We start from the raw sequence: 55,897 nt of genomic DNA, 5'->3' as shown, positions 1-55,897 counted from the left end.
AAAAACTGCGTGCAGGCCCAAGGTTGAGCCCGCCTCGAAAGAGGAGGCTTCAAGTGGTCGAATTGCTTACATCAAACCGGATCGCGCCGGGCGCCATTGCCAATAGGCGCGAATGCCCGTGGAGCCCCGGCCTGCAGACAGTCCGCAAGCCTGCTGTATTAAGGAGAACAAGGAAATGCGTCGTGTGGTGTTTAACCAGAAGGGGGGAGTGGGGAAATCCAGTATCACGGTAAACCTGGCTGCCATCAGTGCCGCCGAGGGAAACCGCACCCTGGTGGTGGATCTGGACCCGCAGTGCAATGCCAGTCAGTACCTGTTAGGGATGCCCGCCTACAGCAATGGGGAAGGCCCCAAGCCGAATATCGGCACCTTCTTTGCCCAGACGCTGTCGTTTCGGTTGAAAGAAAAAGACGCTCGCGAATATGTGCACGCCACGCCTTTCCAGAACCTGTTTGTATTGCCTTCGGATGGCGAGCTGGGTGAAATCGAGCACATGCTCGAATCCAAGCACAAGATCTACAAACTTCGTGGCCTGCTGAAAAGCCTGTCCAAAGATTTCGATACCATCTTTGTCGACACCCCTCCAGCGTATAATTTTTATACTCTGTCAGCGCTCATTGCTGCGGACCGTGTATTGATCCCCTTTGATTGCGATGCCTTCTCACGCAAGGCGCTCTATACCTTGCTGGAGAACATCCAGGAGGCACGGGAAGATCACAACGACGAGTTGCAGGTGGAGGGCATTGTCGTCAACCAGTTCCAGCCCCGTGCTCGCTTGCCGCAGGAACTGGTCGCGTCGCTTGAAGATGAAGGGTTGCCGATGCTGAGCAGCAAGCTTTCTGCCAGTGTGGTGATGCGGGAATCCCACGAACAGGCGACTCCCTTGGTTAATTTGCAGCCCAAACACAAGCTGACCGAGGAATATCGGGCATTGTTCCACGAGCTCAATGGCCGCTAACCCGTTTCGCAAACAGGCGTCTCGACGTGCCGAGCGGATATTGCGCTCGGCCACGGCTAGTCGATGGTTGGCCAAGGCGGTATTCAACCGCTCTGATCAGTTGCAGCAACGGCTGGGCGAAGCGGCAGGGCAGCTCAAGTTGCTGGCCAGGATGCTGCTGGACTGGACCGCCGGGCGCTATCGGCAGGTGCCCTGGGCAACCCTGCTGACTGTCACCGGAGCGCTGGTGTATTTCCTGATGCCCCTGGATGCGATTCCGGACCCTATCATTGGCCTCGGTTTGCTGGATGATATCGGGGTGCTGGCCAAGGCCTGGCAATTTGCCGGAAAGGATATCGAGCGTTATCAGCAGTGGCGTGAGGGGCAGGAAGATCCATGAAGCCTGTTTGGCCTGAGCTTGTCAGGCCTTGAGACCATGGAATGACCATGGCACCAGCCACGATTTAGGGGTAAGGCGCAGCCGGGACAGCCTTGCGGGCAAAAGGTGGAGTGATAGAGACCATTTTGATATCAGTGCCGGGTTCCTCTCTCTTATGAATTTTGTGATAGTGTTTACTCATATTGAGTGAGTGCCTGCCCTGGGCCGGCGTGATCAGATCAAAAACAAGCAATTCACAACAACAATTAGCGATCAGGAAAAGGGAGTAGTTATGGGCAAGCGTCTGCTGGGGAGCCTTCTGGCTATCGCCTTGCTGCCAGTGCAGGGGATGGCAGCCATTACCAATGCGGATCTTGAAGAGTTTGAGTTGTCGCTGTGGAAGGTGCGCACAAATTTCCATATGCTCACAGTGATGGCAGGCAGTGATATTTATGCGTCTGACCTGAAGCGGACTATTTCCCAGGCCGGGCAGGCCCTTTCCGAACTGAGAGCCAATGCCGAGGGCAGCGAAGAGCGCCAGTTTGTAGCAGATCTGGAAAAGGAATTGACGCTTTACGTAGATGCCGCCAAGGGAAACACCATGGCAGAGCAAGGCTACACCAATGCTTATGTCATCAAGGACGTGAACGAACTTCCCGCCATCATGGCGGAAAAAATGGATGCTTTCGAAACTGCCACCAGTGGCAAGTATGATGAGATTCGTGAGCTATCGGCCTTCCTTCAGCGGATGACATCTGAGTACTTGAATGTGGCTGCAGATCCGGCGGGAGGCATGGCAGCAGGTTCGGATGAGGGCCGCTTGGATTTCAAGAATGCCGTACCGGAATTTGAGAAGATGCTGAAAGCGGCCCAACAACAATATGCCGGGGATGAAGCCATGACCCGGGCTCTGGACCAGGTGGCGGTTAAGTGGAAGTTTATTCGTCAGTCCATGGTCAAGTTCTATGAAAATGCGGTGCCGTTTCTGATTTACCGCTATACCAGACAGATGGTGGACACAATGGAGCAAGCCATCAGCCTGGCCTCTACAGATATGGCCAAGCCCACCTTCGGGCCTGTTGAATAGTCATAACTGCCATATTGGCATGCATTCAGGCCCCCGCTAACGGCGGGGGTTTTTCGTGGGGTAAAGAAAGAGGAATCGGGGTGAAAAAACAAGGAATGTGGATGTTGGCGGGGGCGCTGATGGCGGCTGTTTCCGGCGCGCAGGCAGCATTTTCTGCAACGGAACTGGCAATGATGGAAGCGGATGCCTGGCGTGCCCGGATGGGATTCCATCTACTGTCGATTCGTGGCGATAACCCGGAGGATCGAGATGCACTCAGACAGCTGCTCGATGATGGGCAGGGTCGGGTGGCCGAGCTAAAAGGGCGGGCCGTGGGCGAAGAGGTAGCTCAGGCCAGTGCTTTTGACACGGCCTGGGATGACCTGTCTAAACGTGCGCTCGACAACCCGCTGGCGTCTCTGGGTTATGCGGACTACGGCGCCATGAGCGAGATGAACACGACCACCCTGGCAGTTGCCGAGCTTGTTGAAGAGGCTGATCCCGGCGAGCCAGAAGGCGCCTATCTTGATATCGCGGAATTGTCGGTATCCATGCAGCGCCTGGCCAGTGAATACCTGGCGTTGGCCGCTTTCCCGTCGGCAGGTATGCCGACTGGCACCGGGCTGCCGCCAATGGACTTTGCCATTGAGGCAAAATCCATCGATGACCAGCTGGAGAGTCTCAAGGGGCGCTATGCCAGTGATGTGCAGGCGAGCGAGGTGCTGGCATTTGTTGAGCAGCGTTGGGTTTTCGTGCGCAATACCATCCCGCGGATGAACGAAAACGATGCCAACAAGGTCCCGTATCTCTTTTATCGCTATGCCACTCAGGTCGCAGAGCGTGTAGAGGAGCTGGTAGCTCCCTGAGTTAAAACCAGCTGATCATGGCAGTACTTTCCAGGAGTGTGCACCTTGCTTCTCCGGGAAAGTGCTGCAATGTGTGCTTCAGTATTAATCCGAGCGAGTAGCCAGCCAGTCCGCGCTGATACGCCAGGCATGGCTGGGCGCCTTGGAGCCGGAAAATACGCCGGCATGGCCGCCGGGGACCTCCTCGAAACGCTTTTCCTGGCTGCCTACCAGCCTCAGCACTTCCCGCGCTGCACGCAGGCTGACGATATTGTCAGTGGTGCCGGCAAACGCCAGCAGATCCTGGTGTATCGCGGAAAAGTCTACACTGCGGCCTCCGATGCGGATTTTTCCCTTGGCCAGGCTGTTGGCCAGAATCATCTTCTCGATCACCTCTCGCACCACCGCACCCGGGTAATCCACCATATCGTTGAACCATTGGCCCATGGTCATATACTCGGTGACGTATTCCCGGTCGGCGATGTTCTTCACCAGATCCAGGTAGGCCTGTACCACCCCCGGCGGGTTGGTCATTTTGAAACCAAAGGTCAGTAGCCCTGCGGGGATGTGGAATAACTTGTCGTCCAGCGGCTCGAGGCGCACCTTGAACCATTCATGGATTTGCATTGCGGGAATGGAGGCCAGGCCCAGCGCTTTGCCGAAGGGACCGCTTTTGTGAAAATTCACCGGGCTGGCAATGGTGATCAGGCTGCGTACTGGCGCATCCGGATGGCCCCCCAGGTACATCATGCAGAGCAGGCCGCCCATGCAGTAACCCAGCAGATTGACCTGGTCCTGGCCGGAGTGCGTCTTGACGGTGTCCACCGCCGCCGGCAACCAGCGGTTCACATAGGTATCCAGGTCCAGGCTGCGCTCTGCCTGGGAGGGTTTACCCCAGTCCACCAGATAGATGTCATAGCCTCGGGCCATCAGATAGCGGACCATGGAGCGGTTCGGCATCAAATCATAGGTCCAGCAATGGATGCCCAGTGCCGGCACCAGAATCAGGGGCGTACGGTATTTGCTGCGCGCCACCGGCATCATCTCGTCGTTGACCGGGATTTCGCTCATGGGTGGCAGGCTGTAATGGCGAACGGCCATGATGCCGTCGCGGTAGATTTCATCCCAGGGGCATTTATCAATCTGGATAAACCGCTGCGGATGTCGCCGACGCTCGACGATATGCCCAACGGCACGCAGACTGGTCTTCAAACGGGATGACGTCGCCATGGGAGGCCTCCGACAATGAGGGGGCTGGGATACTATCGGGAAAGCAACGTATTACCAGGGTGAAAAAGTAACACTTTGCAGAGTAATGTCGACTCGTTAATCTAGCGCGCCCGAGGCACAGGAGGCATTGGCCGTCGTGACAACTTCATCGCAATCATTTACCCGTCTGGATGTCTGCAACCGGTTTCTGGAGTCGGTCAGGCACTCGGTAGTGCTGGGCCTGGAAGTGCTCAGTGCTGAAGAAAATGCCGTCAGGGTACGCGTGCCCTGGCGCGAAGATCTGGTTGGCAACCCGGAAACCGGTGTCATGCATGGTGGTGCCATCTTCGCCATGATGGATCATGCTGGCGGCATGGCAGTGACCTGTCGTACCTTTCCGACTTTCGAAATTACCCCTACCATCGACTTCCGCGTGGATCATCTGCGCGGCCCTGAAAAGGGCGCAGCGGTATTCTGTGAAGCTACCTGCTATCGCCTCACTACCCACGTGGCCTTTGTACGTATTACCACGTGGGAGGAGGGCAATGAGGATGAGCCCATCGCAACCGGGCTGGCAACCTACACCCGACTGAAAATCGAAACCGCAGGCAAGGTGGTGGGGCAATGAAAGCACTGAAAACCCTGATTGAAGAATGCCGCGCTGGCGAGGCGGATTACCAGAGTTTGATTGACCGGGTGCCCTATGCCCGCTTTCTGGGTATCCAGGTAGTCGCGCAAGGTGATGAGCTGACTTTTGTGCTGCCAAAGCATGACAATGTAGTGGGTAATCCGACCCTGCCGGCCCTGCACGGTGGGGCGGTGGCGGGCTTCATGGAGCAGGCCGCGATTATCTTCATCCTGCTGCAAATGGGGGAACCACGGGTGCCCAAGACCATCGATTTCACCATTGATTACCTGCGGGCCGGCCTTTTCCGTGACACCTATGCGGAGTGCAGCGTCACCCGGCTGGGGCGACGCATTGCCAATGTACATATCAGCGCCTGGCAAAAAAACCGCCAGGAGCCCATCACCATCGCCCGGGCGCATTTCCTGCTGTCGGACGATGCTGGTTGACGCCGGTAAGCCGTAAAGCTTTCTTTCAAACTCGAGCATCTGCTGTTATGTAGGGTGCACTGAGCCTAAGGCGAACTGCACCATGATCCAACCGCGGAATTGGTGCAGTTCGCCTTAGGCTCAGTGCACCCTACGTCTTCCTGAGAGGTTTTTCCGGGCTTGGCGCTCGATTGTGATTTTGCGCCAACACCCGGCCCGATTGTCAGAACGCGACATTGTTCCGGCACTCACATCCGCCTAGCGTTTAAGTGAACCTGTTCAGGACGCGCCTTTGCGTCCTGAGGTGTGCGCTACAACGCTAAAAAAGGTGTTTCCATGAAAATAACCAACGTTACCTCTCCGCCCACATCGGTGAGCATCTATGAGAGCTGGGATGGACCCGGTGCAGAGGATATTGAAGACAAGCTGACCCCGGGCCATGTGCAGGATGTGGTGGAAATCTTCCAGACCCCGCTCACCGGCCACTACAACTGGGACTATTCCAGTGCTGATGGCCGAATCCGTAAGCTGTATCGGTTGGGCAAGGAACTGAACTGGAATGCGGACATGGATCTGGACTGGACCCAGACTTTTCCGCGCAGTGAAATCCCCCTGGATCAGGCCTTCAACCCGTTCAATGGCTGGCCCACCTTCGAGGCGCTCAGCGACGACGAAAAACTGCGCTTCGGGTGGCACAATCTTGCCTGGATGCTGGCGCAGTTCATGCACGGAGAGCAGGGGGCGTTGCTGGTAGCCTCCCAACTGGCAAGTTGCGCACCGTCCTACGATGCCAAGCTCTATGCAGCCAGCCAGACCTTCGATGAAGCGCGGCATGTGGAAGTGTTTACCCGTTACCTGCAGGAAAAGATCGGCATTTTTTATCCGGTGAACCCCAATCTGAAGGCCCTGCTCGACAAGATCCTCTCGGACCCGCGCTGGGATCTGAAATTCATCGGTATGCAGATCATCATCGAAGGCCTGGCTCTGGCCGCCTTCAATACCCTAAAGCTGACCGCCCATGATCCGCTTCTCAAGCAGATCATTCACCTGGTCATTCGCGATGAAGCGCGGCACGTTACCTTTGGCGTCAACTACTTGGAGGACTTTGTTGAGACTCTTTCTGAAGAAGAAAAAGAAGAGAGGGCGCACTTTGCCTTCGAGGCCTGCGTGGTCATGCGTGAGCGTCTGATCAGCACCGAGGTGTTTGAACATTTTGGCTGGGATGTGGACGAGGCCCGTGAACAGGTGCTGTCCTCCACCATCATGGCCCAATTCCGCAATCTGCTGTTCACTCGCATCATGCCCAACCTGAAGCGCATCGGCCTGCTCACCGAGTCGGTTCGCCCCCGTTTTGAGGAGCTGGGAATCCTGCAATTCGAAAATCTGGTGGATGACGGCGAAGTGGACTGGGCGGAACTGTCCAAGCCGCTCTACGACGAAGTGTCCTGAGAGCTGTCTTGGTAGGAGCCAGCCTGCAGGCGAATCGGAGCACTCTGGCTCGCCTGCAGGCAGGCTCTTACAGAAGAGCAACGGCTCCCGTGTAGGGTGCACTGAGCCTGAGGCGAACTGCACCATTCAAACGTTGGATCGGTGCAGTTCGCCTTAGGCTCAGTGCACCCTACGCTTCATCAGACGCTGGCGACTTTCACCATTCCATGGCGAACCGGTTTGGCTAGCGCCTGGCGGGTAGCGTCATAGGCTTGCTGTAATGCGACACGCCCTTGCTCCAACTTGCCGGGGCCGCTACGGGTCAGGCCGTCAATGGCCAGGGTTGTCAGGTTGGCGCGCAAAGGCGCCTGTAGGGCAGGGCTATTGGCCCGTCGCCACGGGGATCGGGATTGCAGATGGTGATAGAGTACGCGCTCGCCGGGCCAGGTGCCGGCCAGACCATGCCGGTCGGCAATGCCACCATCCCAGTAGTAACCCCCATCGATGCGTGCGGGCTGGAAAAGAAATGGCACCGCACAGGATGCATAAACAGCTTCCACCGGGTCCCCGGCGTTCAGTACCCGGGTGCGGCGGCTGGCGGCATGCCAGACGGAAAGGGCCACCGGGGTGGGGCTAAGGGCCAGGTCCGTTATGGGTAGCAATTCTTGCAGCAATGCCCGGAAACGGTTGCCGGCGAGTAAACCCAGGCCTGGAGCCGGGTCCCAGAAATGCTCCCGGGACAACCCGAGCAGGGTGTGCTCCATGCTTTCCGGGCACGCCTGGCTGGCCATGCAGGCGGCCACCAGCGCACCGGCACTGGAGCCGCAATAGCGGGTGGCCTGCAATTCATGTTCTTTCAGGGCTTTGACGACACCAAAATGGGCAAAGAAACCAAAAAAACCGGACGACATGGCCAGGGTAAAGGGGCGCTCGGCCAACCAGTCCGCCAGGCTTGGGGCGGGGTATGTCTTCATTGAACTCTTCCTCTGCGGCGACAAACCCTAACCCGGGCACCCTCAACCATACAATCCTGTTGACCGCCGTGGCGGTGACCGCTCTGGGCCAGACCCTGGTATTTACGCTGCTTCCGTCCCTGGGCCGGGCCACTGGCCTGGCGGAAATGCAGGTGGGACTGATCATCAGTTGTTCGTCGCTGATTTTTGCCCTGGCCAGTCCGGTGTGGGGCACCCTCAGTGAATCCCTGGGTCGCAAGCGGGTGCTGGTGATCGGGCTTAGCGGCTATTCCCTGGGCACGCTGATGTTTGCGGTGGTGTTCGATATCGGTCTGCACGGCGGGCTGGTCGGCGGGTTATTGGTGGCAGGCCTGGTACTCAGTCGCATGGTGCAGGCGGCGATTATGGCGGCCACGCCGGCAGCCGCCGCAGCCTATACCGCTGATATCACTACTCCAGAGCAGCGCACCCAGGGTATGGGCCGTATCGGTGCAGCGAACAATCTGGGGACGGTGATAGGGCCGGTATCCGGTGGTTTGCTGGCGGCGGTGGGGCTGGTTTTCCCGCTTTACGGCGTGGCGGCCCTGACCGCACTGATGGCTATCGCAACAGCCTTGTGGCTGCCCCCATCGCCGCACCAGCCTAAGGCGCGCACCGTGTCCCTGGGTAAGGTCCTGCGAAGTGGTCTGGGCGCCTATGCGGACCCGCGTTTGCGGGACTTGCTGCTCACCGGGGTGATGTTGTTCATGAGCTTTGCCCTGATTCAACAGACCCTGGGCTTCCTGTTTCAGGATCACTTCGGATTATCCCCCGCGGCGGCAGCCCGCGCCCTTGGCTTGACCATGATGGCGGCGGCGGTCACGTCCCTGTTCGGCCAGATTGTCGTGGTGCAATGGCTGCGGGCACCGGCCACGCTGCTGGTTGCCCTTGCTGTCCCGGCGCTGGGCGCCGGCGCGTTGATTCTGTGGCTGGCAGATCGGCAACTGGTGATGAGTTTTGCGGTATTGCTGGTGGGGCTCGGCCTGGGCTTCGGCATGCCGGCAATCATGTCTTTGGCCAGCCTGCGCGTCAGCAGCGAAGAGCAGGGGCGGGTGGCCGGTCTGGCCAGCGCCTGCCCGGCGTTGGGGTTTATTCTCGGGCCGCTGGTTGGCACCGGGCTGTACACCCTGGATCACCGCTGGCCCTATTTGCTGGTATTGTCTCTCATGGTGCCGCTGGCCTGGTTGGCCTGGCGGCTGGTACGTTCTGCGCCCGCAAGTGCGTAGTAGGGTGCGCTGAGCCGAAACACCGGGATGGTGCAGTTCGTCTTAGGCTCAGTGCAACCTACGGAAATGCCGGCGCGATAGGCCAGATCTGGTCAGGCGTTTACCGACAGGGATTCCCAAAGATGGGCCGCCATCAGGCTGCGCCAAGGGCGGAACTCAGCCAGCCAGCGTTCGGCTTCGCTGAGGCTTGGCGGAGACGCATTGCCCTGTAACTGCTGAATCGCCCGGCGCACGGCCACGTCCCCATGGAGGCTTCCGTCCATCCATGCATAGCCCCTCAGTAGTGCATAGTGAACGCTCCAGGGCCCCAGGCCACGTATTGCCAGTAAGCGCTTGCGCAGAGTTTCCAGATCGGGCTGCGCCATGTGGATCTCTGGCAGAAGGGCCTCGTTAAGGCAGCGACGAGCGACGGTGAGCAGACACTCCGCCTTGCTGCGCGAAAAACCACAGGCCTTCAGCGCTTCCGCGTTCGTGCTGGCAACATCGTTGGCATCGGGGTAGCAGTAAAGGCCGTTACTGTGCCTGCGGCCCAGGCGCTGTATAAAACGTCGGCGAATGGAAACGGCGGCAGCCACACTGATCTGCTGGCCGATGATCGCCCAGCTCAGTGCCTCAAACGGTGAGGCAGATTGTGGTACCCGCAATCCGGCCTGCGAGCGCACCATTGCACCCACCAGAGAGTGCCTGCCGGCCTGCGCCTCGAAGGCTTGCGTTGGCTGATCCAGACCCAGTAAATGACCCGCAAAGGCGTCCAGTGAAGCGCTGGCAGACGGTGGGTTATCGTCACAATGCAAAGTGACATGGGCATGGCCGGGCTGATCAAAATCCACTGTTAGCAGGGTGGGCACCTGTTGCCAGATAAAGGCTTTCTTCAGCGCACCGGCATCGACTTTTTCGGCGACGGCTTCGGTATCCCGGCGGTGGAAATCCAGGAAGGCTTCGCGATCGAAATCTGCAGGTAGCGTTAGAGTCAGCTCGGCTGTTTTTTTTCTCACTCACTCTCCTTGCTCTCAAGCTCGCGTTCCAGCAGGGCCCGCTTGCGCTCTACGCCCCAGCGATAGCCGGACAGGCTGCCATCACGGCGCACAATTCGATGGCAGGGAATCGCCACGGCCAAGGTGTTGGCGGCGCAGGCCGACGCCACTGCCCGGGCGGCGCCCGGTTGGCCAAGTGTTTCGGCCAGGGCCTGATAGGACAGGGTGGTGCCCGGAGGTATCTGTTGAAGCGCCTGCCAGACTCGTTGCTGAAACGCAGTGCCGCGAATATCCAGTGGCAACGACAGGCGCTGTTGCGGATCTTGGATCAGTGAAACAACCCGGGCCACCTTGGCGTCAAAAGCCGGGTCCGGCGGGAGCAGCTCGGCGTCAGCAAAACGTGTCTGAAATTCCTTGAGCAACGGTTCCGGTTCATCACCGAGACTGATGGCACAGATACCCTGTGCGGTTTCTGCCACCAGCAGGCAGCCCAGACTACATTCGGCCATGGCAAAACGGATCGCTGTCCCCGTGCCGCCGGAACGATACTGGCCGGGCAACATCCCCAGCATCTGTTTGCCCTGGCTATAAAGCTGGCTGCTGGATTCCATTCCCGACTCCTGCATAGCGCGGCTGATGGATGTATGGCGTTGTAAATTCCCGCTGAGGCGCCGCCGGCGCACTGCCATCGCATAGTCCCGTGGTGAAAGCCCGGTGACCGCCTTGAACTGGCGCTGCAAATGGTGGCGAGACCAGCCGCATTGAGCGGCTAGCTCTTTCAGTGTCGGAGGACTGTGGCTTTGCTCAATATGGCGGCACAGGGCTATGACGGTGTCTGTCACTGGTGAACCCGCCAGGGAAAACGGATTGCAACGACGACAAGGGCGCAAGCCCGCCTGCAAGGCTGCCTGCCCAGTAGGAAATATCCGCACATTGTCCAGGTTAGGCCGTCTTGCCGGACAACTGGGCCGACAGAAAATGCCGGTGGTGATAACGCCATAGACAAAGCGCTCGTCCGCACTTCGGTCACGGTTCTGGATGGCATGCCACTGTGTGTCGGTAATCTGCCCCGTCGCTGTACTCACGATCTGTTCCTTTGGCTTAATGAAGGGTCTGACTTCATCATGGCCCGAAGAAAATCGTGATGCACTCTGGATGTTGCGGGGGAATTGAAAAAAGAGGAAGGAGGGGGAGGTGGGTGCTGGGCACCCACCCCGGGTTGTCTTACTCGGTGTAAGGCAACAGGGTCAGTTCAACACGACGGTTTTGCTCACGGCCACTGGCGGTGCCGTTGCTGGCAATGGGCTGGGTCTCGCCGAAACCGACGGTATCCATGCGCACTTGCTCAACGCCGAAGCCGCCCAGAATATTGGCCACGGACTGAGCGCGTTGCTGGGACAGCATCAGGTTGTACTTGTCACCGCCGGTGCTATCGGTGTGGCCGGCTACCTGGATCATGGTGGACTTGTATTCCTTCAGGACTTCAGAGACGGCGTCCAGTACCGGGCGGAAAGAAGACTTCACCGTGGTGCTGTCGGTGTCGAAAGTCAGGTTACCTGGCATGTTCAGGATGATGTTGTCGCCATCACGGGTAACGGACACACCGGCACCTTCCAGTTTCTCGCGCAGCTTGGCTTCCTGGACATCCATGTAGTAGCCCACGCCACCACCGGCAACAGCGCCAATACCGGCGCCTTTCAGTGCCCGCTCTTTACGCTCTTTGGCACTGTCTGACGTGGCAATACCGATCAGGGCACCGGTGACGGCGCCAATGCCGGCACCCATACCAGCCTTGGAGGTCTGCTTTTCACCGGTGTAAGGGTTGATGGTGCTGCAGCCTGCCTGCAGGGACATAGCGCCTGCGAGCGCCAGACAACCAACGAAACGTTTCATGAGAACTCCTTGTAAGTCTTATAAGGTATTGGTTTTTAAATAGTTTGGATGTGATATGAACCATAGCCCTGAGAGCATGGCTGGTAAAGCGGCGTCTTCACGAGTTTACGAATTTGTACGAAAAAAACCGAGTGCCCGTTTGTAGATGGTTGTTATCTATTCAATACGGCCTGTATCAGCGGCACAAATCAGGCGGGTGTCAGAAATAGTCCATCTACTGTCCCGCTGCGCCAGTGAAACCCCTTGCCGTCAGGGCTACCATGACATCAGCCTGTTACACGATCCTGGCAGGCTTTCCCAAATCAAGGAGTACGTTGCATGCGACGCTGGAACGGCTGGGGCGACAGCGCCAATCATTACCCGCTGAAGGCCTCCGGCCTGACTTTTCTGCAATCGCGTCTTGGCACGGCCACACCCTTGCCGGATGCGGAAATGGCAACGGTGTTGCAGGCGGTGCCCGCGTCGCGCATGCCTGACCACCCGTTGATCCGAACCGATGCAGAAACACGCATTCGTCATGCTCGCGGGCAAAGCCTGCCGGACTGGCTGGCCATGCGCTCCGGTGATTTCGGTCGTTTCCCGGACGGAGTCGCCATGCCGACCAAAAGCGCAGAGGTGAAGCGCCTGCTGGTCTGGGCCCAGGACAATGATGTGCTGGTGATTCCCTATGGCGGCGGCACCTCTGTGGCCGGGCATATCAATCCACCAGCCAGCGACAAACCGGTGCTGACACTGTCACTGGCTGGCATGAACAAACTGCTCCACCTGGACAAGGAAAGCCAGATTGCCACCTTCGGCGCCGGTACCCCGGGACCGGAAGTGGAAAGCCAGCTGCGCGAGCAGGGCTACATGCTTGGGCATTTCCCGCAATCCTGGGAACTGTCTACGGTAGGGGGTTGGGTGGCTAGCCGCTCCAGCGGCCAGCAGTCCATGCGTTATGGTCGCATCGAACAGATGTTCGCTGGTGGTCGTATCGAAACGCCCAGGGGCACCCTGGATATCCCCACCATTCCGGCGTCTTCCGCCGGGCCGGATCTGCGGGAAATTATCATGGGCTCGGAAGGGCGCATGGGAGTGATCAGCGAGGTCAAGGTGCGCGTTACCCCCTTGCCGGAAACGGAAACGTTCCAGGTAGCCTTCACGCCGGACTGGGAAACGGCCAGGACGCTGGTGCGCAGCCTGACCCAGGCCAAGCTGCCGCTTTCCATGCTGCGGCTATCCAATGCGGAAGAAACCCGCACCCATCTGATGCTCGCCGGCCATGAAAAGCTGGTGTCGGTATTGCATCGATACCTGTCACTTCGTGGCTGCCGGAACGAAAAATGCATGATCACTTTCGGGGTGACCGGTGAAAAGTCACTGGTGCGCCACACCCTGGCCACGGTAAAAAAACGCATTCGTGCCGCCGGTGGCACGGTGGTGGGTGAGCTGCTGGGCAAGAAATGGGAAGAGTCCCGTTTTCGTTCCCCCTACCTCCGTCATGGGCTATGGGAGCATGGGTATGTGGTGGACACCTTTGAAACCGCGGTGGACTGGAATCAGGTCACCCCGGCCATGAATGCCATGGAGCAGGCGGTGCGCGACAACGTGGGAGAGGGCGAAAAAGTGCATGTCTTTACCCATCTGTCACACCTTTATCCGCAGGGTTCCAGTATCTATACCACCTATGTGTTTCGCTGCTCGGACAGCTACCACAATACCTTGCAGCGCTGGCGCGCCATGAAAGAGGCGGCCAGTGATGCCATCGTGGCGCATGGGGGCACCATCAGCCATCAGCACGGGGTAGGGCGCGATCATGCGCCCTGGCTCAGCCACGAGAAAGGCGAGCAGGGCATCGCGGCACTGACGTCATTAGTGAAACACTTTGATCCGCAGCAGCGACTGAACCCGGGCTGTTTGCTCGACGACACCCAGCCGCGAATTGAAAAGGAATCTTGATGTTAGGCAAACGCCACTCCCTGGACTCCCTCGCTGACGAAAACTGGGATCTTATTGTCATCGGTGGCGGTATCACCGGCGCCGGCGTGTTGCTGGAAGCGGCCCGTCGGGGGCACCGGGTGCTGCTGCTGGAGCAGACCGATTTCGCCTGGGGCACCTCCAGTCGCTCCTCCAAAATGGTGCATGGCGGGCTGCGTTATATCGCCCAGGGGGACATTCGCCTGACCCGCCACTCCCTGCTTGAACGCGAACGCTTGATTGAAGAATTGCCGGGGCTGGTGGAGCGGGCCACTTATCTGTTTCCGCTACGAAAAGGGGTCTTCCCCGGACGGTTGCCGATGAAGGCGATTCTCTGGTTGTACGATTTTCTTGCCGGCATCCGTGATCATCGTTACCTGAACCGTGAGCAACTGCTGGAGCGTGTGCCGGGGCTCAACAGCCAGTCCCTGACCGGCGCCATGAGCTATACCGATGCCCTTACCGATGACTGCCGCCTGGTGGTTCGGGTGATATTGGAGGCGGCTCGCCACGGTGGACTGGCACAGAATTACTGCCGGGTAGAACAGACCGAGCCCAGTGGTGAAGGTTACGCTGTCACAGTGACGGATCGAACCACCGAGCAGACGGCCACGCTTCGTGCGCGACGGGTGATCAGTGCCACCGGCGCCTGGGCAGACCGTTTTTCCGGCAGTGACCCCCGCGTGCGCCCCCTGCGCGGCAGCCACCTGTTTGTGAACCCCGAACGTCTGCCGGTGAAGGATTGCCTCACCGTCATGCATCCTGACGATGGTCGCCCGGTGTTTGTGTTCCCCTGGGAGGGGGTGACCTGCGTGGGCACCACGGATCTGGATCATCCCCAGGATATGGATATCGAGGCAGCGGCCAGTGGCCAGGAAGTGGATTACCTGCTCCGTTTGATCAACAGCCAGTTTCCGAAGGCGGCTCTCAATCGGGACGATATCTATTCCACCATTGCCGGCGTCCGTCCGGTCATTGCCTCCGGCAAGGGCATGGATCCTTCCAAGGAGCGCCGTGATCATGCGGTATGGGGTGAAAACGGTATCGTTACCGTCAGTGGTGGCAAGCTCACCACGTTTCGGCTGATTGCCCTGGATGCCTTGCTGGCCAGCGGTCTGATCGACAGTGCCGCCCACAAGCGCGGCCAGAAAACCACCGAGCCCGGCTTTATTCCCATCAGTGATGCCCCGCAGGCTGTGGATGCTTTTCTGCATGCAGATCAGGGAGACCCGGCCTTCATTCAGTGGATTCTCGAGAACGAAGATGTGGTGCACCTGGATGACCTGATGCTGCGCCGTACCCGGCTCGGGCTGCTGCTGCCTGAAGCCGGCAAGGTGCTACTGGATACCCTGCAACAACAGATTCAGGCCACCCTCGGCTGGGATGATGCCTGCTGGGAAGAGGAGAGAAGACGCTATCTGGACATTCATCAGCGCTACTACGGTGTGCCAGCCTCACCGGTAGAGCAGGCCGCCGGATGAGTGCGCCGCTGCTGCTTGCCCTTGATCAAGGCACACAAAGTGCCCGGGCCCTGCTGTTCGATGGCAACGGCGAACTGATTGCCAAGTACCAACAACATATCGAGCCCTATCTGCCAGACCGCCCGGGCGAAGCCGAGCAGGACGTTAACTATTTCTGGGAACAATTGGGTCAGGCCTGTCAGGGCTTATGGCTGGAGCATGAGGAGCTGCGATCCCGGGTGGTCGCGGTGTCTTTGACTACCCAGCGAGCCTCGGTGGTCTGCCTGGACAAGGCCATGCGCCCCCTGCGCCCGGCAGTAATCTGGCTGGATCAACGGCGTACCCCGGATTTTCCTCGCCTGCCCTGGTGGTATGCAGCGCCAGTGAACTTGCTCGGCCAGGGAGAAACCCTGCGCCAGTTTCAAGCCAAGGCGGAGTGCAACTGGCTGGCGGAGGATGAGCCTGAGATCTGGCAACGAACCGCCCATTTCCTGCTGCTGTCTGGCTATCTGAACTATCGTCTGACCGGTGAAGTGCGTGACTGTACCGCCTCGCAGGTTGGCTACATCCCTTTCGATTACAAGGGGCAGTGCTGGGCGCCGGCCCATGACCTGAAATGGAAAGCCCTGCGGGTAACCCGCGAGCAGCTTCCCGAGCTGGTCGCTCCCGGTGAGGCACTGGGCAAGGTCACCGCCGCCGCCAGTCGCCATACCGGTATCCCTGCCGGCTTGCCGGTGATTGCCAGTGGCGCGGACAAGGCTTGCGAAGTACTGGGTTCGGGGGCCTTTACACCGGAAATCGGCAATCTCAGCTACGGCACCACGGCCACCTTCAATACCTGTAATGAGCGTTATGTGGAGCCGATTCCGTTTGTGCCCGCCTACAGCGCGGCCGTACCAGGACGCTACAACTCGGAAGTCATCGTTCAGCGTGGTTACTGGATGGTGAACTGGTTCAAGCGGGAGTTCGCCCAACAGGAAGTGCAGCAAGCGCAGGAGCTGGGTGTCAGTGCGGAAACCCTGTTCGAGTCTTTCCTGCATGACTCGCCGCCCGGCGCCATGGGGCTGGTGCTGCAGCCCTTCTGGAATCCCGGCGTGCGCATCCCGGGACCGGAGGCCAAAGGCGCCATCATCGGCTTTGGCGATGTCCATACCCGGGCTCACCTTTACCGGGCGATTATCGAAGGCATTGCCTATGCCCTTCGCGAGGGCAAGGAGCGCCTTGAGAAACGCAATCGGGTGTCGGTGCAGTCCTTGCGGGTGTCCGGTGGTGGCTCACAAAGCGACGCCATCATGCAGATCACCGCGAACTTGTTTAACCTGCCTGCGGAACGCCCGCATACCTCGGAAACCTCCGGGCTGGGTGCCGCCATCAATGCGGCCGTTGCCATGGGGTTGCACGCGGATTACGCCAGCGCAGTAGCGGCAATGACACGCCCCGGCAAACGGTTTGAGCCAGATCCTGAAGTGGCCCGTCAGTACGATGCGCTTTACCGTCAGGTCTACCGGAAAATGTACCCGCGGCTGTCCCCCCTGTATCGCTCCATCCGAAAGATCACCGGTTATCCGTCGAGATAACACCGCATCGCTTTTACCGCTGAGGGCATGGTGCTCACGGACACCTGTAGCAAATCAGCGTTTGCAGCACGGGGGCACCAGCAGCTCGGGTGTGGCTAACCCCTGTCTTTTTGCCTAGTCTGTGCTGGATTCAATGAGGCTTCGCATGACTGACCGCTTTTTTATTTCGCTCTTATTATCCCTCTTGGCGCAAACGGTTTCCGCTGACAGCCGTACCCTGGCGACACTCAGAGCGGACCTTGCTAGTGGCTCTTTGCAACCTGTACTGGCCCGGCAGGCGTTAGTGCCGGTTCCTGACCGGGTTGTTGCCCGCTGGGTACAGGATGTGGACATCAAGCAATTCGCCATTACCGGATTCAACGAAAACCGTGAGCGTTTCGCGGCCCGAGTCAGACTGCTTTTTGCTGACGGTGATGTGGGCTTTCTCCGCCTGGAGGGAGAGCCTGGAGCCCGTTATCGTCTCACCGAGTGGTACGACTACAGCAGCGGCCTGCAATTGAGCGAGCTGGTGTCCTACGGTGAACGGTTTGAAGCCGGGAAGGGGAAGGCATTTCTGGCTCTGCTGCAGGATAACCCCGGCGCGCCGGAACTTGGCGATCTGGGCGCAGGGGAGCCGGCATTACTGGCATTATGGCTGGCACAGTGTAGCGGCCAGCCCTGTGAAGAGCAGGCCCTGGCCGCTCAGACCGCAACGGGCAAGCCGGCCCTTTGGCAACTGACGCGCGCACTGATGGTCTTGGACCGGAATGCTTACCGGGAAATCAGCAGGCAATTGCACGCGGCCCTCGGCGATGATCCTTACCTCTGGTGGCTGGAAGGGCAGCTCGCCCTGAATCATCAGCGTTGCGACTGGGCTCACAGCGCATTGCGCCAGGCCTGGCGGCGACACCCGGACAATCGGCTGCTTGCTGATGTCGCCCTGCAGTGCCACCTGGCGACGTCGCAGCCAGGAACCGCCTTTCTGGGTGCGCTGTCAGAGTCACTGGGTGCTGACGCCCTGGCTGTCGCCATCCGCCGTTATTTTCAGCAGCAGGATGCGTCTGTTCCCGCTGCCTACCAACCCTGGGCACAACCGGGAGAGGAATGACCATGCGTGTTTCCGATCTGGCCCGCAAGGCGGGTACCACCACCGAGACGGTGCGGCACTACACCGACATTGCGTTGCTGAAGCCGGAGAGAGATCCCAACAACGGCTACCGCCGTTACGGAAATACGGATTTACGGCTGTTGAACTTTGCTCTGAAGGCCCGCTCCCTGGGCTTCACGCTCGCTGACATCCAGGCATTGGCGGACGCTTCCCGGGAGGGTGAAACACCCTGCGGTCAGGTTCGCACGCTGATCGAAACGCGTCTGGAGCAGGTAGAGAGACAAATTGCCGAGCTGCAATCTCTGAGTCTGCGCATGCGCAGCGCCATGGAGCAATGGCAGGGCAGTCCGGATTGTCGGCTGGATGATGGCCGGGTCTGCGGGTTAATCGATACTTTCGTCGATGCCCCGGACCCGGCCGGATAGATCAGCTTTTCTGGCTGACTTTCTCGGTGCCTTTGCCCTTGTCTGCGGCAGCTTTTTCTGCGGCAGCTTCGGCCCGCGCCTCGGTGCGGGCCTCTTCCTTGGCCGCATCTTCCTTGATCAGGCCCAGCACGTGCCAGCCTGCCTTGGGCGCGGGCTGACTTTCTTCACTGAACACATAGATACGATCGCGGGTATCGATGGCGAAAAGCGGCCATACCCGGCGGTGCGGGGTTTGCTGGTAGGCGGTGAAATCGAACTCTTCAGTGAGCCGGGTCTTGCGGATTTCCGCGCCCTGACTTAGCAGGCTGGCCAGGCGAGCATAGGTCATCTCGGCACCGAACAGGGTGGCACCACGGTGTTCCGGGGCCACTTCATGCTTCACTTCCTTGTCGCTTCTCTGCGTTGGCAGGCTGAAAATATTCGGTTCTCCGAATTCCAGGCGATAGCGCATGGTGGCCATAGTGTTCAGCTCACGCCGCGGGCTTAGCCCGAGCAATTTACCGTAGCCCACCAGATCCATGTATTGGTCAGCATGCTGGGAAACCGGGTTGCCATAAAATGTACTCAGGCCTTCCATTCGGGCCAGTCGAATGGATTCCCAGCTCGAGTCCGTGACCATCACCGGGAACTGGTTTTTCTGCAGGGCAGAACCAATCGCTCGGGCTACCGGGTTGGCCCCTACAATCAGGAACCCCCGCGGTGCCGGCTCGGCGACCTTCAATAAACGAGCCAGGGGTCTGGCGGTGAGACTCTGCAGTGCCACGGTGCCGATGATGACCATGAAGGTGAGAGGAACCAGCATTTCGGCTCCCTCCACACCATTTTGCAGCAACCGTTCGGCAAACAGGGCGGAAATGGCCGCTGCCACGATGCCCCGGGGGGCAATCCAGGCGAGCAGGGATTTTTCCCGCCAATTAAGGTTGGAGCCCAGTGTGGCGACCAGCACGGACGCCGGGCGGGCGACCAGTTGGATAATCGCCAGCACTACCAGTGCCATCCAGCCGAGTTGCTCGAGTTCCTGCATTTCCAGACGTGCCGCCAGAACGATAAAAAGCCCGGAGATCAGAATGACAGAGAGGTTCTCCTTGAAGTGGAGAATATCATTGGTGCGAACCCCCTTGAGGTTCGCCAGCACGATGCCGGTAACGGTAACGGCTACCAGGCCGGATTCCTCGCTGAGCGCATTCGCCAGCACGAATTCGCCGATGACCAGCGACAGCACCAGGAAGCTGCGCAGATATTCTGGGACCAGATGGCGGCGCAGCAGCGCTGCCAGGCCCATGGCGACCACTGCACCGATGGCGGCGCCGACGGTGATCGTCTGGAAAAACAGCCACAGGGTATGCAGTAACGCACCTTCCTGCCCGCTGGCCACCACCAGCTCATAGGCCAGTACCGCAAAAATGGCACCCAGCGGATCGATAACGATGCCTTCCCAGCGCAGCAAGCGGGCCACGCTGCTGACCGGGCGTACGCTGCGCAGAAGCGGAACAATGACGGTAGGGCCGGTGACGACCACCAGGGCACCAAACAACAGGGCAAGGTCAAACGACAGTTTGAGTAGCCACCAGGCAGACACGGCCACGATTGACCAGGTTACCAGCGCCCCCCAGGTCACCAGGCGGCGAACGGTTTTCTCCAGGCCGCGAATCTCATCGAAGCGCAGGGTCATGGCCCCTTCAAAGAGAATGATCGATACCGCCAGTGATACGCCGGGGAGTAGCAGATCACCCAGCAATTCTTTGGGTTGCAGTACACCGGTCAGTGGCCCCAGTGCCAGGCCAGTCAGTAGCAGCGGCAGAATGGCGGGTAGCTTGATACGCCAGGACACCCACTGACACAGGAAGGCCACAACGGTGATGATGGCCAATTGGTACGCAATCTCTAAATTCATGCAGTTTCCGTTTGGTAATGACGGGTGGCTGGGCAGAAAGTGTCAGCAGAGCAAGCAGGGTCAGCCCCGGAAGGTTGAATCACGGGCACAGACGAGGACCAATTCTGGTCCGTTGATAGTGTTGTCATCGCGGTTACCCATTGCGTTTCTGGAATCCCCATGGGCAGGGGCGCTTTCATTAACCCGCCAAAGCGGCTAATGGTCACAGGACAACACGATGGCCGCAACCCGTTTTTCATAACAAGAACTGAATCCGGTTCATAAATTCACTGAAGCTCAGCGTCACATGCGTTACCATCCCGATCTCGCTGCCTCACTGGACATTTCATGCAAGCCCAAATTTCCCCTCGTCGATTGGCGATTCTACTCGGCACCCTGGTCGCACTGGGGCCTCTCGCCATTGATACCTATCTACCGGCACTGTTGGCGATGTCTGAGCACTTTGCCGTGCCGATCCACGATGTGGAAATTTCGGTGAGTGTCTATGTACTCGGCGTGGCACTGGGCCAGTGGTTGGGCGGACCCTTGTCGGATCACTTTGGTCGCAAGCCGGTCGCTTATATAGGGTTGCTGCTTTTCATTGCCGGCAGCTTGATCATTCCTTTCAGTAATGACATCCAGATGCTTTACCTGCTGCGTTTCCTCCAGGCCGTAGGGGGAGGTGCATCTGTAGTGATTGCCGCCGCCTCGGTACGGGACCATTTCACCGGCCAGCAGGCCGCCGGGGTTCTCACCAGTATTGGCCTGGTCATGCTGATTGCGCCGCTGGTGGCGCCGGCGGTGGGTGTGGCACTGCTCAATCTTGCCGGCTGGCAGAGCATTTTCTTCATGCTGGCCGGATACGGGATGATGTTGATGCTGCTGGTTCGCTTCCCGCTGCCCACGGTTCCCCGGCGGCAAGACAATGAGACGTTGTGGCACCGGTTGTTCAACGCTTATGGGAGAGTGCTGCGCAATCGCCCGGCGATGGGCTTTATTCTTGCCAATGCGCTGGCATTTTCCGCCCTGTTTGTCTTCATTACCGATGCTGCCTTCCTCTACATGGATCATTTCGGCATCAGCCCCTACCAGTTCCCGCTGTATTTCGGTGCCAATGTGGTGACCATGCTCGGGCTCAATCGCCTGAATGTTGTGTTACTGCGCCGTTATGCCAGCGCAGACATCATGCGTGCAGGGCTAATCTTGCAAGCCCTGGCCGGGGTGGCATTGCTGGTGCTGACGCTGACAGACAACCTGGTTCTGTGGGCAGTGGTGCCACTGATTATGGTCACTGCAGGTATGGTGGCGCTGGTGATCCCCAACGGTATTGCCAGTTTCCTCAGCCTGTTTGATCGCGACAGCGGTGCGGCTACCGGCCTGAACGGTACGCTGCAATTTCTGCTGGCCGGGCTGATCGGCACGGTATTGGGCGCCTGGCATGACGGCACGCCGGTGCCGATGACACTGTTGATGGCCGGCAGCAGCATTACCGCACTAGCGGCCTTCCTGTGGTTGAGGAAAGGGGCGGAACGTTAGAAACGGTCTCGCGGTAACCGTATCAACCGTAGGGTGGATTAGCCTAAGGCGTAATCCACCTTCCTGCGATTCGACGTCTGCTGCAGTGAATTTTGTGGATTACGCCTTGGGCTAATCCACCCTACGAAGTCGCCGTGTTATCTGCGTCAGACTTTCCCGCTAAGGGAAGCTGGCTGCAAGGGTGGCGCCAGCCGCGCTGCCAGCACCAGCAACGCAGTGACGCCCCAGGGCAGCAGTAACCACAGGCTCAACGGCAACTCGCCGTCGAACAGTTTCTGCCCCAGTGGAAACAGTGCGGCAAAGTGAATCAGATTGGCCAGCAGGGCGGCGCCACCAATCAGGAACAGGGCCTGCAGAGCGGCGGTGCGCCGCAGCAGGCTCTGGCGGGCGCCAATCACAACCAGCAGCCGGTTATCCTTGCGCATCTGGTCAGCGGTTGCCAGCAGGGCAGCAGCCAGCACCAGTAGCGCCGCCAGCATCAGCATCAGTCCCACAAAGAAAGCGGCGCGACTGGCCTGGGCAACGATGTCCTCCAAGGTGGCAAGGATGGCGTTCACGTCCAGCAGGCTGATCTGGGGAAACTGTTGCACCAGGCTCGCCAGCTCTGTGCTTTTCTCGGGGGGCAGATAAAAACTGGTGATCCAGGTGCGACTCTGGGCTTCCAGCGTGCCCGGGGAAAACATGAAGTAGAAGTTAGGCGCAAAACTTTCCCAGTCCACGTCCCGCAGGCCGACAATTTCAGCTTCAATAGGCGTGGAGGCCCCGGTAAAGATCAACTGGTCACCCAGCTTCAACCCCAGTGACTCCGCCAACTCACTTTCCACGGTGACCTCGCCGGCCCCCTCGACCCAGCGGCCTTCCAGCAGCTCGTTGCTGTCAGGCAAGGTATCCGCCTCGGTGAGAGACAGGTCCCGGTTCAATGCCCGGTCGCCACGGTCCTGCTCCTTGGTCACGGCATCACGCACAGGCTCGCCGTTAATAGCGGTAAGCCGGGCGCGAACCACAGGATAAAGAGGCTGGCTGTCGCTGTTGTGCTGTGCCAGCCAGTCATTGAAAGGCGCCAGGTCCTGGTCAAACAGGTTGATGACAAAATAGTTGGGTGCATTGTCGGGCAGGGTAGAGCGCCAGTCGCTCAGTAACTGCCTGCCGGTCTGGATCGACATGGACAATACCGCCAGTGACACCACCAGCGCTGCCAACAGGGGCAGCGTGGTTGTCTTGCGACGGCTCAGGCGGCGCAGGGCCAGACGGGCAGCCAGCGGCATCCTGCCGCTGACCCGGTCCAATAGCGACACCAGGGGCCACAGCACCAGCGGTAGCCCCACCGCGATGGCAAAAGTCAGCAGCAGCAGGGGCCACAGACTGGTCAGTGAACCACTCATCACGGCGGCCAGCGGGATCGGGGTGAGCAGGGCAATTAGCAGGGTCCAGCGCTGACGGCCCGGCTGGCTTTCACGCTGTTGCAGCAAGGCGGTGGCTGGCAGGCCCAGATGCGCCCACAGGGTGGGGGCAGCAAACCCAAGCCACAGCAGCACCGGGCCAATCAGGCCCAATACCGGTGCAGCAACGGGAAAGGTCATGCCTCCCCCCATTAGTGTGATCAGATACAGGCCCAGCGCACTGGCCAGGGCAATACCGCTGAGCGTGGGGATCAACAGGGCAAGGGCGTCGCCGCCCAGCAAGCGGCGGACAATGGTTGCCTGGCTGGCGCCCACGGTTTTCATCACGGCACAGAGCGTTTGCTGGTGACGGGCACGGTGGCTTGAGGTTAGGTAGATGGCCGCCGCGCACAGCAACACCACCAGCATCACCGCCAGTTGCGACCAGAGGAAAAGTTGCTCCACCGGCCCACGACTGCGCAACTCGGTATTGGCCACGGTTTCCAGTTCCTGGTCCGGCCGCAGCCCCGGGGTCAGGCGACTCTCCAGCTGCTGGCGAGTGGCATCATTGGCAGCCACCAGAATGTTATGGCGGTAGCGACTGCCCTCACCGAGTATTGCTGCCTGTTGCAGATCATCAATATGGATCAGGGCCCGCGGGTTCATGCTGTAGAAGCCGGCTTGTTGATCCGGCTCCTGAACGATGACCTTATCGATCAGCAGGCTGCGTTCGCCAAGGGTAATGAACTCGCCGGTCTGTAAGCCCAGGCGATCCAGCCCGGTGCCGGCAATCCAGACATGACCGGGCTGTGGGCCATGATCCACCGGGTACGGATCCGCAAAGCGGCTGTCACTGATCTGGATCTCGCCATAGAGCGGGAAGCCGGCCGACACCGCCCGTATGCTGGCCAGCAGAAAGCTGTCGTCGTTTACCAGCACACTGGAAAATTTCACGCTTTCCGTGTGACGGGTCTCTGCCAGTTGCTGGCGTTGTGCCGGTTCCGGAAAACGGGTGCCTTCCAGAATCAGGTCCGCGCCCAGGGCAACGGCGGTACGCTGGTTGAATCGTTGGTCGACAGTGTCGCGCAGGATCAGCATGGCGGTCATGGCAAAGGCTGCCACCAGCACCGCCAGTGCCTGAACGCGGAATGCGGGGGAACGCCAGGCCTTAAACACCAAGACGGCCCTCCACCAGGGACATGGCTCGGCTGCAACGCCGGGCCAGAGTCTGGTCATGGGTGACCAGTACCAGGGCGGTGCCCTGTTCCTGGTTCAGGGAAAACAGCAAGTCTGCTACATGCTCACCATTGGCATAATCCAGACTGCCGGTGGGCTCATCGGCAAACAGCAGGGAAGGGGACACCGCGAAGGCCCGCGCCAGCGCAACGCGTTGCTGTTCCCCGCCAGATAGTTGGGCCGGGAAGTGATGATGGCGTTTGCCCAGCCCCACCTGGTCGAGCCAGTGGCGGGCGGTGTCGCGGTCCTTGGCGCGGCCCAGGATTTCCAGCGGCAGCATGACGTTTTCCTGGGCGGTGAGATCGGCCACCAACTGGAAATGCTGAAATACAAAGCCGCATTGCTCACCGCGCAGGCGGGCCCGTTGATCTTCGCTGCCATTACTGAACGGCTTGTCTCCCAGCAGCACCTCACCGCTGGTGGGCACATCCAGGCCGGCGAGCAGAGACAATAGGGTGGATTTGCCGGAGCCGGATGGCCCGGTAATGGCCAGACTGTCACCGGCATTCACTGCCAGCGTGATATCCTGCAATAGATCCAGCCCGCCCTCTGGTCCCTGTACACGTTTGCCAAGATTTCGGGCGCTTAATACGGGAGATGTTGTGTTCATGATTCGGCTTCTTTTAGTGGCAATTCTGGCCATGGCGGCGCTGTCCGTGCAGGCCAGGGGCTTACTGGTTTTGGGCGATAGTATCAGTGCTGCCTATGGGATTGAAAAATCCGCAGGGTGGGTCGCCCTGCTGGAGAAGGAACTGGAACAGCGCTGCCGTGATTTCCCCGTGATCAATGCGTCGGTCAGCGGTGAAACCACCGCCGGCGGCAATGGCCGGCTGGCAGCATTGCTGGACAAACATGCGCCGCAAATCGTGATCATTGAGCTGGGCGGCAATGATGGCCTGCGCGGACTGTCCCCCATCGCCATGGGCAACAACCTGGCACAGATGATCGAAAAAAGCCGTGCCGCAGACGCCACACCGGTATTGCTCGGCATGCGTATTCCCCCCAATTACGGGCAACAGTATACCCGTCTGTTCGAACAACAGTTCCGTCAGGTATCTGACGACAAAAAAGTGCCGTTGTTCCCGTTTTTCCTGGAGGGCGTGGTGGAGCAGGGCTGGATGCAGAAGGATGGCATTCATCCCACCGGGGAAGCCCAGCCCTTGTTGAAGGCCCATGCCGCTTCTGTGCTTGAGCCTTTATTGCCGGCTCAGTGCGATGAAGCCGCAGGAGGTGACGATGTTTGAATTGACGCCGCCCTGGCAGGACGTACTCAATTACTGGTTTGAGGATGGTCTGAGCCAGGACTGGCCGCAGGCATCGGTAACGCGCAAATGGTTTCGCGCCAGTGCGGGTGATGATGCAGAGATTGAGCATCGCTTCGGCGCTTATGTGGAGGCGGCGGTACAGCAGGAACTGGTGGACTGGGAACGCCAGCCTCAGTCACGGCTGGCATTGATCCTGCTGCTGGACCAGTTCACCCGCCATATCTACCGTGGCCAGTCCCAGGCCTTTGCCGGCGATCACCGGGCGGCAACCCTCGCGGTGGAGGGTGTTTCCAGGCAGATGCACAGCAAGTTGCCCCTGTGTGGGCAGGTATTCTTTCTGATGCCACTGATGCATGCTGAAGATGAAGACCTGCAGGATCTCTGTCTGAACAGCATGACCGCCTTGCTGGAGCGCGCCCCGGATTCCTGTCGCAAGTCGGTACAAAGCAGTGTCGATGCAGCCAGGCAACATCGGGAGTTGATTCGCCGCTTCGGGCGTTTCCCGCATCGCAATGCAGCTCTGGGTAGGGAAAGCACCGCCGAAGAACTCGCCTATCTGGAAAAGACAGGTAGCTTCGGGCAGTGACTGTAGGAGCCATGCTTGCATGGCGAACCATTGGCGCTTTTCAGATCAATCAGCGTCATCATGAGGGATGGCTCCCACGACAAGATCAGCTGCGGGGCTTCTTGCGGATATAGAGCGTCTTGTTGATTTTGGCCACTGTCTCGCCGTCATCGTTGATGATGGTCACCGGCCAACAAGGCAGGTATTTGTTGCCGTCGGCAGTGTGCTGATGGATTGCTTCCAGCATGGTATCGGTCAGCAGGAAACGGGCATGAACCCGCCCGGTGCCCGGCTTGATGAAATCAATCTCGGCAGCCTTGTCCCAGACGATATAATCCCGCCCCAGCACGTTCATGACCATGAGCATGTAGAACGGATCGACCATGGAATAGAGGCTGCCGCCAAAATGGGTGCCCACGTAATTACGGTTGTACCAGTGCAATCCCATGGACACCTTGAGCTCGCGAAAGTCCTCCGCCAGATAATCTACCCGCACACCCGCACCCAGGTAGGGACCGTAAAGATTCAGAAACCAGCGCAGCCCTCTCGGGGTGCGGGCAAACCGGGTTAGCAGATTACTCACTGCCCGGCTCCAATACTGCCAGGGCCTGAAGCAGGCGATTGCGCACGGCGACACAGACCGGCTGATCGTGATCCTTCAAAAGCCGAGCCATTTCATCCAGAGCAGAAAATTGTTGCTGTTTCATGGCCGACGGCAGCTTTTCCAGTTGCCACTGAAGGCGGCGCTGGCGCTCGGCTTCAGGGCTGGGTACGCCAGCCAGCGCCTCGAAGGCAACCGCCAGTGTCAGTGATTCCTCGCCGCACTCATTCACTTCAGAAAGGCTTTCCGCGGTCTGCTGTAGAGCTTGCCAGTGCTCCCATTCAGACAGGCGGTCGAGCCTTTCCCGGGCTCGCCGACGCAGCTGCTGAGCCTGGCGATTCAGAGACTGGGGCAGGGCGGAGCTGTTGAATTGTTCAAGCGCGTTCAGCGCTTCTTTCAAAGCATGGGCTCCCTCCCTTGAGAAAGGCGCATCCAGGCAGCTTTCCAGTTGCGTGACCGCATCTCGCGCTTCCTGTGAGCGAACTTCCTGTTCCGCTTTGCGTTCGGCATGCTGACGGTTGCGCTCGGCAAACAGGGCGTCCATGGCCTTTTTGAATTTTTTCTGACCGGCGCGATGCTGCGCCGGCGGCAACCAGGGCGTGTCACGCCATTGCTTCTGCAATTGCTGCGCCTGCCGGGTCGCTTCGCCCACATCATCCAGTGTGGCCAGGTTTTTTGCCTGGGTGATCAGGGCCTGTCGAGAGGTTTCGGCGCCCTCGATATACTCTTTGAGCCTTTCGTCAAGGCCGGACAGTATCGCGGAGAAGCGTTTCTGCACCTCACGAGCGTGAGTAAAACGCACCGGTTGAATGGCTTTCCAGTCTTTGGGTGCCTGTTGGCGGATTTGCCAGATGCCTTGCCAGTCAGCCTGGCTCCAGTCCTGTGCGGCAACAAATTGCTCAAGCTGCTCGCAAAGTTGGCGGCGTTTTTCCAGATTGCTCTGGCGTAGCGCATCCTGCTCGGCAAAATGGGCCTGGCACGGCTCATAGGCGCGATCGGAGGCGGCCTTGAAGCGATCCCAGAGGGCCTGATCCTCGTCCTGGTCGGAGCTCATCAAGGCGCGCCATTCATCGTGAAGTGCCTGGATGGCGGAAGCCAGTTGCGGCGCATCCATGCTGCTGCCAGCCAGGGCTTCCATGGATTCGCACAGCGACACCTTTTTTGGCTCGGCAGCAAAGCGATGCCAGTCCTGCAGTTCGGCGCGGCGGGCTTCGAGTTTTTTCAGCTGGCTGGCCAGGGCCGCATCGCCCTGTTCGTCGATGATGGCCTGGGCCTTGTGCCAGAGGCGATTGGCGTGGCGCAGATTGCCCTCTCGCAGCTCCCGCTTCAGTGCAACCAGTAGCCCCTGATGGGGGCTCGGTGCTGGGCGAGCCGGGGCCGTTGCGGGTTTTTCTTCGCGGGGCGGGGCGGTGAGGGCAGCCAGCAAAGGTGGCTTGGGGTATCCCGTGGGCCACTCTGCAGCCAGGCTCTGCAGGCGAGCGGGATCATCGCGGGCTTCAAGAATATCGGCCGCCAGATTCAACATGCGCTCGAAAGCACTGACCAGATCCTCGAAGGCCCGTTTGTCATTGTCCGGGGCCGGGGCCTGCTCATTGGCACTGTCCCAGCGACGTTTCTGGGTGGCAAGGGCAGAGCGCAACTCGCCCAGCTGGTCTTCCCAGGCTTGCGGTTCGCTCTGGCTCAATAGTTGATACAGGTTGTGAGCTGCCGCTTCCCGTTCTGCGCGGGCGGTATCTGCCAGTGCTTGACGGTGGTTTTCCTCTTGCAGGATTGCCAGTTGGTGGCGGCATTGCTGCAGTGCTTGTTGAACCCGCTCGGCCAGCTCTGGTGTCGCCCGGTTGCTGCTGTCCTGCCATTGCTGTTCCAGCTGTTCCAGACGCGGGCCATACAGGGCGTCAACGGAGCGGCGAGCGTGTTGTTCCAGCCGATCTGCCAGTTGCACGACCCGTGCGGACTCAGCTTCTTCCTGCTGTATTTTTTCCTGCAGGGCCTTGGCTTGTTCCCGGGCCAACCGGGTGACGCGTTTGTCACGGCCTTCGCGGCTAAGGCGCTTCAATAGGGAGAGGCTGCGGAGCTGCTGGGCGGCTTCGAGCCGCAGGGTCTCTGTCCTGCTTTCCAGGGCCAGCTCGAACAACAGGTGGTCATCATCAAGACGCTCGATGGCGGCCTGTTGGCACATTTCATCGGGGCTGTTACGGGCAATATAGCCAAGCGCCTCGCGATTGCCGGTGAGGCGTATCAACCTTAATCGGGTTTCGCTGTTGGGGGCGCCATCCACGGTGCCGGCCAGCAGTGCCATGATCCGCATGGAGGCGGCTTCGCGCACCGAGGGCTCTTCGTCGCGCTGATGGATTTCGTCCAGCAGGGAAAAGTCCGTAATTCTGCCGCTGGCGGCGGCTCGAACCAGGGAGTTGGAGTCGCCGCGCGCAAGACGAGCCAGGGTCGCCTCGTCGTCAACGGGGGACAGTTGTTCCACGGCCTTGAGCCGCATGTCGGGATTGCTGTGCTGCCAGCGAGGTTTCAGAAATCGGCCAAACATATAAATTCTCAAAAAGGCGCCAGACGCTTGACGCTGGATGCCTGACGCGGAAAAGGGCTGCGTCAGGCGCCCGGCGTGGTGCGTCCGGCGTTATTATTTTCCAGTAAGGCATCCTTTTCCGCCCAGAGGTCGCCAATCCATTGCTGGAATCGGGCTCGGAATTCCGGGTCCGATTCGTAGTCGCCTTCCGAGGCCCAGGCGGGGATCACGCGCTGTTGAACGATGACGTCAACCTCGTTCATGGCGCCGCCGAGATAAGCCAGTAGAGAGCGGGGTGCCTCCGGGGGGTAAATAATGGTCACATCAAGTAAATTTCGCAAATGCCCTGACATGGCATTAAGGGTGAAAGCGGCGCCACCGGCTTTTGGTTTAAGCAGGTGCTTGTAGGGGGATTGCTGCTTGGCGTGTTTTTCGGCCTCAAAGCGGGTGCCTTCGAAAAAGTTCATCACCGAAGTGGGGAAGTAGGCAAATTTCTCGCAAGCCTTGCGGGTGGTTTCCAGGTCCTTTCCTTTCAGGGACGGGTTCTTTTCAAGCTCGGCCTTGGTGAACCGCTTCATGAAAGGGAAATCCAGGGCCCACCAGGCCAGCCCGAGCAGCGGTACTTTTATCAGTTCCTGCTTGAGGAAAAACTTCAGGAAGGGAATTCTGCGGTTGGAGATGCGCTGCAGAACCAGAATATCCGCCCAGGATTGGTGGTTGCAGGTGACCAGATACCACTGATCACGATCCAGCGTGTCCATGCCGGTGATGTTCCATTTCACCTGGCTGGTCAGGCCGATAATGGCGTTATTGATGCCGATCCAGGTCTCGGCGATGAAGACCAGAATTTTCGACAATACCACCTGGGATTTTTCCCCGCGCAGCACCAGCCGAAGCAGGGCAAAAACGTAAAGCGGAAGGCAGAGAAGAAGGGTGTTAAGCAGGATGCCCACCAGGGCCAGTGCGCCACGAATCTTGTGCCAGATAGTCATAACCGTCGTCGTCAATAGCAGGGTAAACAGGCATGCTACCCAAAGCGCTTTGGCATGTCCCGTGTCCGTTTCGGTCATTTTTGCCGAAAATACAGGGCGTTGGGGGCCTGAGTGCAGCAGAAAGGCCATGCCGGGAAGGCATGGCCTTGGCAGGGATAATCAGTGGATGATCAGTTTGCCCAGCCGCTGTTACGGCGGCGGCCCGAGCGTGAACGCATGATCATGCCGGCAACCAGGCCGAGCAGCAGAATGCCGACCCCGGTAATCCACTGCTGGGAAGTGTTGTTGTTGCGCAGCATCACGTTCTCGCCTTTCACTTGATCCAGCTCGGAACGGAGCAGGCTCAGTTCCTCATTGAGGCGACGGTTGGCCTGGTCCAGGCGGATCGGGTCAGAGGCTACGTCCTGCAACTGTTCCAGCTCATCGCTGCGGGAGCTCAAGGCATTCTTCAGTTCCGAGGATTGCTCGGAAAGTGCCTCATGCTCGCCTTTGAGCTCGGCCAGCTGGGTGCGCAATTTAGCCGCTTCTGCCTTGGCCTGTTCGCTGGCCTGGTTGGCTCGCTCCAGCATGATTTCAGCGGTGGGGCTCTGGCTCAGATACTGCTTGCCAATGTAGCCCTCAATGTCCTTGTAGCGGATTTTTGCCCAGTCACCGTCGAAGCCGAGAAACTCGATGCGGGTGCCGCTCTTGATGCCCCGGTGCAGAATGCGGCCAGCGGGGTTGGCAGATGAGCGAATCGGTACATAGATGCTGTCATCTACCCAGGCAGTGGAGGCAACAGCCGTATGGCTGGCTACCATTATTGCCAGGAAACAAACCAGTCTTGCGAGCATGGGGGTCTTTACTCCTTGATGTCAGGCCGCGCAGTCTAGAGAAGTCATCAGGGTTGCGGCGCTACCATAATCACATTTCGCGCTGCGGGCCGTGGTGTCTTTGTAAAAAATGGCAAACCGTCCCGCTGAAGGTCAGGGCAGTACCTTCTTGAACGGTTTCACCGTAACGCCAGCGTAAACACCGGCAGCAATGTAGGGGTCCGCATCCGCCCATTGTTGGGCTGCTTCCAGGGAGGCGAATTCGGCGACGACCAATGAGCCGGTGAAGCCGGCCTCACCGGGATCGTTGCTGTCGATGGCCGGGTGCGGGCCGGCCAGTATCAGCCGCCCCTGTTCTTTCAGGGTTTCCAGGCGGGCCAGATGGTCCGCCCGAGCCTGTTTGCGCAAGGGAAGGGAGTTTGCCACGTCCTCACTGATAATCGCGTACAGCATGGTTTCGCTCTTTATTCAGGGTTAACGGTGGTGTGCAGCCATGATGTCTTCCAGCTTGAGCCCGGTCAGCTTGCCGATGCGGCGAAACAGAAAGACCATGGCAAGAATCAGCACAATCATGGAGGGCACGACAATAACCGGGTAGCTCAGGGCTGTCATCTTGCCCAGTTCGGCATTGAATGCCTCGCTTCCCGGCGGGCTGGTCAGAATCACCTTGGCCAGCACGTAGTTGAGTACCGAGGACAGGAAAAAGGAGGCCGCCACCATCCAGGAAGCCTGCTTCAGGGTCAGCTCGAAGGCGCCGAGGTTGTTATTGTCTTCCAGTTTGGCTGCGATTTTGTCGGTATCCAACACCTTGTCGTTGTAAAGAAAGGTCTTTACCAGCGGCCAGCGGGTGCGCAGGGATACCACCGTTGCGATGCCCAGCAAGGCCGGAATGGCCGCCTCCTTCATGGCGATATATTTGGCATCCAGCTCCATCAGACTGATGCCGCCGGTCAGCAGAATGCTGACAATGCCCAGGCCAGAGAAGAAATTGGCCTTGCCGTTCTGCAGGAAATCCCGCAGGCCGTAGAGCAGGGGGAAGGCAAGCGCCACCACAATGGCCCACTTGGTGCCCAGCCAGTCATCCCCGGAGAGTTTGGCCAGGATCAGGGCAGGGATAGCGATATTGATCAGCAGGTTGGCCAGCAGGCTTTCCTGCTTCGGTGGCGTGGCGCTGGCTGGCTTGCCGTTCTGTTCCGGGGTGTTGCTTTCGCTCATTCGGGATTCCGTTTGATCAGTTTATGGCAGCCGGAGGGCGTTAAAGATGCCGATGAAGGGCTCAAAAATGCTACCCTGCGCCTTGATTCCCGTCGTCAGCCTGTTATGACCCATTGAGGGAGTCACGGCAGACACAACGAGAACCTTGAGAGGATCTGGCTATCTCCTGTAACCATACAATCGACTTGCACAGTCACAGTACGGCGTCCGACGGTATTCTAAGCCCTGCAGCGCTGGTGTCGAGGGCTGCGGACTATGGAGTGACCTGTCTGGCCCTGACTGACCACGATACCCTGGCCGGGTTGCCCGAGGCCCATGAGGCTGCCCGGGAGCACGACATCAGCCTGGTGAACGGTATCGAACTGTCCGTGCGCCACGAAAACCGCGAATACCATGTGTTGGGGCTGTGGTTGGATACCGATTGTGGTCAGTTGCAGGAAAGGGTTGCCGCCCAACAAGAGGCGCGAGTCAACCGTGCCAGGGAGATTGGCCGCCGTCTTGATCGTGCCGCCACTCTGGCCAACAGCTATGAGCGCACCTGCGAACTGGCAGGCACCGACGCGCCAGGGCGCCCTTTGTTTGCCCGGTTTCTTCAAGAAGCGGGCCGGGTGCGCAACCACCGGCACGCCTTCAACCGTTATCTGAAGCAGGGCCAATCCGCTTTTGTGGCGACGCCTTGGTGCACCCTGGAAGAGGCTATCGCTGATATTCATGCTGCTGGCGGCAGCGCGGTACTGGCTCATCCGCAGGCCTACAACATGACGCGCAAGAAGCTGCGCCAGTTTCTTGCCAGTTTCAAGGAAGCCGGCGGCGATGGTCTCGAAGTGGCCATGCCCGGGCTCTCCCCGCAACAGACGGCGTTGCTGGATGAATGCTGGCAGCACTTTGATCTGCAGGTGTCCGCCGGCTCCGACTTTCACTCGCCGGAGCAGAAATGGCTGGCACTGGGGCGGCTGCCGCCGGTGCCGAACGGCGCGAGGCCGGTGTGGGAAGGGCGGTTGGCTTGAGTTAACAGTTAATAGTGAACAGTTAACAGCTAAAACAAAGGTTTATCGCTGTTTTTTAAAGTTCACTGTTAGTATGTGGTATTGCCTATTTTGAGACTGCTTCCCGGCCGAAAATGGACTCCTTCTGGGTTTTCCGCTGTTCACTATTAACTATTCACTGTTAACTGCTTATTTATGACCGACATCCTCTACATCCATCCCGAAACGCCTCAGCCCCGCCTTATCCGGCAGGCTGTGGATGTGATTCGCAACGGCGGGCTGATTGCCTACCCCACGGACACCACCTACGCGCTGGGCTGCGGTATCGGCGAAAAGAATGCCCTGGATCGTCTGATCCGCCTGCGGCAGCTGGACAAGAAGCACCAGTTCACTCTGCTGTGCCACGATCTGTCTGCGCTGGCCATCTATGCCAAGGTGGAAAATCCGGATTATCGCCTGCTCAAGGCCCACACCCCGGGCCCCTATACCTTCATCCTCAAGGGCACCACCGAGGTGCCGCGGCGGCTGATGGACCCGAAAAAGCGCAATATCGGTATTCGCGTGCCAGATCATGCCATCTGCCAGGCGCTGTTGGCCGAGCATGGCGAGCCGATCATGACATCTACCTGCCACCTGCCCAACGACGAGTTCCCGCTCACTGATCCCCAGGATGTCCGCGACTTCCTGCAGGGGCAGGTGGATCTGGTCATTGATGGCGGTTTCTGTGGCGTCATGGAGACGACTGTGATTTCCATGGCCGACGGTGATGGCCCGGAAGTGATCCGGGGAGGGGCCGGGCCGGTGGACAGTATTTACTGAATGTCGCCCTGGCTGGCTATGTTTTACCCAGAGTGCCGCAAAGGGCCTGCTTGCCACTGTCCCTGATACCCCGGTTCACCGTATAATCGCGGGCTTTCCCCCGCGTGATGCCCGTCGCATCGTGCGGCAGATCGGGTTTAGTGCGCTCCTGCCTGTGAGCAATACACAGCGGCGTGCGGGTATAACCCAAACAAGATTCTAAGGAGTAGGCTTTGAGTTCCGTGGTTCCTTCCCAGCGAGTTGTTTCCGGCATGCGTGCTACCGGCCGCCTGCATCTGGGTCATTACCATGGCGTGCTGAAAAACTGGGCGCGTCTGCAGCACGAGTATGAATGCTTTTTCTTTGTGGCAGACTGGCACGGACTCACCACCGAATACGAAAATCCACACAATATTGAACAGCATGTTTGGGATCTGGTTATTGACTGGCTGGCTGCCGGGGTGAACCCCGGCTCAGCCACTCTGTTTATCCAGAGCCAGGTGCCGGAGCACGCCGAACTGCATCTGCTGTTGTCCATGATGACGCCGCTGTCCTGGCTGGAACGGGTGCCCACCTATAAGGACCAGCAGGAAAAGCTGCGCGAGAAGGATTTGAGCACCTACGGTTTCCTGGGTTATCCGCTGCTGCAATCTGCCGACATCCTGGCTTACCGGGCCGGGCAAGTCCCTGTGGGCGCCGATCAGGTGGCGCATGTGGAACTTACCCGGGAAGTGGCGCGCCGCTTCAATCACCTCTATGGCCGGGAGCCGGGTTTCGAGGAAGCGGTGGATGCAGCCATCAAAAAGATGGGCAAGAAGCAGGCAAAGGTCTACCTGAATCATCGCCGCCAGTACCAGGAAAAGGGCGATGAAGCCTCCCTGGAGACTGCGCGCGCCTTGGTGGAAAGTCAGCAGAACATCACCCTGGGAGACAAGGAACGGTTGATGGGCGACCTGGAGGGCGGTGGCAAGGTAATCCTGCCCGAGCCCCAGGCGCTGCTCACTCCCGCCTCCAAGATGCCGGGGCTGGACGGGCAGAAAATGTCCAAGTCCTACGGCAACTTCATCACCATGCGTGAGGAAGAGGCAGATATCGACAGCAAGATTCGCCGTATGCCCACCGACCCGGCCCGGGTTCGCCGTACCGACCCGGGTAACCCGGATAACTGCCCGGTATGGCAGTTCCACATGGTCTATTCCGATGACAACACCCGCCAGTGGGTGAAAGAGGGCTGCACCAGCGCCGGTATCGGTTGTCTGGATTGCAAGAAGCCTATCATCGAGGCAGTCCAGGAAGAGCTGGAGCCGATCCGCAAGCGTGCCGAGGAGCATCTTCGCAACCCGGATCTGGTCCGCACTCTGGTCGCTGAAGGTTGCGAGGAAGCCCGCGAGGCTGCTCGCGCTACCCTGGAAGAAGTCCGCGCCGCCATGGGCCTCAATTACCGCTGAGGCGCCGTGGCGCACTCGGGAGAGAAGATGACTGAACCGGCAGAACCTGCAGTCACACCTATAATGAAGCCGCTGCATCCCAGTCAGGCAGAGATGCCCTTTGGCTTGATGTATGGCAAGGCGATCACAAAGCTGCCGGACGACCTGTACATACCGCCCGATGCCCTGGAAGTCTTCCTGGAAGCCTTTGAGGGCCCGCTGGACCTGCTGCTGTACCTGATCAAACGACAGAACCTGGACATTCTCGACATCCCGGTCTCCACCATCACCACTCAGTACATGGAGTACGTGGAGTTGATGAAGGCGATGAACTTCGAGCTGGCAGCGGAATACCTGGTGATGGCCGCCATGCTCGGAGAGATCAAGTCGCGCATGCTGCTGCCTCGCCAGAAAGAGGACGAGGAAGACGAAGAACATGATCCGCGTGCAGAGCTGATTCGTCGTCTGCAGGAATACGAGCGCTTCAAGCAGGCAGCAGAAGACATCGACCAGCTGCCGCGCCTGGAAAGGGATATTTTTCCGGCAGAAGCCAAGCGGCCAGAGTTTACCCGGGAAAAGGCGCAGCCTGATGTGGACATGCGTGAGCTGCTGCTGGCCTTGAAGGAGGTCATGCACCGGGCCGATATGTTCGAGAGCCATCAGGTGTCACGTGAAAAGCTGTCTACCCGGGAGCGTATGGCCAATGTGCTGGACAAGCTCAAGGGCCGGGACTTTGTGCCCTTCGTGGAGCTTTTCACCCCTGAAGAAGGCCGGCTTGGCGTCGTGGTCACCTTTCTGGCCACGCTTGAGCTGGTCAAGGGCAGCCTGATTGAGCTGGTACAGAACGGGCCCTTCGCTCCCATTCATGTGAAAGCGAAGACCCTGGTGCTGGAAGAATCTGATGTGCTGGCCCAACTTGAACTGGAAGACGAACCCGATGACGGCGTGGATGATGAACCCGATGCCCATGACGGAACCGAGGGGTAGCTGTGGAAGCTGAACAGATAAAAAGAATCATTGAGGCTGCCATTCTGGTCGCGGAAGGACCGCTTGACCGGGATGCACTGCAGGCGCTTTTTGATGAGGAAGATCGCCCCAGCAAGCAGGATCTGGGCAAATATCTGGAAGAGATCGGTGAGGCCTACACTGACCGGGGCATCTTTCTTAAAGAAGTGGCTTCTGGTTTTCGTTTCCAGGCTCGCCCGGAACTGGGCCAGTGGGTCAGCCGCCTGTGGCAGGAAAAGCCCCCCCGATACAGTAGGGCCATTCTGGAAACCCTGGCACTGATCGCCTATCGCCAGCCCATTACCCGTGGCGAAATCGAAGAAATTCGTGGTGTTTCAGTAAGCTCTCATATCGTTAAAAGCCTGCTGGAGAGAAACTGGGTACGCGTGGTTGGGCACCGGGATGTGCCGGGCCGGCCGGCCATGTTTGCCACCACCAAGCAGTTTCTCGACTATTTCGATCTGAAGAGCCTGGAGGACCTGCCATCGCTGTCCGAGATCCGCGACCTGGACAAGATCAATGAAGAGCTGGCACTCAGCGATGTGCCGCCCGCCAAAGCGGGCCCGGGCGACATGGATGAGGCGCCGGAAGGTGAAGATGGCCATGGTCTGCTCGACGATGAGCGTGAACAGCGCCTGCCAGGCGACCAGGAAGCCTTCCCGGGTCTGGAGCAGGAACCGGAAATTGATGATGACACCTTGATGAGCATGGACAAGGTGGATTCGGTGTTATCCGGCTTCGAGCAGGAATTCCGCCGCAAACCGGCTGCCGACAAGGATAAGCAGGCAGCCGTTGCTATCGATGAAAGTGTGGCCGAAGAGGCCGAGACGGCTGACAATAGCCCCAATGACGCTGACGGCGAGGATGCCGCTGCGGAAAATAGTGCAGAGGACAGCCAGACACGTCATGACTGAAACTGAAAAATTGCAGAAAGTGCTGGCGCGAGCCGGACTGGGCTCCCGCCGGGAGCTGGAGAAATGGATTGCTGATGGCCGGGTTTCGGTCAACGGCGCGGTGGCAACCCTGGGTGACCGGGTTGGCAGCGAAGACACCCTACGCGTAGATGGCAGGATTATTAAAGTGAAGGCGGAAGAAGAAATCGTTCAGCGCGTGATCATGTACCACAAGCCACCCGGCGAAGTGTGCTCCCGAAACGATCCGGAAGGGCGCGCCACGGTGTTTGATAACCTGCCGCGACTGCAGGGCATGCGCTGGGTACAGGTAGGGCGTCTGGACATCAATACCACCGGCCTGCTGTTGTTCACCACCGATGGTGAGCTTGCCCACCGCCTCATGCATCCATCCAACGGTTTCGTGCGAGAGTACGCCGTGCGTGTGCGTGGCGGTATGACCCCGGAAAAGCGTCAGGCCATGCTCGATGGCGTGCTGTTGGAAGATGGTGTCTCCAAATTCGACAGCATCGAAGATGCCGGCGGCGCGGAAGAGGGCGCCAACCACTGGTACAAGGTGACACTGACCGGGGGCAAATACCGGGAAGTGCGCCGTCTGTTCCAGTCTCAGGATCTGGATGTGGCGCGCCTGATGCGGATCCGCTTCGGCGATCTGACCTTGCCGCCCCAGTTGCGTCAGGGCCGCTGGATGGAGCTTGAGCCCGAACAGATTCAGGCCCTGATCGGCAAGGTGGAGCTCAAGGGCAAGAAATACACCGGCCTCTACGGCCGCGCCCGCCTGCGCCACCAGCGCGCTGGCAGCAAGCCGCCTCGCAAGGCTCGCGGCCCTTACCGCCGTTAAGTCTCTTCTCTAGGAGCGCCTCTTGAGGCGCGAATCCCCGGATCGTGGCAATCGCGGTTCGTGGCTCGAGCGCCGCTCCTACGGAAGCCTCATGACACGTCCCACCAGGGCCGGCAGTGCCGTCTCCACCCTCAGAATCCGCGCCCCGAAACTGTGGCAGGCAAACCCGTGTCGCTGCAGCATCTCTACTTCGTAATCGGTCCAGCCACCCTCAGGGCCGATGGCCAGGGTCACAGGCTCGGTGAGATCGCCCGGCATGGGCGGGTAATCGCCCGGATGGGCGAGGATACGTTGGCCCGGGCCGGCCCAGGCGTTCAGGTTATCTTCCACGAAGGGTCTGAAACGCGGGGCGAGAACCAGCTCCGGCAGGGTGGTGTCACGGGCCTGCTCCAGTCCCAGCAGCATTTTTTCGCGGAGCAAGTCGGCTTTCAGGTTGGGGGTTTGCCAGTAGCTCTTGTCCACCTTCCAGCTATTGATCAGCACGATGCGCTTGATGCCAAGGCTGGTCGCGTCAATCAGAATCCGCTTGAGCATCTTGGGGCGCGGCAGCGCCAGCAGCAGGGAAAGTGGCAGAGGAGGGGAGGGGCGAGAATCCTCTTTAAATAAAACATGTATCTCATTGTTTTCTATTGATTCTATCTGCGCTTTTCCCATGCCGTCACCAACGATCCCGGCCCGGCAGCTACCCCCTTCCGCCAATCCCAGAATGTCGCGCACATGGCGGCACTGGCGCTCGTCCAGACGCCAGAGATTGCCATGAAGATGTTGATGAGGGTGCAGCAGCAGCAGATTCATGGGGCCGATTATGGCACAGCCTGCCCGGGAATCCGCGCTCAAATCCTCACAGCAAAGTGACGTAAATCGCTGTTTACTTGGCTGTTCTCGCCCTTTGCCGGGTGGCGCAGCCTTGCTAAATTGCCTGCATTAAGCCTTACCCGCTGCAGGAGCCTGCCTGTAGTGAGGGTGGAGATTGGCCCGCGGGTAACTGGCGGCCTCTTCGGGCCGCTGGTAGAGTGTGCCGCCCGTTCACCCGTTCGATTAACTGTTCAAGTGTGGAGAGTTTCATGCAGTTTCAGGGTACTGACCAATATGTGGCCACCGACGACCTGAAAATGGCCGTTAACGCAGCGATCGCCCTCAAGCGCCCGTTGCTGATCAAGGGTGAGCCGGGTACCGGCAAGACCCTGTTGGCAGAACAGGTGGCCGAGTCCCTGGGCCTGCCGCTGCTGTCCTGGAATATCAAATCCACCACCAAGGCCCAGCAGGGGCTGTACGAGTACGATGCAGTATCACGCCTGCGTGACTCACAGCTCGGCGCCGAAGGGGTGGAAGATGTGGGCAATTACCTGAAAAAAGGCAAGCTGTGGGAAGCCTTCACCCATGAAGGGCAGGTAGTGCTGCTGATCGACGAGATCGACAAGGCCGACATCGAGTTCCCCAATGATCTACTGCAGGAACTGGATCGCATGGAATTCTTCGTCTACGAGACCGGGGAAACCATCCGCGCCGAGCAGCGCCCGATCGTGATCATTACCTCCAACAACGAGAAAGAGCTGCCCGATGCTTTCCTGCGTCGCTGCTTTTTCCATTACATCAACTTCCCCGATGCCCAGACCATGCAGGCCATCGTGGATGTGCATTTCCCGGAGATCAAAAAGAACCTGGTCACCGAGGCCCTGGAAATCTTCTTCGACCTGCGCAAAGTGCCCGGCCTGAAGAAAAAGCCATCCACCAGCGAGTTGATCGACTGGCTCAAGCTGCTCATGGCTGACGATATTCCGGCGGACATCCTGCGCAACCGCGACACCAAAAGCGCGGTGCCGCCGCTCTACGGTGCGCTGCTGAAGAACGAGTCGGACGTACAACTGCTTGAGCGCCTGGCGTTCATGAACCGTCGCGAAAGCTAACCGCAACGCTGGCTGATTATGCTGATTGGTTTCTTCGAAAATCTGCGCCGTTACCGGGTTCCGGTGACTCTGCGCGAACTGCTGGATCTCTTTGATGCGCTGCAGGCCCACGTGGCCTTCGGCTCCATCGAGGATTTCTATCTGCTCAGCCGGGCGGTAATGGTCAAGGACGAAAAGTTCTACGACCGCTTCGACCAGGCCTTTGCCAACTACTTCGAAGGGCTGGAAAACCTGGAGCCGGACTGGCTTAACAAGGTGATCCCGGACGAGTGGCTGCGCAAGGAGCTGGAGAAGAACCTGAGCCCGGAAGAGTTCGAGAAGCTCAAGGGCCTGGGTAGCCTGGAAAAGATCATGGACGAGCTGCGCAAGCGGCTCGAAGAGCAGGAAAAGCGCCACCAGGGCGGCAACAAGTGGGTCGGCACCGGCGGCACCAGCCCCTTTGGTGGCTATGGCGCTAACCCGGAAGGGGTGCGCATGGTCGGGCCATCGCGCAACAAGCGGGCGGTAAAAGTCTGGGAAAAGCGCGAATTCCGCAACCTGGACGATTCCGTGGAGCTAGGCACGCGTAACATCAAGCTGGCCATGCGTCGCCTGCGTAAGTTTGCCCGTACCGGTCGCGATGAAGAGCTGGATATGGATGACACCATCCGCTCCACCGCCCGCAACGCCGGTCTGCTCGACATCAAGATGCGTCCGCAGAAGGAAAACCGCGTCAAGGTGCTGATCTTCTTTGATGTAGGTGGCTCCATGGACCCCTACATCAAACTCTGTGAAGAGCTGTTCTCCGCCGCCCGGATGGAGTTCAAGCACATGGAATATTTCTACTTCCATAACTTCATCTACGAGTATGTGTGGAAGGACAATCGCCGTCGCTGGGACGAGAAGATTTCCACCTGGGACGTGCTGCATAAATACGGCAGTGACTACAAGGTGATCTTCGTGGGCGATGCGGCCATGAGCCCCTACGAAGTGAACTCCGTGGGCGGCAGCGTGGAGCACTGGAACGAAGAGGCCGGCGCTGTCTGGTTCCAGCGCGTCATGGAAACCTACGAGAAAGTGGCCTGGCTAAACCCGGAGCCGGAGCGCGCCTGGCAGATGACCACCTCCACCCAGTGGATCAAGCAGCTCAGCGAGCACAAGATGTATCCGCTCACCATCGAAGGCCTGGAAAAGGCCATGCGTCACCTGAGCAAATAAGCCTTTTTGTAGGAGGCTGCCTGCCGCCGAACCGGGTTGGGAAGGTTCGGCCGCAGGCAATTTATTCTCCACGCTCCTTCAGGCACAAAAATCTGCATTCCGCTCGTCCGCCCACCCTCGAATTTTGCCGCACTAAACATTTCGTCTAGTAGCGAACAACGCCTGATATCCGTATTCTCCGCGCCTTTCGCGTTTCACGCCCCGGACAGCCCATAAGGCACACAACCCCGGGACGCCGAAGCAAAAAGATGAACGCCCACCGTGATCCGGTGGACTTCAGGAGAGATTTCCATGTCCAGGGTGCGAACCACCATCTGGGCGACCGTTTTCAGCAGTACCGTACTGGCCACAACAGGCCTGTACGCGGACACCACGCAGTCTGAAATCCGTCGTCTTCAACAGGAGCTGGATCAGCTCAAGGCCAACCTGACCCAGGATGCGCCAACCCATACCCCCTCAAACCCCGTGCAATGGCCCGGCTTCGCCGTGTTCGGCAAGGTCAGCGTGGATGCCATCTACGATGACAAGAACGCAGGGCTTAATGATCTGCTGATCCCGAGCACTATCCCTGCCGGCGACACCCATCAGCAGAATTTTGAGTTGCATGGCAAGAACAGTCAGCTGGGCCTGCGAGTGGGCGAGGGCAGTGGGCCTAATGCAGTGTTTGCAGTGGATCTGTTCGGCAGCATCGACGGTTACGATCTGCGGGTACGCGATTTCTATTTTGAATACGGCGCTCTACGTGCCGGCTACGGCTATACCGCCTTGCTGGATGGTGCGGCCTGGCCGCTGACCCTGGATTCCCAGGGCCCCAACAGCGCCATCTTTGCCCGCCAGACGGGCGTGCGCTGGCAGGGCGAACATCTGACCTTGGCTGTGGAAGACCCCAATCCGGAAGTCTATGACCCGGATAACCTGAGCAGCGCCAGTGGCCGCCGCCCTGACGTCATCGCCGCCTGGAATCAGCCCCATGGCCGTGGTCACGTGCGGACCGCGCTGGTGAACCGGGAAATAGGGGTGGAATTTGCCAATGGCGACCAGCAATACGCCAGCGCTACCGGCGGTGTTGTCAGTGGCACCCTGGCGATGACCGACAGCCTGACTCTGCTGGCCAGTGCCAGCTACGGCGAGGCCATGGGGCATTATTATAATGACCTGTCAGGCTTCGCTGATGCCGGTATGGATGGCTACGTCTTTGCTACCGATGGACTGAAGCCGCTTCTGGCTCAAGGCGGCTATCTGGCCGGGCAGTGGCAGTTCCGTCCGGACTGGACACTGGCCATTGTCGGCGGCGAAATCACCCTGGAAAAGGACGCCGAGCTACCCGGGAATGCCATGCGTCGCACCCGCTACGGCACCTTGAGCCTGATTCGCCAGCACGATAACAGCCTCAGTTATGGGGCAGAGCTGGCATACGGCATGCGCGACAACCAGGCAGGGGATCGCAGCGAAGCGCCACGGGTGCAGTTAAACCTGACTTATCGCTTTGAACATACTCACAACCGCGATCACTGATCAATGCGAAAGCGTAAAGAGCAGAATGGGCTCTTTACGCTTTTCTCAAAAGTGAACCCGAGCGGCATTGGCGTTCTTTGGCGCTTATTGTTCGTGGCCTCCACGGCTGGTGAAGCTTTCAATCAAATCCATGGGGAGCGGGAAAACAATCGTGCTGGAGCGCTCGTTGGCTACCTCGGTCAATGTCTGCAGGTAACGTAATTGCAGCGCCTGGGGCTGCTCCGAAAGCGTTTTCGCTGCTTCCAGCAGCACCTGAGACGCTTCCTTTTCACCATTGGCATGAATCACCTTGGCGCGGCGGATACGTTCCGCCTCGGCCTGACGGGCGATCACCCGCACCATGCCTTCATCCAGATCCACGTGCTTGATCTCTACATTGGTGACCTTGATGCCCCAGTTGTCGGTCTGCTCGTCGAGGATTTCCTGAATGTCGCTGTTCAGTTCATCCCGTGAGGCGAGCATTTCGTCCAGTTCGTGCTTGCCCAGTACCGAGCGCAGGGTGGTCTGGGACAACTGGCTGGTGGCGGCGTAGAAGTCCTCCACATTGATGACCGCTTTCTCGGCGTCCAGCACCCGGAAATACAACACGGCATTCACCTTTACCGAGACGTTATCCCGGGAGATCACATCCTGGGTGGGCACATCCAGTACCCGGATGCGCAGGTCCACCTTCACCATCTGCTGGATCAGCGGCACCACCAGGATCAGCCCGGGGCCTTTCACCCGGTAGTAGCGGCCCAGCATGAAGATCACCCCGCGCTCGTATTCACGCAGAATGCGGAACATGCTGATCACAAAGCCGACGACAATAATCGCCAGCGACAACCAGAAATAGGGGGTCATGATGTCTCCTCCTTGTCGTCCGGTTTCACATCCAGCATCAGGTCGCTACGGTTGGTGACCTGTAGCAACTGGCCCCGGCGTACCGGCTGCTGACTGCGTGCATGCCAGATTTCTCCGAGCACCCGCACCTGGCCGTTGTCTTCAAAATCATCCAGCGCTACGGCGGTTTGCCCGACCAGGGTGTCGGCCCCGGTAACCGGGGGGCCCTCGTGGGCTTTCACCGCCAGCCGTACAAACAGGCCCACCAGCAACAGCGAGCCCACCCCCACCGCGGCAATCACTGGCAGGGCAATACGGAAAGCGGGCAGGTCAGTATCCATCAGCATGATCGAGCCGATCACGAAAGCGATAACCCCACCGATACCGAATACCCCGAAACTTGGTGATATGGCTTCCAGAGCCACCAGCACCGCACCCAGCAAGATAAGCCCCAGGCCCACGTAGCTCACCGGTAACATCTGCAGAGCGTAAAGCGCCAGCAACAGGCAGATGGCACCGAGTACGCCCGGCACGCCCATGCCAGGGTTGGAAAATTCCAGTACCAGCCCATAAATTCCCATCAGCAGCAGCAAGTAGGCAATACTGGGATCGGTAATAATGGCCAGAAAATCCGTGCGCCAGTCCCGCTCCACCTGATGCAATTGCGCATCAGCCAAAGCCAGGCTGACCGCTTGATCGCCCCAGCTCAGTGCTTGTCCATCCAGCTGAGCAAGCAGGTCATTGAGGTCCGTCGCTTTCAGATCAATCACGCCTTTCGCCAGGGCATCGCTGGATGACAGGCTCACCGCTTCGCGTACCGCTTTTTCTGCCCAGTCCGCATTGCGGTCTCGCAATTCCGCCAGGCCACGGATATAGGCCACTGCATCATTCGCCCGCTTGCGATGCAGGGCCGAGGCACTATCCGGGCTGGCGGCAGCACTCTCTTCGTTTTCACTCTCATCATCGGGCGAGGAGGGCGAGGGCAGACCGCCACCCCCACCGATTTGCACCGGCGTTGCTGCGCCCAGATTGGTGGCAGGGGCCATGGCGGCAATATGAGAGGCATAGAGAATATAGGTGCCCGCACTGGCCGCTCGGCTGCCACTGGGTGATACATAGGTGGCAACCGGAACCCGACTGTCGAGAATCCCCCGAATCATGTCGCGCATGGCGCTATCCAGCCCGCCAGGTGTATTCAGCTGCAACACAAACAACGTCGCAGAAGCCTTATTGGCTTCTTCCAGGGAGCGAACAAACCAGTCACTGAGTGCCGGCCCGATTGGGCCGTCCAGGGTCATTACCCAGACAGAAGCGGAAGCAGGAGAGGGGGCGGGAGAGGGTGAGTCCTGGGCGGGTGACGCCGGAGCCAGCAGGAACAACAACGCCAGCAACACACAAAGGAACACCCTGGCCGCAAGCCTGTGGCCATGATGCGGTGTGCTTTGATATTCACGGCCCATGAGAGCGCTCCCTTGGCCATCTATCTAGCCCCATGAAAGCCCATCTCACGGGCATCTATCAAGCCCCTACGTGGTAGCCGCAGTTAAGGCCGGTAAGGCTGGCAGACACCATGAATCGACAAGCGTCGTTATCATTTACCAGAGTTCAACGCCAAAGGGCCTGACGAGCAGCCCGAGAACCACAAAGCAGCCCACACTGCAGCCCATGGAAACGAGAAAACTCCTAACGGTCCGGCATGATGGTGCACAGGTCGATGGCGTGGGCAAAAGTTGCTCCAAGTGGACGATCAAGCGGTTAGTAATATTGCGACCTGAAGCAAGAAGCTGAGTAGTAACGAGCATAAAACCGATTGACGCTCGGTTTTGTGCTCGTTACTGTTCAGGTCACTGCATCGCTGGATTCGCACCCTGCCCATGAAAAAACACACCCCACCAGCATCTCACTCCGTCCCCGCACTGGGGGAGCTCGAGCTGACTGTCCTGAATCTGCTCTGGGAAAATCCCGGCCTGTCACCGAAAGACGTCCATGCCAGGGTCGGGACGGAAAGGGGCATCTCCGTTAATACCGTGCAGTCCACCCTGGATCGTCTCTACAAGAAACAGCTCCTCACCCGAGAGAAGCAGGGTTACGCCTATCACTACACGGCCATTGTCGAGCGCGACAGCCTTATCGCCAACATGATCAGTGATGTGATGGGGCGGTTTCAGCTTGATGGCGCCGCTTCTATCGCGGCGTTTGTGCAGGCCACAGAGTCCCTCGCGGATGAGGACCTGGCGCGCCTGGAAGAAGAAATCCGAGCGCGCCGGGCCCAGTCCGGGGGCAAGCAATGACCGCCATGGTGGTGCTTGATACCGTCTTTCCTGCTGCCATGATCGGCTGGTTGCTCAGCCAGGTTCTTGGTGTGGTAATCGCAAAGTGGCTGACTCCTTCAGGCATCGCTCCCCGGATACGTCAGCAGCGAATCCTGATGGTGGCGTTTTCCGCTGTCTTGCTGCCACTGGTGATGATAGCGGCCATCCTGGCGGCGAACCTGTTCCCGTCCTCGGAATGGATGGCCAGCCATTGTGGCACCCATAGCCATGATCATATTCATGCCTGCTTGAATTCCGCCGAACAGGGCGCACTGCCTGCCTGGCAGGGTGCCGTTGCCTTGCTGGCCCTCGTTATGGTCATGGTGTCCCTGTTCCGTACGCTGTTAACGGAACGGCGCCTGCAGCAGCGGCTGCAGGCACTGATAACACTGTCCAATGGGCAGGGTAGATTCCGCCGTTTGCAGGACACGCGGGCAGTGGCGCTGGCGGTGGGTGGCAGCGAGCCAGCGGTACTCCTTTCCTCCGGCCTGCTTAACAGCCTGAATCCTCACCAGCGACGCATTGTGCTGGCCCACGAAAGTGCCCATTTGCGCCACGGCGACCCACTCCGAAATCGTCTTGTGGTGCTGCTTTTGGCGCTTTTTGTTCCTCCATTGGCAAAGCGTCTGCGGACAGCGTGGGAGAATGCGCTGGAAGAAGCGGCCGACGATGCCGTTACCCAGCGATTTGATCGATTCGACGTGGCAGAAACGCTGCTGCGGGTACTGAGTCTCCAGCAACTTCATTTGAAGGGGGCTCAGTCGGTAAACAGCGGGGACACCCAAACCCGCATCCAGCGCCTGATTTCACCCCATCAAGCAGATCCCACAACACGCCGCTGGTTCGAGTGGACCTGTCTGCTGGCACTGCCTGCCATGCTGGTTGCGGTGCTGGTTCAGCATCATGCCATCGAGACACTGCTGAGCTGGCTGGGAGCCTGAGATGCGAATCATACCGCTGCTGGCTATTAGTACTGCCGGGCTCCTGCTGGCCTTCCCGACCCCGGCGCTGGCCTTGAACGAGGGGGATGCCGTCAAGCAGGCATTACGCAATAGCACCTTTCAGCAAACCCTGTCCGCCAGAGAGCAACAAGCACAAGGGGAAAGCCGCGCCACTGGCCGCTGGTTCAACCCGGAGATCAGCTATGAGCGCGAAAGTCTGGATGTGCCCGGCGGGGAAAGCCGCGAAACCACACTGTCGCTGAGTCAGCGCTTTAATCTGGCGGGCATCAAACGCCTGGAGCGGGCTGCAGCGCGCCACCATGTGGATGCCGAGGCCGCGCGGACCACCCTGTTAAAGCGCGAAAGAGTGGCGCAAACCCGTGCGGCATTTTATCAGGCGCTGATGGCGGAACAGCACTATGCCCGGCTGGATGCGCTGTATAGCGACCTGAATCAACTCAGTAGCTCTATTCAGGCCCGGGCGGAAGCCGGGGACGCGTCCCGCTATGACGCCATGCGCATTGGCCGGGAAGTGGCCATTTATGCGGGCCGCCGCCTGCAGCTGGGCAGTCATCTCCAGGCGGAAAAAGGCCGCCTTGAAGTGCTCACTGGCGCAGATATTTCCTCTCTTGAGGGCGAACTTTTGCCCCGAAACGACGTTACTCCTTCAGAAGAAGCCGATCTGGCGTTACACCCCTTGATTGCCGCCTACGATGCCCAAGTAAGCCGCGCCAGTACCCAGGCCACGGCGGCGGGTCGCCAGCGCTGGCCTGACATGACATTGAGCCTGGGCCGCAAGGACGTGGATGAGCCGGGCTTCGAAACGGACGGCCATGTGGTGGCATTGGGCATGGAGCTGCCCATCGGCAGTAATGGCAAGCACCAGGCGGCGGCAAGCCGTTCCAGGGCCGACTTGCTGGAGGCGGAACGCCAACTTGCGGTTCAGCAATTGCAGGCAGAGCACACTGCGTATATCGAGCAGTTCCAGGCAAATAAACGCGCCAGTGAAACCCTGGCTCGCCATGGCGGTGACAGTGATGCCAGCGAGGAGGGCGCCTTGGTGACCACTGCCCGCGCTGCCTACAACGCCGGTGAAATCAGCATCATGGCACTGCTGGATGCCTACCGCGCGGATTATGAATTACAGGAACGCAGGTTGGAGCACGCTCTGGCTGCACGACAGGCTTACATCCAATGGCAACAACTGACGGGGAAATAACCATGCAAAAAATCAACGGCATCTGGCGTCCGGTAGTGCTGGCTGGCCTGTTCGCGGTACTGGCCGCCTGTGGGCAGGACCATGACGGCGATCATGGCCACGCCCACGAAGGCGATGCAGCCCATGCCCATGACGGAGAACATGCCCACGATAGCGCGCCGGAAACCGAAGCGTTCTATCCGGGAGACGACGCAGCCTCCTCAGATACAGCTTCCGATGAGCAAGCCAGCGATGCCACCGATTCCGAAGAGACCATGGAAGCGAGTCCGCAAACCGATGACCACGGTCACGCCCATGGCGACGACGAACCCCATGCGCACTAAGTCCTGTGTTCTTGGCATCCTGATGCTGGCGCTGGTGGGCTGCGACAGCCCCCAGCCCGGCAACGGCGATGCCGGGCATCGTGCCGAGCTGTCCTATACCCACTACACCGACGCCAGCGAATTGTTCGTTGAATTCCCGGCCCTGGTCGCAGGCCAGCCCTCCCGGTTTATTGCGCACTTTACGCGCCTGGCAGATCACCAGCCGGTGACTGAGGGCAGGGTGGATGTGGTGCTGCGCAGGGATGGTGACATCGTGGCCGGCTTTCGGGTCAGCAGCCCCACCCGGGACGGGCTTTTTACACCGGTGGTGACGCCCAAATCGGCGGGAGATTTCGATCTTGCCGTGATACTCCATACCGGCAACGGCAAGGTCACCCACGAACTGGGTCCGGTGACAGTATTTGCCGATGCGACAGCGGTGAACATCAACCAGGCCGCCGTGGAAGGGGAAATCAGTTTCCAGAAAGAGCAGCAGTGGCAATCGGATTTTGCCTCTGTACCCGCCAAGCCCCGACCCATGAGACCGTCGGCGCCCGGTTTTGCCACGGTCATGGCGCCTGCCGATGGCGGGGCGGATATTCCTGCCCCCGGCGATGGCTATTTTTCCAGCCAGGGTCTGGCCAGGGCCGGGCAACAGGTGGAAGCCGGAGAGACGTTGGGTTACCTGATTCCCCGTCTCGGTACCGGTGCCGACCTGGGGGAATCCCGGGTTGCCTTTGAGCGGGCTCGCAGCGCATTGGCGCTGGCAAAGGCCGACGTTCAACGGTTAACGCCGCTGTTTGAACAAGGCGCGATCCCTCGCCGTCGCCTGGATGAGGCGCAGCAAAGCCTGCGGGTCGCTCAGGCAGAATTCCAGGCGGCACAGTCCCGTTTGACACAGACACAGACGGGCGCCGAGGCATCCGGGCTGGCGCTGCGCGCCCCGGTGTCCGGCGAAGTCATCGACGTGCAGGCCCGGCCCGGGGCCTTCGTGCGCGCCGGCGAACGGGTCTTCCGCATTGCCACGCCCACACGGCGTTGGCTGCAGGTGCGGGTGCCGGAGCATTATGCCGATCAGCTCCATGCCACCAGCGGCGCCTGGTTTGACCACCCGGTAGCGGGAACTCAAATTCTGGACGGCACCACCGGTGCCCGTGTGGTGCAGGTCAGTGCATCGGTGGAGCCGAAAAGCCGCACGGCCTCGGTGACCCTGGAATACCCGAGAGAAACCGGGCCGGATCTGGTGGGCAGCCGTTTTGCGGCCCACCTCTTCACCCGCCCCGCAGAGCCCCGGCTGGCAGTGCCCCGCAGTGCCCTGGTGGACGATGGCGGCCGCCAGGTGGTGTTCATCCACAGTGGCGGCGAAACCTTCGCCCGGCGGGAAGTGCAAACCGGCATCGTCGATGGTGACTGGATAGAAATCGTTTCCGGGCTGAGTGCCGGGGAGCGGGTTGTCTCCCAGGGTGCCTGGTCCGTTCGTCTGGCTGCCAGTGGTGGCGACGACATCGGTCACGGTCACGCCCACTAAGCCCTTACCGCCCCAGGATTGCTCATGATAGATCAGATAATTCGCTGGTCGCTGCACAACCGTTTGCTGGTGCTGGCGACATCCCTTGGCCTGCTGTTGTGGGGTGGCTGGGCGGCACTGAAAACGCCCATTGATGTGTTCCCGGATCTCACTGCGCCTTCGGTGACCATTGTGGCGGAAGCCCACGGCATGCCGCCGGAGGATGTGGAAGCGCTGGTTACCATCCCCATCGAGAGCGCCATGAACGGGGCTGTGGGGGTGCGCCGGGTGCGCTCCAATACCGGTGTGGGCAACAGCGTGGTGATTGTCGAATTCGAGTGGGGCACGGACATCTATCTGGCCCGCCAGATCGTCTCCGAAAAACTGCAGGGGGCCATGTCCAGCCTGCCACCGGACCTGCCACCGCCCCAGCTGGCGCCGGTATCCTCGGTGATGGGTGAAATCCTGTTTATTGCCCTGCATTCGTCTGTCCATGACGAAATGACCCTGAAAACCGCCGCCGACTGGACCATTCGCCGCCGCCTGCTGGCGGTGCCCGGGGTCGCCGAGGTGATTCCCTTCGGCGGGGAAACCCGCCAATTCCAGGTGATCGCCAATCCCGAGCGGCTGGCGGCTTACGAGGTGACCCTCACAGAGCTGGCCGATGCGGTGCGTGACGCCAGCCGCAATGCGGCGGCGGGTTTCATCACCCACAACAACCAGGAATTTCTTATCCAGGGACTGGGCCGGGCCCGGGATCTGGACGCGGTGGGCGCCTCGGTGGTCACACGCCGTGATGGCATGCCAGTGCTGGTCCGGGATCTGGCTCGGGTCAGCATTGGCCCGGCGCCGCGCCGGGGCACGGCAGCCTATAACGGGGATGCGGCGGTGGTCATCGGCATTCAGAAACAGCCCAACGCCAACACCCTGGCGCTAACCGGGAAGCTCGATACGGTACTGGCAGATCTGCAGGACTCCCTGCCGGATGGCATGGTGATCGAGACCCGGGTGTTCCGGCAGGCCGACTTCATCAATACGGCCGTGTCCAACCTCAGCAAGGCACTGCGTGACGGGGCCATCCTGGTGGTGGTGATCATGTTTGCCTTCCTGCTGAGCGGCAGGGCCACCGCCATTGCCTTGCTGGCGATCCCGCTGTCATTGCTGGTGGCGATCCTGGTGATCCGCTGGATGGGCGGCACCATCAACACCATGACCCTGGGCGGCATGGCCATCGCGCTGGGGGCGCTGGTGGATGACGCCATCATCGTGGTGGAAAACATCATTCGCCGGCTGCGCGAAAACAAACAGGCCGGCACTGACCGGGACCGGGCCCTGCAGGTGATTTTCAAGGCCACCCGGGAAATCGAAGGCTCCATTGTTTTTGCTACCCTGATCATCATTCTGGTGTTCCTGCCGATCTTCTTCCTGGCCGGGGTGGAAGGGCGTCTGCTGGCGCCCCTGGGCCTCGCCTATGTGGTCGCCCTGGGCGCCTCTTTGCTGGTGGCGCTGACCGTGACGCCGGTGCTATGTCTGTTCTGGCTACCCGGTTCCAAGGCCATCGATAGCGGCCATGACACCCGCTTTATCATCTGGCTGAAAGCCCACTATCGAAGTTGGCTGGACAAGGCGCTTGGCAGCCCGAAGTCAGTGCTCGGCGGCGCTGTCATCTTGTTGGTGGTATCGCTGGGCTCGCTGGGCTTTGCCGGCCGTGCCTTCCTGCCGGCCTTTAACGAAGGCAGCCTGACGGTCAGCGCCGTGACCCTGCCCGGCACCTCCCTGGCAATGTCCGACCAGATTGGCAGCCGGGTGGAGAAAATCCTGCTGGCCCAGCCCGAGGTACGCACCACGGCGCGCAGGACGGGCAGGGCAGAGCTGGACCCCCATGCCCAGCAGGTGTTCGCGTCGGAAATCGAGGCCTCGCTGGTCATGGGCGAGCGCAGCAAGGAAGCCCTGCTTGAGGCGCTACGCCACGATTTCTCCGCCGTCCGCGGCGTCAATATTGTCATTGGTCAGCCCATTTCTCACCGGATCGATCACATGCTTTCCGGTACCCGCGCCAACATCGCCATCAAGCTGTTCGGCGAAGACCTGTATGAATTGCGCCGTCTGGGCAAGCAAACCGAGGCACTGGTGAAACAGGTGCCCGGGGCGGTGGATGTGGCCATGGATCAACAAAGTGAGATTCCCTTTGTGACAGTGCGTTTTGATCGGGCTGCCATGGCCAACTACGGCGTTAGCGCCGCCGAAGCGGCGGAATTGCTGGAGGGCGCCTTCACCGGCATTACCGCCGGCCAGATTCGCGAAGGGCTGGCCAGTTTCGATCTGGTTGTCAGGCTGCCCGAGTCGGCGGGCCGGGATATCGACTCGTTACGGCAAACCCTGATCAACCTGCCGGATGGCTCCGTGCTGCCGTTTGAGGCGCTGGCAGAGATTCGGCAGAGCAGGGGAGCCAACACCATCAGCCGTGAAAACGTGCAACGGAACCTGGTGGTCATGGCCAATGTGGCGGAGCGCGACCTGATCAGCGTGGTGGAGGATATCCGTGTGATTCTGGATGAGCAGCTGGAATTGCCCACCGGCTACCATCTGGACTTCGGCGGTCAGTTTGAAAGCGCCCAGGCGGCCAATACCCGCCTGATGCTTCTTGGTGCCGTGGTGATTGCCGGCATTTTCCTGCTGCTGATGACGGCATTCGGCTCTGCCAGGGATGCCGGCCTGGTGATGATCAACCTGCCCCTGGCGCTGATTGGCGGTGTCGTGGGGGTCTGGCTCACGGAAGGCATTATCAATATTGCAGTGGTGATCGGCTTTATCACCCTGTTTGGCATCGCCACCCGCAACGGGGTCATCCTGATCGACCACATCCGCCGGCTGATGAGTGAGCACAAGCTGGACCTTGAAAGCGCAATCCGTCAGGGCGCTGAAGAACGCCTGGTACCCATCCTGATGACCGCCCTGGCCACGGCACTGGCCCTGGTGCCGCTGGCCATGGCCGGCGGGGAGCCCGGCAGTGAAATCCAGGCGCCCATGGCGGTGGTGATTCTCTGGGGGCTGATCAGCTCGACTGCACTGAATATGCTGGTGGTGCCGGTTGCCTATCGGTGGCTGGGGGAACGCCCGGGTTAAGTCTGGTGCTACCAGAGCTCGATGCCGAAAGGCCGGACCAGTAGTCCGAGTACCACAAAGCAGCCAATCGTGAGCAGCACACTGCAGCCCATGGAAACGAGAAATCCCCAGCGATCCAGCAGGAACGGAAACAGGGCAAACATGGGTAGCGTCGGGATGACGTACCAGAAGGTGTACCAGGCGTGGTTGCCGATTTTCTCCACGGGCTGATTCCCCATATAGAGCCAGAACATGGCAAGCAGGGTTACCAATGGCAAGGCACCGATCAGGGCGCCCAGTCTGTCGCTGTGTCGAGCAACTTCAGAGATCAGCACGACCAGCGCAGCGGTAATGAGATATTTGAGGTAGAGGGGCATGCGGATTTCCCTTTGGTTTGGTTGCTCCTGAAGTATCCCGTTATAGTAGCAATTACTCTATTTACCATGTATGCACACCAAGTGGTGTATTTTATTATGATAATCAATCGGGTAGCACGAATGCCGTGTCAACTGTGCGCGACGCAACCGCTGCATCCCTGTTACATTATTGGTGGCGCCGGGCAGGGGATCACAAAATCTCTTTACCGACCGGACCATCGCTAAGCCACTCGCGGTCTTCCTCGCTCAGTGCGGTATTCTCTGGTGTACAAGCTGCCAACATCTCTTCCAAGGTCGGCATGGGCTTTGGGCGAATGATCAACTGCTCATCAGTCAGTTCCATATCAACGATACTTCCCACATCAAGACCAAGATGCTGCAAGACAGTTTTAGGGACTCGAAGTCCTGCGCCATTACTAATTTTCTGCACTTTCAATTTCATAAGCACCTCACACATTGGGTGTAACCTCAATTTAAATAGATAAATCACCCGTAACAACCATGTGGTAGTGATGGTCAAGAATTTAGCCATGCAATATATAGAGGTTCGGCCACGGACAAATAACTATGGATCTTCTGTTGTTTGGCGATTGCAATGATTTCACTGTGTGTGCACAAATGATCGGACAGAGGCTCAAATAGAGGGTGCCGGCGATCAATCCCTGATAAATAGCGATTAGCCCACTCCTCAAGTCGCTGGAACTCCTTGCTGTTTTCGTCGGGCGAGCCAATTGTGTCTGGAATAATCTGGTTCAATAACGCATATACCTGCCCTTGGTTCGTGGCGTGCAGCTCTGCTTCCTGCCTTGGCAAGCAGCACTTCTTGTATTTAACCCCGCTACCACATGGGCATGGCGCATTTCTTTGCAGGTGAGACATTCTCCACCCAAACGGAAAATGGGTATTATAGTCCGTGGATGCTCAGGCATCAAAAAATGATAGTTCTCACTTTTAGGTGAGACTTCCATGAGCAATGCTCGTCTTCAGGCATTTGGCGCAAAGGTTAGAGCAATGCGAAAGCAGAAAGGCCTATCCCAAGAGGAGCTTGCAAGTTTAGCAGGCTTGGACCGCAGCTATATGGGTCACATTGAGCGTGGCGAAAAGAACATTACTCTGCTCAAAATCTACCAGATTAGCGACGCTCTCTCGCTTCCTGCTGCTATTTTTCTAACCGATGAATGATATTCCTATCATGTAGAACCGGTATCAGGCTTTAATTCACTATTTTCGTTCAAGCGGTTTTGTGTCGTCAGGAAGTTGTAGGGGGGAGGGGAGGTTGAATTCATTCTCCAAGAACTCATCTAGCCGCTGCGCGATACGGAAGGCCTCCGCATTCTCCGATCGCTTGCCTTCAAGGTTTTAGACCTGGCAAATGAACTTGCGATGGACTATCTACAGGATGACCCGCTTGCCGGGTCTGAGCAAAACACGATAAGAAGCCCACGCTTAGCGAACCGCACATTCTTCCCAATGGCGTTCATAGCTGTAACGTCAGCCTTGCCTATCTGGGTTTGTATTGGTGTTTGTTTTTTCGCCCAACAAACTGCCGGAAACGAAAAGCAAGGCACCGGTGACAATAGCAATATCAGCCAGATTAAAGGCCGGCCAGTGCCAGTCCCGCCAATAGAAATCAAAGGAATCCACAACGTAGCCGCGAAATATTCGGTCAATCAGGTTGCCCATGGCGCCACCGAGGATAAGACTGTAAGCGAAGGCTTCTCCTTTATGACGATTTTCAAGAATCAGCTTGATCAGGAAAATCGAGACCACCACCGCGATTCCGATTAAAAAATAGCGCTGCCAGCCTCCGCCATTCGCAAAAAGACTGAATGCGGCACCGGTGTTCCATACGTGCACCCAGTTAAAGAACGGGGTCGCTGAAATAGACTCGCCATAGGCCATTGATTGCTGCACCAGCCACTTTGCAGCCTGATCTGACGCTGCCAGCAGGCTCGATATGGAAAACAGGGCATACGACGAGTGCTTGTTGCCAATAATGAGCAATTATTTAACCCTTCAACGCCAGAATACGCCTGGCCCCGTTAAGTACAATGACTCCCGATATGGTGCCGATAATCAGATCCGGATAATTGGACCCGGTCCACGCGACCAGGGCGCCGGCGGTGATGACCCCCAGGTTGATCACCACGTCGTTGGCCGAGAATATCCAGCTTGCCTTCATGTGCGCCCCGCCTTCCCGATGTTTGGATATGAGCAGCAGACAAC

Annotated in this window: 53 protein-coding genes and 1 pseudogene; 32 read left to right on the top strand and 22 right to left on the bottom strand. The window is 59.1% G+C overall.

The window, feature by feature from the left end:
- Nucleotides 1-175: 175 nt before the first annotated feature.
- From Q0Y02_RS02545 to Q0Y02_RS02530, 4 genes are all read left to right on the top strand, one after another.
- The gene (locus tag Q0Y02_RS02545; protein ID WP_273009495.1) at nt 176-958 is read left to right on the top strand and encodes a ParA family protein; all 783 of its coding nucleotides are present in this window, start codon (nt 176-178) and stop codon (nt 956-958) included.
- Complete coding sequence (locus Q0Y02_RS02540) at nt 948-1,337, top strand: YkvA family protein (RefSeq protein WP_297763977.1); 390 nt, start codon at nt 948-950, stop codon at nt 1,335-1,337. The genes Q0Y02_RS02545 and Q0Y02_RS02540 overlap by 11 nt, the downstream gene beginning before the upstream one ends.
- Before the next feature lie 271 nt (nt 1,338-1,608).
- Complete coding sequence (locus tag Q0Y02_RS02535; protein ID WP_297763976.1) at nt 1,609-2,403, top strand: hypothetical protein; 795 nt, start codon at nt 1,609-1,611, stop codon at nt 2,401-2,403.
- 80 nt (nt 2,404-2,483) lie between these two features.
- Entirely contained in the window at nt 2,484-3,248 is a 765-nt protein-coding gene (locus tag Q0Y02_RS02530; RefSeq protein ID WP_297763973.1) for a hypothetical protein, read from the top strand.
- Nucleotides 3,249-3,332: 84 nt separating this feature from the next.
- Here the strand turns inward: Q0Y02_RS02530 and Q0Y02_RS02525 are convergent, their stop codons facing one another.
- Entirely contained in the window at nt 3,333-4,457 is a 1,125-nt protein-coding gene (locus Q0Y02_RS02525) for an alpha/beta fold hydrolase (RefSeq protein ID WP_297763970.1), read from the bottom strand.
- Between the two features lie 136 nt (nt 4,458-4,593).
- Here Q0Y02_RS02525 and Q0Y02_RS02520 point away from each other — a divergent pair, with 136 nt between their 5' ends.
- The 3 genes from Q0Y02_RS02520 (at nt 4,594) to Q0Y02_RS02510 (ending at nt 6,938) form a co-directional block, all read left to right on the top strand.
- Nucleotides 4,594-5,064, top strand: a complete 471-nt coding sequence (locus Q0Y02_RS02520; protein ID WP_232221947.1) for a PaaI family thioesterase — start codon at nt 4,594-4,596, stop codon at nt 5,062-5,064.
- Complete coding sequence (locus tag Q0Y02_RS02515; protein WP_035244352.1) at nt 5,061-5,510, top strand: PaaI family thioesterase; 450 nt, start codon at nt 5,061-5,063, stop codon at nt 5,508-5,510. Before Q0Y02_RS02520 ends, Q0Y02_RS02515 begins: the two co-directional genes overlap by 4 nt.
- 315 nt (nt 5,511-5,825) lie before the next feature.
- Nucleotides 5,826-6,938 (top strand): ferritin-like domain-containing protein, encoded by a 1,113-nt coding sequence (locus tag Q0Y02_RS02510; protein ID WP_297763956.1) that lies wholly within the window; start codon nt 5,826-5,828, stop codon nt 6,936-6,938.
- Between the two features lie 179 nt (nt 6,939-7,117).
- Here the strand turns inward: Q0Y02_RS02510 and Q0Y02_RS02505 are convergent, their stop codons facing one another.
- Complete coding sequence (locus Q0Y02_RS02505) at nt 7,118-7,891, bottom strand: patatin-like phospholipase family protein (protein WP_297763953.1); 774 nt, start codon at nt 7,889-7,891, stop codon at nt 7,118-7,120.
- Here Q0Y02_RS02505 and Q0Y02_RS02500 point away from each other — a divergent pair.
- Entirely contained in the window at nt 7,882-9,135 is a 1,254-nt protein-coding gene (locus Q0Y02_RS02500; RefSeq protein ID WP_297763950.1) for an MFS transporter, read from the top strand. The two genes, Q0Y02_RS02505 and Q0Y02_RS02500, sit on opposite strands and share 10 nt — an antisense overlap.
- A gap of 92 nt (nt 9,136-9,227) precedes the next feature.
- On the opposite strand, the gene Q0Y02_RS02495 is transcribed toward Q0Y02_RS02500, so the two are convergent.
- The 3 genes from Q0Y02_RS02495 to Q0Y02_RS02485 all read right to left on the bottom strand — a co-directional run bounded on the left by Q0Y02_RS02495 (nt 9,228) and on the right by Q0Y02_RS02485 (nt 12,002).
- Complete coding sequence (locus Q0Y02_RS02495) at nt 9,228-10,130, bottom strand: base excision DNA repair protein (protein WP_297763947.1); 903 nt, start codon at nt 10,128-10,130, stop codon at nt 9,228-9,230.
- Nucleotides 10,127-11,194 (bottom strand): bifunctional DNA-binding transcriptional regulator/O6-methylguanine-DNA methyltransferase Ada, encoded by a 1,068-nt coding sequence (gene ada / locus Q0Y02_RS02490; protein WP_297763944.1) that lies wholly within the window; start codon nt 11,192-11,194, stop codon nt 10,127-10,129. The genes Q0Y02_RS02495 and ada overlap by 4 nt, the downstream gene beginning before the upstream one ends.
- Before the next feature lie 139 nt (nt 11,195-11,333).
- Nucleotides 11,334-12,002 carry an OmpA family protein gene (locus Q0Y02_RS02485; protein ID WP_035244359.1) on the bottom strand — a complete coding sequence of 223 codons (669 nt, stop codon included), beginning with the start codon at nt 12,000-12,002 and terminating at the stop codon, nt 11,334-11,336.
- Nucleotides 12,003-12,320: 318 nt separating this feature from the next.
- Here Q0Y02_RS02485 and Q0Y02_RS02480 point away from each other — a divergent pair, with 318 nt between their 5' ends.
- The 5 genes from Q0Y02_RS02480 (at nt 12,321) to Q0Y02_RS02460 (ending at nt 18,507) form a co-directional block, all read left to right on the top strand.
- A complete protein-coding gene (locus Q0Y02_RS02480) occupies nt 12,321-13,940 on the top strand; it encodes an FAD-binding oxidoreductase (RefSeq protein WP_297763941.1) in 1,620 nt (539 codons plus the stop codon).
- Complete coding sequence (locus tag Q0Y02_RS02475) at nt 13,940-15,439, top strand: glycerol-3-phosphate dehydrogenase/oxidase (RefSeq protein WP_297763938.1); 1,500 nt, start codon at nt 13,940-13,942, stop codon at nt 15,437-15,439. Before Q0Y02_RS02480 ends, Q0Y02_RS02475 begins: the two co-directional genes overlap by 1 nt.
- On the top strand, nt 15,436-16,995 hold the full coding sequence (locus Q0Y02_RS02470; RefSeq protein ID WP_297763934.1) for an FGGY-family carbohydrate kinase: 1,560 nt from the start codon (nt 15,436-15,438) through the stop codon (nt 16,993-16,995). The genes Q0Y02_RS02475 and Q0Y02_RS02470 overlap by 4 nt, the downstream gene beginning before the upstream one ends.
- A 253-nt stretch (nt 16,996-17,248) precedes the next feature.
- Nucleotides 17,249-18,082 (top strand): hypothetical protein, encoded by an 834-nt coding sequence (locus tag Q0Y02_RS02465; protein ID WP_297763931.1) that lies wholly within the window; start codon nt 17,249-17,251, stop codon nt 18,080-18,082.
- 2 nt (nt 18,083-18,084) lie between these two features.
- On the top strand, nt 18,085-18,507 hold the full coding sequence (locus Q0Y02_RS02460) for a MerR family transcriptional regulator (protein ID WP_297763928.1): 423 nt from the start codon (nt 18,085-18,087) through the stop codon (nt 18,505-18,507).
- A gap of 1 nt (nt 18,508) precedes the next feature.
- Here Q0Y02_RS02460 and Q0Y02_RS02455 read toward each other — a convergent pair whose 3' ends face one another.
- A complete protein-coding gene (locus Q0Y02_RS02455) occupies nt 18,509-20,401 on the bottom strand; it encodes a sodium:proton antiporter (RefSeq protein ID WP_297763925.1) in 1,893 nt (630 codons plus the stop codon).
- Nucleotides 20,402-20,728: 327 nt separating this feature from the next.
- Between Q0Y02_RS02455 and Q0Y02_RS02450 the strand changes: the two genes are divergently transcribed.
- Entirely contained in the window at nt 20,729-21,916 is a 1,188-nt protein-coding gene (locus tag Q0Y02_RS02450) for a multidrug effflux MFS transporter (protein ID WP_297763922.1), read from the top strand.
- A gap of 146 nt (nt 21,917-22,062) precedes the next feature.
- Here the strand turns inward: Q0Y02_RS02450 and Q0Y02_RS02445 are convergent, their stop codons facing one another.
- Both Q0Y02_RS02445 and Q0Y02_RS02440 read right to left on the bottom strand, forming a co-directional pair.
- Nucleotides 22,063-24,471 (bottom strand): ABC transporter permease, encoded by a 2,409-nt coding sequence (locus Q0Y02_RS02445; protein ID WP_297763919.1) that lies wholly within the window; start codon nt 24,469-24,471, stop codon nt 22,063-22,065.
- Nucleotides 24,464-25,141 carry an ATP-binding cassette domain-containing protein gene (locus tag Q0Y02_RS02440; protein WP_297763916.1) on the bottom strand — a complete coding sequence of 226 codons (678 nt, stop codon included), beginning with the start codon at nt 25,139-25,141 and terminating at the stop codon, nt 24,464-24,466. The genes Q0Y02_RS02445 and Q0Y02_RS02440 overlap by 8 nt, the downstream gene beginning before the upstream one ends.
- Between Q0Y02_RS02440 and Q0Y02_RS02435 the strand changes: the two genes are divergently transcribed.
- Both Q0Y02_RS02435 and Q0Y02_RS02430 read left to right on the top strand, forming a co-directional pair.
- Nucleotides 25,140-25,775 carry an arylesterase gene (locus Q0Y02_RS02435; RefSeq protein ID WP_297763913.1) on the top strand — a complete coding sequence of 212 codons (636 nt, stop codon included), beginning with the start codon at nt 25,140-25,142 and terminating at the stop codon, nt 25,773-25,775. The genes Q0Y02_RS02440 and Q0Y02_RS02435 overlap by 2 nt on opposite strands.
- Entirely contained in the window at nt 25,768-26,382 is a 615-nt protein-coding gene (locus Q0Y02_RS02430; protein ID WP_297763910.1) for a DUF924 family protein, read from the top strand. Before Q0Y02_RS02435 ends, Q0Y02_RS02430 begins: the two co-directional genes overlap by 8 nt.
- An 85-nt stretch (nt 26,383-26,467) precedes the next feature.
- Here Q0Y02_RS02430 and Q0Y02_RS02425 read toward each other — a convergent pair whose 3' ends face one another.
- The 6 genes from Q0Y02_RS02425 to Q0Y02_RS02400 all read right to left on the bottom strand — a co-directional run bounded on the left by Q0Y02_RS02425 (nt 26,468) and on the right by Q0Y02_RS02400 (nt 32,499).
- Nucleotides 26,468-26,944 carry a DUF4442 domain-containing protein gene (locus Q0Y02_RS02425; protein WP_297763908.1) on the bottom strand — a complete coding sequence of 159 codons (477 nt, stop codon included), beginning with the start codon at nt 26,942-26,944 and terminating at the stop codon, nt 26,468-26,470.
- Nucleotides 26,937-29,501 (bottom strand): DUF349 domain-containing protein, encoded by a 2,565-nt coding sequence (locus Q0Y02_RS02420; protein ID WP_297763905.1) that lies wholly within the window; start codon nt 29,499-29,501, stop codon nt 26,937-26,939. Before Q0Y02_RS02420 ends, Q0Y02_RS02425 begins: the two co-directional genes overlap by 8 nt.
- A 62-nt stretch (nt 29,502-29,563) precedes the next feature.
- Nucleotides 29,564-30,472, bottom strand: a complete 909-nt coding sequence (locus Q0Y02_RS02415; RefSeq protein WP_297763902.1) for an acyltransferase — start codon at nt 30,470-30,472, stop codon at nt 29,564-29,566.
- 170 nt (nt 30,473-30,642) lie between these two features.
- Entirely contained in the window at nt 30,643-31,305 is a 663-nt protein-coding gene (locus tag Q0Y02_RS02410; RefSeq protein WP_297763899.1) for a TIGR04211 family SH3 domain-containing protein, read from the bottom strand.
- Nucleotides 31,306-31,437: 132 nt separating this feature from the next.
- The gene (locus Q0Y02_RS02405; RefSeq protein WP_297763895.1) at nt 31,438-31,737 is read right to left on the bottom strand and encodes a YciI family protein; all 300 of its coding nucleotides are present in this window, start codon (nt 31,735-31,737) and stop codon (nt 31,438-31,440) included.
- 21 nt (nt 31,738-31,758) lie between these two features.
- Nucleotides 31,759-32,499, bottom strand: a complete 741-nt coding sequence (locus Q0Y02_RS02400) for a VC0807 family protein (RefSeq protein WP_297763892.1) — start codon at nt 32,497-32,499, stop codon at nt 31,759-31,761.
- Between the two features lie 185 nt (nt 32,500-32,684).
- On the opposite strand from Q0Y02_RS02400, the gene Q0Y02_RS02395 reads away from it, so the two are divergent.
- From Q0Y02_RS02395 to rluB, 6 genes are all read left to right on the top strand, one after another.
- Nucleotides 32,685-33,506, top strand: a complete 822-nt coding sequence (locus Q0Y02_RS02395) for a PHP domain-containing protein (RefSeq protein WP_297763890.1) — start codon at nt 32,685-32,687, stop codon at nt 33,504-33,506.
- A gap of 174 nt (nt 33,507-33,680) precedes the next feature.
- The gene (locus Q0Y02_RS02390) at nt 33,681-34,304 is read left to right on the top strand and encodes an L-threonylcarbamoyladenylate synthase (protein WP_297763888.1); all 624 of its coding nucleotides are present in this window, start codon (nt 33,681-33,683) and stop codon (nt 34,302-34,304) included.
- A 212-nt stretch (nt 34,305-34,516) separates the two neighbouring features.
- Entirely contained in the window at nt 34,517-35,731 is a 1,215-nt protein-coding gene (locus tag Q0Y02_RS02385) for a tryptophan--tRNA ligase (RefSeq protein WP_297763886.1), read from the top strand.
- A gap of 63 nt (nt 35,732-35,794) precedes the next feature.
- Nucleotides 35,795-36,697, top strand: a complete 903-nt coding sequence (locus Q0Y02_RS02380; protein WP_232221967.1) for a ScpA family protein — start codon at nt 35,795-35,797, stop codon at nt 36,695-36,697.
- Nucleotides 36,698-36,699: 2 nt separating this feature from the next.
- On the top strand, nt 36,700-37,629 hold the full coding sequence (gene scpB / locus Q0Y02_RS02375; protein ID WP_297763883.1) for an SMC-Scp complex subunit ScpB: 930 nt from the start codon (nt 36,700-36,702) through the stop codon (nt 37,627-37,629).
- Entirely contained in the window at nt 37,622-38,467 is an 846-nt protein-coding gene (gene rluB / locus Q0Y02_RS02370) for a 23S rRNA pseudouridine(2605) synthase RluB (RefSeq protein WP_035244382.1), read from the top strand. Before scpB ends, rluB begins: the two co-directional genes overlap by 8 nt.
- 78 nt (nt 38,468-38,545) lie before the next feature.
- Here rluB and Q0Y02_RS02365 read toward each other — a convergent pair whose 3' ends face one another.
- Nucleotides 38,546-39,262, bottom strand: a complete 717-nt coding sequence (locus Q0Y02_RS02365) for a 16S rRNA (uracil(1498)-N(3))-methyltransferase (protein ID WP_297763875.1) — start codon at nt 39,260-39,262, stop codon at nt 38,546-38,548.
- A gap of 269 nt (nt 39,263-39,531) precedes the next feature.
- Here Q0Y02_RS02365 and Q0Y02_RS02360 point away from each other — a divergent pair, with 269 nt between their 5' ends.
- The 3 genes from Q0Y02_RS02360 to Q0Y02_RS02350 all read left to right on the top strand — a co-directional run bounded on the left by Q0Y02_RS02360 (nt 39,532) and on the right by Q0Y02_RS02350 (nt 43,086).
- On the top strand, nt 39,532-40,374 hold the full coding sequence (locus tag Q0Y02_RS02360; RefSeq protein ID WP_297763872.1) for a MoxR family ATPase: 843 nt from the start codon (nt 39,532-39,534) through the stop codon (nt 40,372-40,374).
- A gap of 18 nt (nt 40,375-40,392) precedes the next feature.
- Nucleotides 40,393-41,571: a VWA domain-containing protein gene (locus tag Q0Y02_RS02355; RefSeq protein WP_297763869.1), complete on the top strand. Its 1,179-nt coding sequence runs from the start codon at nt 40,393-40,395 to the stop codon at nt 41,569-41,571.
- A 291-nt stretch (nt 41,572-41,862) separates the two neighbouring features.
- Complete coding sequence (locus tag Q0Y02_RS02350) at nt 41,863-43,086, top strand: hypothetical protein (protein WP_297763866.1); 1,224 nt, start codon at nt 41,863-41,865, stop codon at nt 43,084-43,086.
- 84 nt (nt 43,087-43,170) lie between these two features.
- Here Q0Y02_RS02350 and Q0Y02_RS02345 read toward each other — a convergent pair whose 3' ends face one another.
- Both Q0Y02_RS02345 and Q0Y02_RS02340 read right to left on the bottom strand, forming a co-directional pair.
- Nucleotides 43,171-43,929 carry a slipin family protein gene (locus Q0Y02_RS02345; protein ID WP_297763863.1) on the bottom strand — a complete coding sequence of 253 codons (759 nt, stop codon included), beginning with the start codon at nt 43,927-43,929 and terminating at the stop codon, nt 43,171-43,173.
- Nucleotides 43,926-45,368 (bottom strand): nodulation protein NfeD, encoded by a 1,443-nt coding sequence (locus Q0Y02_RS02340; protein WP_297763860.1) that lies wholly within the window; start codon nt 45,366-45,368, stop codon nt 43,926-43,928. Before Q0Y02_RS02340 ends, Q0Y02_RS02345 begins: the two co-directional genes overlap by 4 nt.
- 414 nt (nt 45,369-45,782) lie before the next feature.
- Here Q0Y02_RS02340 and Q0Y02_RS02335 point away from each other — a divergent pair, with 414 nt between their 5' ends.
- The 6 genes from Q0Y02_RS02335 to Q0Y02_RS02310 are packed head-to-tail and all read left to right on the top strand — an operon-like array spanning nt 45,783 to nt 53,315.
- On the top strand, nt 45,783-46,199 hold the full coding sequence (locus Q0Y02_RS02335) for a BlaI/MecI/CopY family transcriptional regulator (protein WP_297763857.1): 417 nt from the start codon (nt 45,783-45,785) through the stop codon (nt 46,197-46,199).
- Nucleotides 46,196-47,161: a M56 family metallopeptidase gene (locus tag Q0Y02_RS02330; protein ID WP_297763854.1), complete on the top strand. Its 966-nt coding sequence runs from the start codon at nt 46,196-46,198 to the stop codon at nt 47,159-47,161. Before Q0Y02_RS02335 ends, Q0Y02_RS02330 begins: the two co-directional genes overlap by 4 nt.
- A 1-nt stretch (nt 47,162) precedes the next feature.
- Entirely contained in the window at nt 47,163-48,380 is a 1,218-nt protein-coding gene (locus Q0Y02_RS02325; protein ID WP_297763850.1) for a TolC family protein, read from the top strand.
- A 2-nt stretch (nt 48,381-48,382) separates the two neighbouring features.
- Entirely contained in the window at nt 48,383-48,703 is a 321-nt protein-coding gene (locus tag Q0Y02_RS02320; protein ID WP_297763847.1) for a hypothetical protein, read from the top strand.
- Nucleotides 48,675-50,210, top strand: a complete 1,536-nt coding sequence (locus Q0Y02_RS02315) for an efflux RND transporter periplasmic adaptor subunit (protein WP_297763845.1) — start codon at nt 48,675-48,677, stop codon at nt 50,208-50,210. Before Q0Y02_RS02320 ends, Q0Y02_RS02315 begins: the two co-directional genes overlap by 29 nt.
- Before the next feature lie 24 nt (nt 50,211-50,234).
- Complete coding sequence (locus Q0Y02_RS02310; RefSeq protein ID WP_297763842.1) at nt 50,235-53,315, top strand: efflux RND transporter permease subunit; 3,081 nt, start codon at nt 50,235-50,237, stop codon at nt 53,313-53,315.
- An 8-nt stretch (nt 53,316-53,323) separates the two neighbouring features.
- Here Q0Y02_RS02310 and Q0Y02_RS02305 read toward each other — a convergent pair whose 3' ends face one another.
- The 3 genes from Q0Y02_RS02305 to Q0Y02_RS16265 form a co-directional block, all read right to left on the bottom strand.
- Nucleotides 53,324-53,671 carry a DUF3147 family protein gene (locus Q0Y02_RS02305; protein ID WP_297763839.1) on the bottom strand — a complete coding sequence of 116 codons (348 nt, stop codon included), beginning with the start codon at nt 53,669-53,671 and terminating at the stop codon, nt 53,324-53,326.
- A gap of 190 nt (nt 53,672-53,861) precedes the next feature.
- Nucleotides 53,862-54,113 carry an AbrB/MazE/SpoVT family DNA-binding domain-containing protein gene (locus Q0Y02_RS02300; RefSeq protein WP_031226830.1) on the bottom strand — a complete coding sequence of 84 codons (252 nt, stop codon included), beginning with the start codon at nt 54,111-54,113 and terminating at the stop codon, nt 53,862-53,864.
- A gap of 74 nt (nt 54,114-54,187) precedes the next feature.
- Nucleotides 54,188-54,550, bottom strand: coding sequence for an SEC-C metal-binding domain-containing protein (locus tag Q0Y02_RS16265; protein WP_011588652.1), 363 nt, complete (start codon nt 54,548-54,550; stop codon nt 54,188-54,190).
- Between the two features lie 87 nt (nt 54,551-54,637).
- On the opposite strand from Q0Y02_RS16265, the gene Q0Y02_RS02295 reads away from it, so the two are divergent.
- Complete coding sequence (locus tag Q0Y02_RS02295) at nt 54,638-54,853, top strand: helix-turn-helix transcriptional regulator (RefSeq protein WP_011588651.1); 216 nt, start codon at nt 54,638-54,640, stop codon at nt 54,851-54,853.
- Nucleotides 54,854-55,162: 309 nt separating this feature from the next.
- Here Q0Y02_RS02295 and lspA read toward each other — a convergent pair whose 3' ends face one another.
- Together lspA and Q0Y02_RS02285 are read right to left on the bottom strand one after the other, a co-directional pair.
- The gene (gene lspA / locus Q0Y02_RS02290; protein WP_297763829.1) at nt 55,163-55,675 is read right to left on the bottom strand and encodes a signal peptidase II; all 513 of its coding nucleotides are present in this window, start codon (nt 55,673-55,675) and stop codon (nt 55,163-55,165) included.
- A 4-nt stretch (nt 55,676-55,679) separates the two neighbouring features.
- A pseudogene (locus Q0Y02_RS02285) lies at nt 55,680-55,897 on the bottom strand (sodium:proton antiporter); the annotation flags it as partial.

Origin of the sequence: uncultured Alcanivorax sp., from assembly GCF_947258575.1 — a bacterium.
In the GTDB taxonomy this organism is placed as follows: domain Bacteria; phylum Pseudomonadota; class Gammaproteobacteria; order Pseudomonadales; family Alcanivoracaceae; genus Alcanivorax.
The sequence above is the reverse complement of the archived record's forward strand: the minus strand, read 5'-3'. Positions and strand labels throughout refer to the sequence as shown.

What these genes read in the sequence shown, in the direction of transcription:
- Q0Y02_RS02545 (WP_273009495.1), top strand. Translation starts at nt 176, where the DNA reads ATGCGTCGTGTGGTGTTTAACCAGAAGGGGGGAGTGGGGAAATCCAGT.
- Q0Y02_RS02540 (WP_297763977.1), top strand. Translation starts at nt 948, where the DNA reads ATGGCCGCTAACCCGTTTCGCAAACAGGCGTCTCGACGTGCCGAGCGG.
- Q0Y02_RS02535 (WP_297763976.1), top strand. Translation starts at nt 1,609, where the DNA reads ATGGGCAAGCGTCTGCTGGGGAGCCTTCTGGCTATCGCCTTGCTGCCA.
- Q0Y02_RS02525 (WP_297763970.1), bottom strand. Translation starts at nt 4,457, where the DNA reads ATGGCGACGTCATCCCGTTTGAAGACCAGTCTGCGTGCCGTTGGGCAT.
- Q0Y02_RS02515 (WP_035244352.1), top strand. Translation starts at nt 5,061, where the DNA reads ATGAAAGCACTGAAAACCCTGATTGAAGAATGCCGCGCTGGCGAGGCG.
- Q0Y02_RS02510 (WP_297763956.1), top strand. Translation starts at nt 5,826, where the DNA reads ATGAAAATAACCAACGTTACCTCTCCGCCCACATCGGTGAGCATCTAT.
- Q0Y02_RS02500 (WP_297763950.1), top strand. Translation starts at nt 7,882, where the DNA reads ATGTCTTCATTGAACTCTTCCTCTGCGGCGACAAACCCTAACCCGGGC.
- Q0Y02_RS02505 (WP_297763953.1), bottom strand. Translation starts at nt 7,891, where the DNA reads ATGAAGACATACCCCGCCCCAAGCCTGGCGGACTGGTTGGCCGAGCGC.
- Q0Y02_RS02485 (WP_035244359.1), bottom strand. Translation starts at nt 12,002, where the DNA reads ATGAAACGTTTCGTTGGTTGTCTGGCGCTCGCAGGCGCTATGTCCCTG.
- Q0Y02_RS02480 (WP_297763941.1), top strand. Translation starts at nt 12,321, where the DNA reads ATGCGACGCTGGAACGGCTGGGGCGACAGCGCCAATCATTACCCGCTG.
- Q0Y02_RS02475 (WP_297763938.1), top strand. Translation starts at nt 13,940, where the DNA reads ATGTTAGGCAAACGCCACTCCCTGGACTCCCTCGCTGACGAAAACTGG.
- Q0Y02_RS02470 (WP_297763934.1), top strand. Translation starts at nt 15,436, where the DNA reads ATGAGTGCGCCGCTGCTGCTTGCCCTTGATCAAGGCACACAAAGTGCC.
- Q0Y02_RS02460 (WP_297763928.1), top strand. Translation starts at nt 18,085, where the DNA reads ATGCGTGTTTCCGATCTGGCCCGCAAGGCGGGTACCACCACCGAGACG.
- Q0Y02_RS02455 (WP_297763925.1), bottom strand. Translation starts at nt 20,401, where the DNA reads ATGAATTTAGAGATTGCGTACCAATTGGCCATCATCACCGTTGTGGCC.
- Q0Y02_RS02450 (WP_297763922.1), top strand. Translation starts at nt 20,729, where the DNA reads ATGCAAGCCCAAATTTCCCCTCGTCGATTGGCGATTCTACTCGGCACC.
- Q0Y02_RS02435 (WP_297763913.1), top strand. Translation starts at nt 25,140, where the DNA reads ATGATTCGGCTTCTTTTAGTGGCAATTCTGGCCATGGCGGCGCTGTCC.
- Q0Y02_RS02440 (WP_297763916.1), bottom strand. Translation starts at nt 25,141, where the DNA reads ATGAACACAACATCTCCCGTATTAAGCGCCCGAAATCTTGGCAAACGT.
- Q0Y02_RS02430 (WP_297763910.1), top strand. Translation starts at nt 25,768, where the DNA reads ATGTTTGAATTGACGCCGCCCTGGCAGGACGTACTCAATTACTGGTTT.
- Q0Y02_RS02420 (WP_297763905.1), bottom strand. Translation starts at nt 29,501, where the DNA reads ATGTTTGGCCGATTTCTGAAACCTCGCTGGCAGCACAGCAATCCCGAC.
- Q0Y02_RS02415 (WP_297763902.1), bottom strand. Translation starts at nt 30,472, where the DNA reads ATGACTATCTGGCACAAGATTCGTGGCGCACTGGCCCTGGTGGGCATC.
- Q0Y02_RS02410 (WP_297763899.1), bottom strand. Translation starts at nt 31,305, where the DNA reads ATGCTCGCAAGACTGGTTTGTTTCCTGGCAATAATGGTAGCCAGCCAT.
- Q0Y02_RS02405 (WP_297763895.1), bottom strand. Translation starts at nt 31,737, where the DNA reads ATGCTGTACGCGATTATCAGTGAGGACGTGGCAAACTCCCTTCCCTTG.
- Q0Y02_RS02400 (WP_297763892.1), bottom strand. Translation starts at nt 32,499, where the DNA reads ATGAGCGAAAGCAACACCCCGGAACAGAACGGCAAGCCAGCCAGCGCC.
- Q0Y02_RS02390 (WP_297763888.1), top strand. Translation starts at nt 33,681, where the DNA reads ATGACCGACATCCTCTACATCCATCCCGAAACGCCTCAGCCCCGCCTT.
- Q0Y02_RS02380 (WP_232221967.1), top strand. Translation starts at nt 35,795, where the DNA reads ATGAAGCCGCTGCATCCCAGTCAGGCAGAGATGCCCTTTGGCTTGATG.
- rluB (WP_035244382.1), top strand. Translation starts at nt 37,622, where the DNA reads ATGACTGAAACTGAAAAATTGCAGAAAGTGCTGGCGCGAGCCGGACTG.
- Q0Y02_RS02365 (WP_297763875.1), bottom strand. Translation starts at nt 39,262, where the DNA reads ATGAATCTGCTGCTGCTGCACCCTCATCAACATCTTCATGGCAATCTC.
- Q0Y02_RS02360 (WP_297763872.1), top strand. Translation starts at nt 39,532, where the DNA reads ATGCAGTTTCAGGGTACTGACCAATATGTGGCCACCGACGACCTGAAA.
- Q0Y02_RS02355 (WP_297763869.1), top strand. Translation starts at nt 40,393, where the DNA reads ATGCTGATTGGTTTCTTCGAAAATCTGCGCCGTTACCGGGTTCCGGTG.
- Q0Y02_RS02350 (WP_297763866.1), top strand. Translation starts at nt 41,863, where the DNA reads ATGTCCAGGGTGCGAACCACCATCTGGGCGACCGTTTTCAGCAGTACC.
- Q0Y02_RS02345 (WP_297763863.1), bottom strand. Translation starts at nt 43,929, where the DNA reads ATGACCCCCTATTTCTGGTTGTCGCTGGCGATTATTGTCGTCGGCTTT.
- Q0Y02_RS02340 (WP_297763860.1), bottom strand. Translation starts at nt 45,368, where the DNA reads ATGGGCCGTGAATATCAAAGCACACCGCATCATGGCCACAGGCTTGCG.
- Q0Y02_RS02335 (WP_297763857.1), top strand. Translation starts at nt 45,783, where the DNA reads ATGAAAAAACACACCCCACCAGCATCTCACTCCGTCCCCGCACTGGGG.
- Q0Y02_RS02330 (WP_297763854.1), top strand. Translation starts at nt 46,196, where the DNA reads ATGACCGCCATGGTGGTGCTTGATACCGTCTTTCCTGCTGCCATGATC.
- Q0Y02_RS02325 (WP_297763850.1), top strand. Translation starts at nt 47,163, where the DNA reads ATGCGAATCATACCGCTGCTGGCTATTAGTACTGCCGGGCTCCTGCTG.
- Q0Y02_RS02320 (WP_297763847.1), top strand. Translation starts at nt 48,383, where the DNA reads ATGCAAAAAATCAACGGCATCTGGCGTCCGGTAGTGCTGGCTGGCCTG.
- Q0Y02_RS02315 (WP_297763845.1), top strand. Translation starts at nt 48,675, where the DNA reads ATGGCGACGACGAACCCCATGCGCACTAAGTCCTGTGTTCTTGGCATC.
- Q0Y02_RS02310 (WP_297763842.1), top strand. Translation starts at nt 50,235, where the DNA reads ATGATAGATCAGATAATTCGCTGGTCGCTGCACAACCGTTTGCTGGTG.
- Q0Y02_RS02305 (WP_297763839.1), bottom strand. Translation starts at nt 53,671, where the DNA reads ATGCCCCTCTACCTCAAATATCTCATTACCGCTGCGCTGGTCGTGCTG.
- Q0Y02_RS02300 (WP_031226830.1), bottom strand. Translation starts at nt 54,113, where the DNA reads ATGAAATTGAAAGTGCAGAAAATTAGTAATGGCGCAGGACTTCGAGTC.
- Q0Y02_RS16265 (WP_011588652.1), bottom strand. Translation starts at nt 54,550, where the DNA reads ATGTCTCACCTGCAAAGAAATGCGCCATGCCCATGTGGTAGCGGGGTT.
- Q0Y02_RS02295 (WP_011588651.1), top strand. Translation starts at nt 54,638, where the DNA reads ATGAGCAATGCTCGTCTTCAGGCATTTGGCGCAAAGGTTAGAGCAATG.